This is a genomic window from Rhodococcus aetherivorans, from assembly GCF_011058165.1.
Lineage (GTDB): Bacteria > Actinomycetota > Actinomycetes > Mycobacteriales > Mycobacteriaceae > Rhodococcus > Rhodococcus aetherivorans.
In genome coordinates, this window is record NZ_JAALEG010000055.1 from 1 (window position 1) to 42,057 (window position 42,057).

41 protein-coding genes and 1 pseudogene are annotated in these 42,057 nt (G+C 71.6%); 30 read left to right on the forward strand and 12 right to left on the reverse strand.

Annotation, left to right across the window (positions count from 1 at the left end; translation table 11 throughout):
* Positions 1-348, forward strand: a 348-nt coding sequence (locus G6039_RS19625) for a DprA-like winged helix domain-containing protein (protein ID WP_478384684.1), incomplete at its 5' end; no start/stop codon positions are given.
* A 3-nt stretch (positions 349-351) separates the two neighbouring features.
* Here the strand turns inward: G6039_RS19625 and G6039_RS19630 are convergent.
* Positions 352-588 (reverse strand): hypothetical protein, encoded by a 237-nt coding sequence (locus tag G6039_RS19630; protein ID WP_231385896.1) that lies wholly within the window; start codon positions 586-588, stop codon positions 352-354.
* A 133-nt stretch (positions 589-721) separates the two neighbouring features.
* Here G6039_RS19630 and G6039_RS19635 point away from each other — a divergent pair, with 133 nt between their 5' ends.
* Positions 722-1,516, forward strand: coding sequence for a siderophore-interacting protein (locus G6039_RS19635; RefSeq protein ID WP_037200801.1), 795 nt, complete (start codon positions 722-724; stop codon positions 1,514-1,516).
* A gap of 6 nt (positions 1,517-1,522) precedes the next feature.
* Here G6039_RS19635 and G6039_RS19640 read toward each other — a convergent pair whose 3' ends face one another.
* Positions 1,523-2,683 (reverse strand): multidrug effflux MFS transporter, encoded by a 1,161-nt coding sequence (locus G6039_RS19640; RefSeq protein ID WP_029543234.1) that lies wholly within the window; start codon positions 2,681-2,683, stop codon positions 1,523-1,525.
* Between the two features lie 97 nt (positions 2,684-2,780).
* Between G6039_RS19640 and G6039_RS19645 the strand changes: the two genes are divergently transcribed.
* Complete coding sequence (locus G6039_RS19645; RefSeq protein WP_006937450.1) at positions 2,781-3,707, forward strand: tyrosine recombinase XerC; 927 nt, start codon at positions 2,781-2,783, stop codon at positions 3,705-3,707.
* Positions 3,708-4,282: 575 nt separating this feature from the next.
* Positions 4,283-5,323 (forward strand): MinD/ParA family ATP-binding protein, encoded by a 1,041-nt coding sequence (locus G6039_RS19650; protein WP_373867505.1) that lies wholly within the window; start codon positions 4,283-4,285, stop codon positions 5,321-5,323.
* A gap of 207 nt (positions 5,324-5,530) precedes the next feature.
* Here the strand turns inward: G6039_RS19650 and G6039_RS19655 are convergent.
* A pseudogene (locus tag G6039_RS19655) lies at positions 5,531-6,013 on the reverse strand (M23 family metallopeptidase); the annotation flags it as partial.
* 321 nt (positions 6,014-6,334) lie between these two features.
* On the opposite strand from G6039_RS19655, the gene rpsB reads away from it, so the two are divergent.
* The 6 genes from rpsB (at position 6,335) to G6039_RS19685 (ending at position 11,369) form a co-directional block, all read left to right on the forward strand.
* Positions 6,335-7,207: a 30S ribosomal protein S2 gene (gene rpsB, locus G6039_RS19660; protein WP_043800040.1), complete on the forward strand. Its 873-nt coding sequence runs from the start codon at positions 6,335-6,337 to the stop codon at positions 7,205-7,207.
* A 159-nt stretch (positions 7,208-7,366) separates the two neighbouring features.
* On the forward strand, positions 7,367-8,191 hold the full coding sequence (gene tsf / locus G6039_RS19665) for a translation elongation factor Ts (protein ID WP_029543242.1): 825 nt from the start codon (positions 7,367-7,369) through the stop codon (positions 8,189-8,191).
* Positions 8,192-8,353: 162 nt separating this feature from the next.
* Positions 8,354-9,082 (forward strand): UMP kinase, encoded by a 729-nt coding sequence (pyrH, locus tag G6039_RS19670; RefSeq protein ID WP_006937445.1) that lies wholly within the window; start codon positions 8,354-8,356, stop codon positions 9,080-9,082.
* Between the two features lie 28 nt (positions 9,083-9,110).
* Positions 9,111-9,668: a ribosome recycling factor gene (gene frr / locus G6039_RS19675; protein ID WP_006937444.1), complete on the forward strand. Its 558-nt coding sequence runs from the start codon at positions 9,111-9,113 to the stop codon at positions 9,666-9,668.
* A gap of 2 nt (positions 9,669-9,670) precedes the next feature.
* On the forward strand, positions 9,671-10,633 hold the full coding sequence (locus G6039_RS19680) for a phosphatidate cytidylyltransferase (RefSeq protein ID WP_006937443.1): 963 nt from the start codon (positions 9,671-9,673) through the stop codon (positions 10,631-10,633).
* Positions 10,634-10,670: 37 nt separating this feature from the next.
* Positions 10,671-11,369, forward strand: a complete 699-nt coding sequence (locus G6039_RS19685) for a class I SAM-dependent methyltransferase (RefSeq protein WP_006937441.1) — start codon at positions 10,671-10,673, stop codon at positions 11,367-11,369.
* A gap of 22 nt (positions 11,370-11,391) precedes the next feature.
* Here G6039_RS19685 and G6039_RS19690 read toward each other — a convergent pair whose 3' ends face one another.
* Together G6039_RS19690 and G6039_RS19695 are read right to left on the reverse strand one after the other, a co-directional pair.
* On the reverse strand, positions 11,392-12,255 hold the full coding sequence (locus G6039_RS19690; protein WP_006937439.1) for an HpcH/HpaI aldolase/citrate lyase family protein: 864 nt from the start codon (positions 12,253-12,255) through the stop codon (positions 11,392-11,394).
* Positions 12,256-12,360: 105 nt separating this feature from the next.
* Positions 12,361-12,729, reverse strand: coding sequence for a LapA family protein (locus G6039_RS19695; protein ID WP_006937437.1), 369 nt, complete (start codon positions 12,727-12,729; stop codon positions 12,361-12,363).
* Positions 12,730-12,816: 87 nt separating this feature from the next.
* Between G6039_RS19695 and rlmN the strand changes: the two genes are divergently transcribed.
* Positions 12,817-13,926, forward strand: coding sequence for a dual-specificity RNA methyltransferase RlmN (gene rlmN / locus G6039_RS19700; protein ID WP_006937435.1), 1,110 nt, complete (start codon positions 12,817-12,819; stop codon positions 13,924-13,926).
* A gap of 75 nt (positions 13,927-14,001) precedes the next feature.
* On the opposite strand, the gene G6039_RS19705 is transcribed toward rlmN, so the two are convergent.
* Entirely contained in the window at positions 14,002-14,247 is a 246-nt protein-coding gene (locus tag G6039_RS19705; protein WP_006937434.1) for a DUF2631 domain-containing protein, read from the reverse strand.
* Positions 14,248-14,389: 142 nt separating this feature from the next.
* Here G6039_RS19705 and dxr point away from each other — a divergent pair, with 142 nt between their 5' ends.
* The 5 genes from dxr to G6039_RS19730 all read left to right on the forward strand — a co-directional run bounded on the left by dxr (position 14,390) and on the right by G6039_RS19730 (position 20,816).
* Positions 14,390-15,553: a 1-deoxy-D-xylulose-5-phosphate reductoisomerase gene (gene dxr, locus G6039_RS19710; protein WP_006937433.1), complete on the forward strand. Its 1,164-nt coding sequence runs from the start codon at positions 14,390-14,392 to the stop codon at positions 15,551-15,553.
* Positions 15,554-15,568: 15 nt separating this feature from the next.
* Positions 15,569-16,786 carry a M50 family metallopeptidase gene (locus G6039_RS19715; protein WP_006937432.1) on the forward strand — a complete coding sequence of 406 codons (1,218 nt, stop codon included), beginning with the start codon at positions 15,569-15,571 and terminating at the stop codon, positions 16,784-16,786.
* A 45-nt stretch (positions 16,787-16,831) separates the two neighbouring features.
* Positions 16,832-17,986: a flavodoxin-dependent (E)-4-hydroxy-3-methylbut-2-enyl-diphosphate synthase gene (ispG, locus tag G6039_RS19720; protein WP_006937431.1), complete on the forward strand. Its 1,155-nt coding sequence runs from the start codon at positions 16,832-16,834 to the stop codon at positions 17,984-17,986.
* An 84-nt stretch (positions 17,987-18,070) separates the two neighbouring features.
* A complete protein-coding gene (locus tag G6039_RS19725; RefSeq protein ID WP_006937430.1) occupies positions 18,071-18,907 on the forward strand; it encodes a GNAT family N-acetyltransferase in 837 nt (278 codons plus the stop codon).
* A 67-nt stretch (positions 18,908-18,974) separates the two neighbouring features.
* Complete coding sequence (locus G6039_RS19730; RefSeq protein WP_029543246.1) at positions 18,975-20,816, forward strand: penicillin-binding transpeptidase domain-containing protein; 1,842 nt, start codon at positions 18,975-18,977, stop codon at positions 20,814-20,816.
* A gap of 55 nt (positions 20,817-20,871) precedes the next feature.
* Here G6039_RS19730 and G6039_RS19735 read toward each other — a convergent pair whose 3' ends face one another.
* Complete coding sequence (locus G6039_RS19735; RefSeq protein ID WP_006937428.1) at positions 20,872-21,732, reverse strand: helix-turn-helix transcriptional regulator; 861 nt, start codon at positions 21,730-21,732, stop codon at positions 20,872-20,874.
* A 106-nt stretch (positions 21,733-21,838) separates the two neighbouring features.
* Here G6039_RS19735 and G6039_RS19740 point away from each other — a divergent pair, with 106 nt between their 5' ends.
* The 3 genes from G6039_RS19740 (at position 21,839) to G6039_RS19750 (ending at position 25,042) form a co-directional block, all read left to right on the forward strand.
* Positions 21,839-23,497, forward strand: a complete 1,659-nt coding sequence (locus G6039_RS19740; RefSeq protein WP_006937426.1) for an AMP-binding protein — start codon at positions 21,839-21,841, stop codon at positions 23,495-23,497.
* 72 nt (positions 23,498-23,569) lie between these two features.
* The gene (gene map / locus G6039_RS19745) at positions 23,570-24,427 is read left to right on the forward strand and encodes a type I methionyl aminopeptidase (RefSeq protein ID WP_029543248.1); all 858 of its coding nucleotides are present in this window, start codon (positions 23,570-23,572) and stop codon (positions 24,425-24,427) included.
* Positions 24,428-24,475: 48 nt separating this feature from the next.
* Positions 24,476-25,042 (forward strand): alpha/beta fold hydrolase, encoded by a 567-nt coding sequence (locus G6039_RS19750; protein WP_029543250.1) that lies wholly within the window; start codon positions 24,476-24,478, stop codon positions 25,040-25,042.
* A gap of 66 nt (positions 25,043-25,108) precedes the next feature.
* Here G6039_RS19750 and mtr read toward each other — a convergent pair whose 3' ends face one another.
* Together mtr and G6039_RS19760 are read right to left on the reverse strand one after the other, a co-directional pair.
* Positions 25,109-26,482: a mycothione reductase gene (mtr, locus tag G6039_RS19755; protein WP_029543253.1), complete on the reverse strand. Its 1,374-nt coding sequence runs from the start codon at positions 26,480-26,482 to the stop codon at positions 25,109-25,111.
* Between the two features lie 31 nt (positions 26,483-26,513).
* Positions 26,514-27,521: an alpha/beta hydrolase gene (locus G6039_RS19760; protein WP_029543255.1), complete on the reverse strand. Its 1,008-nt coding sequence runs from the start codon at positions 27,519-27,521 to the stop codon at positions 26,514-26,516.
* 234 nt (positions 27,522-27,755) lie between these two features.
* Here G6039_RS19760 and mqo point away from each other — a divergent pair, with 234 nt between their 5' ends.
* From mqo to G6039_RS19785, 5 genes are all read left to right on the forward strand, one after another.
* On the forward strand, positions 27,756-29,285 hold the full coding sequence (gene mqo / locus G6039_RS19765) for a malate dehydrogenase (quinone) (protein WP_072635112.1): 1,530 nt from the start codon (positions 27,756-27,758) through the stop codon (positions 29,283-29,285).
* 135 nt (positions 29,286-29,420) lie between these two features.
* On the forward strand, positions 29,421-31,103 hold the full coding sequence (locus G6039_RS19770; protein WP_029543258.1) for a long-chain-fatty-acid--CoA ligase: 1,683 nt from the start codon (positions 29,421-29,423) through the stop codon (positions 31,101-31,103).
* A gap of 142 nt (positions 31,104-31,245) precedes the next feature.
* Positions 31,246-32,502: a uroporphyrinogen-III C-methyltransferase gene (cobA, locus tag G6039_RS19775; RefSeq protein WP_373566473.1), complete on the forward strand. Its 1,257-nt coding sequence runs from the start codon at positions 31,246-31,248 to the stop codon at positions 32,500-32,502.
* Between the two features lie 11 nt (positions 32,503-32,513).
* Entirely contained in the window at positions 32,514-33,995 is a 1,482-nt protein-coding gene (locus G6039_RS19780) for an MFS transporter (protein WP_006937416.1), read from the forward strand.
* Between the two features lie 60 nt (positions 33,996-34,055).
* Positions 34,056-35,207, forward strand: coding sequence for an FUSC family protein (locus G6039_RS19785; RefSeq protein WP_029543260.1), 1,152 nt, complete (start codon positions 34,056-34,058; stop codon positions 35,205-35,207).
* Here G6039_RS19785 and yaaA read toward each other — a convergent pair.
* Positions 35,178-35,921: a peroxide stress protein YaaA gene (gene yaaA, locus G6039_RS19790; RefSeq protein WP_029543262.1), complete on the reverse strand. Its 744-nt coding sequence runs from the start codon at positions 35,919-35,921 to the stop codon at positions 35,178-35,180. The genes G6039_RS19785 and yaaA overlap by 30 nt on opposite strands.
* Positions 35,922-35,974: 53 nt before the next feature.
* Here yaaA and G6039_RS19795 point away from each other — a divergent pair, with 53 nt between their 5' ends.
* Positions 35,975-37,708 carry a proline--tRNA ligase gene (locus G6039_RS19795; protein WP_006937413.1) on the forward strand — a complete coding sequence of 578 codons (1,734 nt, stop codon included), beginning with the start codon at positions 35,975-35,977 and terminating at the stop codon, positions 37,706-37,708.
* A gap of 59 nt (positions 37,709-37,767) precedes the next feature.
* The gene (locus tag G6039_RS19800) at positions 37,768-38,424 is read left to right on the forward strand and encodes an O-methyltransferase (protein ID WP_029543269.1); all 657 of its coding nucleotides are present in this window, start codon (positions 37,768-37,770) and stop codon (positions 38,422-38,424) included.
* Positions 38,425-38,478: 54 nt separating this feature from the next.
* Here G6039_RS19800 and G6039_RS19805 read toward each other — a convergent pair whose 3' ends face one another.
* Entirely contained in the window at positions 38,479-38,925 is a 447-nt protein-coding gene (locus tag G6039_RS19805; RefSeq protein ID WP_006937411.1) for a ferritin-like domain-containing protein, read from the reverse strand.
* Positions 38,922-39,434: a hypothetical protein gene (locus G6039_RS19810; protein WP_029543274.1), complete on the reverse strand. Its 513-nt coding sequence runs from the start codon at positions 39,432-39,434 to the stop codon at positions 38,922-38,924. Before G6039_RS19810 ends, G6039_RS19805 begins: the two co-directional genes overlap by 4 nt.
* Before the next feature lie 164 nt (positions 39,435-39,598).
* Between G6039_RS19810 and rimP the strand changes: the two genes are divergently transcribed.
* The 4 genes from rimP to G6039_RS30740 form a co-directional block, all read left to right on the forward strand.
* Positions 39,599-40,207 carry a ribosome maturation factor RimP gene (rimP, locus tag G6039_RS19815; protein WP_029543281.1) on the forward strand — a complete coding sequence of 203 codons (609 nt, stop codon included), beginning with the start codon at positions 39,599-39,601 and terminating at the stop codon, positions 40,205-40,207.
* Positions 40,204-41,232 carry a transcription termination factor NusA gene (gene nusA, locus G6039_RS19820; RefSeq protein ID WP_006937408.1) on the forward strand — a complete coding sequence of 343 codons (1,029 nt, stop codon included), beginning with the start codon at positions 40,204-40,206 and terminating at the stop codon, positions 41,230-41,232. Before rimP ends, nusA begins: the two co-directional genes overlap by 4 nt.
* Positions 41,233-41,276: 44 nt before the next feature.
* On the forward strand, positions 41,277-41,597 hold the full coding sequence (locus G6039_RS19825; protein ID WP_080688557.1) for a YlxR family protein: 321 nt from the start codon (positions 41,277-41,279) through the stop codon (positions 41,595-41,597).
* A gap of 150 nt (positions 41,598-41,747) precedes the next feature.
* The coding region (locus tag G6039_RS30740; RefSeq protein WP_338148583.1) for a translation initiation factor IF-2 N-terminal domain-containing protein at positions 41,748-42,057 on the forward strand (310 nt) is incomplete at its 3' end.

A 42,057-nucleotide genomic window follows, 5' to 3' on the forward strand; every position in this document is an offset into this window, starting at 1 on the left:
GTGCTGGCGGTGCCGGGGCCTGTGACGTCGGCGGCGTCGCAGGGCTGTCATCGGATGATCCGGGAGCAGGAGGCGCGGCTGGTGGGCACCGCGCGCGAAGTCGTCGAGGAGATCGGCCCGATGGGCGTGAGCGACGACGGCGACGGGCGGTGGGCGCGTGCGCTCGACGGGCTCTCGGGCGACATGGCGTCCGTGTACGAGGCCCTGCCGGCGGTGGGGGCGGTGTCGGTGCAGCAGCTGTCGGAGGCGTCGGGGCTGCTCGTGGAGCGGGTGCGGGCGGCGTTGCCGCTGCTCGAGCTGGAGGGACACGTGCAGCGGGAGGGGGCCGGCTGGGCGCGCAGCGTGTGACGGTCAGGACTGCTCGTGCCCGCGCAGCTCCTCGGCCTTGGACAGGATCGGCTTGTAGTACCTGTCGCCGAGTACCTTCGTCACCTGGGCCGCGAGCTCGGTCTCTCCGGTCTGGAGCAGGACGTACTCGAGTTCGGCCAGCTGTGCGCCGATCGTTTCGCGCCGCCGGTCCGTGTCCTCGAGGGCGCCGACCAGGCTGGTCAGGTACTGCGACGTGACGGTGTTCATCGTTTCTCGCATACCGCAACGATGGCGGAATTCCGTCGCGATTTCGGCGGATCGGGCGATCCCGGTGGTGCCACGGCGAGGCGGTGCTGTGGCTGCGGCCGGACCGCACGCGTAGGCTGCCCTGGTTAGGTAAGCCTGAGCAAATATGGAGGTGGGCGTGGCCCCGAAGACCCCGCGATCGACGACCCTGACGGTGACGGGCAGCGAACGCCTGACCCCGCACCTGGTGCGGGTCCACTTCGGCGGTCCCGGATTCGACGAGTTCGAACCCGGCCCGTACACCGACTCGTACGTCAAACTCGAACTGGAGGCGGGCGGCGGGACGGTCCTGCGCACCTACACGGTGCGAGCAGTGAACCCGCGGTCCAGGCAGATCGCGATCGACTTCGTCGTCCACGGCGATCACGGTGTCGCCGGACCCTGGGCGGCATCCGTCCGGCCGGGGCAGACCGTCGTGGTCCGCGGGCCGGGCGGCGCCTACCGGCCCGATCCGGAGGCCGACTGGCACCTGCTCGCCGGTGACGACACCGCGATACCGGCCGTCGCTGCGGCGCTCGAGGCGCTGGCGCCGGACGCAGTGGGCCGGGTGTTCCTCGAGGTCACCGACGCCGCCGACGCGATCGACCTCGCGGCGCCCCCCGGCGTCGAGGTCACCTGGCTGCACCGCGGCTCCGGTGCCGGGGCCGTCGGGCCGGACCTCTCCGGCGCGAACGCGCCGCTCGTCGCCGCGGTGACCGGCGCCGAGTGGCTTCCGGGAGATCCGCACGTGTTCATCCACGGCGAGGCGGAGACCGTCATGCACCACCTGCGGCCGTACATCCGCAAGACCCGCGGGGTTCCGGCGGCACGCGCGTCGATCTCCGGGTACTGGCGGCGCGGCCGCAGCGAGGAGGGCTTCCGGGAGTGGAAGCGCGAACTCGCGACGGTCGAGGCGCGGTGACGGTGCTCAGGCGCGCTCGCGGGTGAGGGTGAGCAGCGCGGTCATGGAGAGCGCGGCCGAGATCGCTATCGCCAGCGCCATCGGCAGCGCGGTGTCCTCCCCGCCGAGCCCGACCAGCGGCGACACCAGGGCGGCCAGGCCGAACTGGGACGCGCCCATGACCGCGGAACCGGTGCCCGCGGCCTTCGGTACCTGCCCCTGCGCCAGCGCCGTCGCGTTGCCCATGACGAAGCCCAGGCTGGAGACGACGAGGAACAGCAGCGGCAGCACCAACCAGCGGTTCGTGTCGGCCACCAGGACGGCGAGCACCAGCAGCACCCCGGCGGTCAGCATCTGGGTCACGCCGTAGCGCAACAGGTCCCGCACCTCGAAGCGGCCGATGAGCCGGGTGTTGACGATGTTGCCTGCGACGAGGCCCACCGAGTTGGCGGCGAAGATCAGGGAGAACTGTCCCGGCGTCATGCCCAGGACCTCCTGGACCACGAACGGTGACGCGGAGATGTACGAGAACATCGCGCCGAAGCCGAGCGCGAACGTCGCGGCATAGCCCACGAACCGTCGGTTGCCGATCACCGTGCCGAAGTTGCGGGCGAGCATCGCCAGGCCCCCGCTGTGGCGTCGCTCGGGCGGCAGGGTCTCCGGGACGACCGTGAGCACCGCGACGATCATCAGCACGGCCAGGCCCGTCAGGACCCAGAAGATGCCGCGCCAGCCGATGGGCCCCAGGAGGACGCCGCCCAGCAGGGGCGCGACGATCGGTGCCACACCGCCGATGATCATCATGACGCTGAACAGGCGGGCGGCCTCGTTGCCGCGGGCGCGGTCCGCGATCACCGCGCGCGCCAGCACGATTCCTGTGCCGCCGCTGAAGCCCTGGATCAACCGGGCCGCGATGAGCACCTCCACCGTCGGTGCCGTCGCGCACAGGGCGCTGCTCAGGGCCAGGACGACGGTGCCCGCCAGCAGCAGGCGGCGCCGGCCCCACCCGTCGGAGAGCGGGCCCACGATCAGCTGCCCGACACCCAGGCCGGCCATGAACGTGGTGAGAGTGAGCTGGATACCGACCGTGCTGGTGCCGAGGCTCTCCGACATGACCGGCAGTCCGGGCAGATACATGTCGGTGGCCAGAGGCGCGGTGGCGGAGAGCAATGCCAGTCCGAACAGCATCGGCAACGGAATCGTTTTACTCACGAACTAACCTTAGTGTGCCCTCGGTCGGCGTGTTCGGTTGCGTGGGCGGTGCCCACGGCGCACGGTGACGGCCATGGACACCGCGCTGCCGCCGCCCCTCGCCGTGCACCTCGAGGAGTTCGTCGAGCACCTCGACCTGCAGGGCGGCCGGTCGGCCCACACGATCCGCGCGTACACCACCGACATCCGCACCCTCCTCGCTCACCTCGAGGCCGGCCACCCGGATGCGCGGATCGCCGACCTCACTCTCGAGGTGCTCCGCTCCTGGCTCGCCGGCCAGGTGACGAGTGGCGCCGCCCGCACGACCCTGGCGCGGCGCACCTCGTCCGCCCGCACCTTCTGCGCGTGGCTGGCTCGCACGGGCCGGCTCGACCACGATCCCGCGGCGCGGCTGGCATCGGCCCGCACCCATCGCACTCTCCCGCCGGTGCTGCGTGCCGACCAGGCCTGTGAGGTGATGACCGCTGCGGAAGCCGGTGCGCGCGAGATGGAGCCGGTGGCACTGCGGGATCGGCTCGTGCTGGAACTGCTGTATGCGACGGGTATCCGGGTCGGTGAGCTGTGCGGACTCGACGTCGACGACGTCGACACCGAGCGCAGGGCGCTGCGCGTGGTCGGCAAGGGCAACAGGGAACGGACCGTGCCGTACGGGGCGCCCGCGGCCGCCGCGCTCGACGCGTGGCTGCGCACCGGGCGGCCCGCCCTCGCGCGCCCGGATTCGGGGCCCGCCCTGCTGCTCGGCAAACGCGGCGGTCGGCTGGGCCCGCGCCAGGTCCGTACCGTGGTCCACGAGACCGTGGCCGCCGTCCCCGGCGCGCCGGATCTCGCGCCGCACGGGCTGCGGCACAGCGCCGCAACACACCTGCTCGAGGGGGGCGCCGACCTGCGGGTGGTGCAGGAGCTGCTGGGGCACTCGAGCCTGGCGACGACCCAGCTCTACACCCATGTCTCGGTAGCACGGCTGCGTGCGGCACACGAACAGGCGCATCCGCGGGCGTGACCTGTACGCGGCGACGGCCGCGGCGCGGTTTGGTACGGTCGCCGCCGCATCTGCTGTGCAATCCGGGGGGATAAGTGGCATACGACGAGTCGACGCACGCTCTGCCGGCCTGGCTTCGGGACGAGCCGGCGCCCGACCCGGCGCCGACCGGTCGCCGGGGCAGGCGACGGGGGAGTGACCGGACGGTCGGGGGGCCCGTCGAGGCCGAGCCGCCCGTGCAGCCGCCGGCGGCTGCCGAGCCCGTTCGCCTCCCGGCTCCGGTGCCGTCGATTCCGTTCGGCATGCCACCACGACGCCGTCCCGACTCCGTGCCCGAATCGCCGGTCGTCGAACCCGCGATTCCCGAACCCGCGATTCCCGAGCCGGCGACGACCGAGCCGGCGACGACCGATCCGGCGGCGACGGAACCGGTGGTCGCCGAACCACCGGTAGCCGAAGCCGCGGTCACCGGGCCGGTAGCCGCCGAGGGTCCGGAAGAGGCCGTGCCGCCGAGTGATCCGGCGGGGCGTCGCCCCGCCGAGCCCGTGCCGGCTTCGCCGGAGTCCGGCTCGGAACCCGACGAGGTGCACCCGCGAATGTCGGAAGATGATGCGGGGCAGCGTTGTTCGACCATATCCGCGTCGTCCCGAGGGGTCTCGTCGGAGCTCGACGCGTCGGAGCCGCGGCCGTCGAACCTGGACCTGACCTCCGGTGCGCTCGTCCGGCGGTCCCGTCGCACCCCGGTGACCGGCTGGCGGCGCGGCGTGCACCGGCTCACCGGGGGAATCCTCGCGCCCGGCGAATCGGCCGACGAGGCACACAGGCGCGAGCTCGTCGACCGGGTCCGGCAGCCGATCAGCGGCGACTACCGGATCGCCGTGCTCTCCCTCAAGGGCGGTGTCGGAAAGACGACGACCACCGTCGGGCTCGGCGCCACGTTCGCCTCGTTGCGGGGCGACTGCGTGATCGCGGTGGACGCGAATCCCGACTTCGGCACGCTCGCACAGCGGGTGCCGCAGCAGACCGAGTCCACGGTGCGCGACCTGCTCGCCGCGGCCCCGCGGATCTCCCGCTACTCCGATGTCCGCGCGCACACTTCTCAGGCACCGAGCCGCCTCGAGGTGCTTGCGAGTGAACGCGACCCGGCCGTGTCGGAGGCGTTCAGCGAGGACGACTACCGCCGGGTCGTGGACATCCTGCGGGTGTACTACAACGTCGTCCTCACCGATTGCGGCACGGGCATCATGCATTCGGCCATGCGTGGTGTGCTCGCCCTCGCCCACGCCCTTGTGCTGGTCGCGTCCCCGGCGATCGACGGCGCCCGGAGCGCCGCGGCGACCCTCGACTGGCTGCAGCACCACGGGTTCGGGGCGCTCGTCGAACGCACCGTCGTGGTGATCAGCGCCGCCCGGCCCGGGGCCACCAACATCGACATGGAGGCTGTGACGGGCCACTTCCTCGCGCGGTGCCGGGCCGTGCAGGTGGTGCCGTTCGACGAGCACCTCGCCGAGGGGGCCGAGATCGACCTCGGCCTGCTCCGCCCGGCCACCCGCCGGGCCTTCCTCGAGCTCGCCGCCATGGTCGCCGACGACTTCGCGACGGTGTCGGGGCGTCACGCCGCCGGCCGTCGCGCGTAGCGGAGCGGAGCGGCGACCGGATGGGCCGTCGCGCGTAGCGGAGCGGAGCGGCGACCGGATGGGCCGTCGCGCGTAGCGGAGCGGAGCCGCGACCTGATGGTCCGTCGCGCGTAGCGGAGCGGAGCCGCGACCTGATGGTCCGTCGCGCGTAGCGGAGCGGAGCCGCGACCTGATCGGCCGTCGCGCGTAGCGGAGCCGCGGCCTACGGGAAACCGGCTGGAGACGGATCACCGACCGCACGAGCGGCAGAGGGTCGAGGTAGTCGTCGCGGTCCCGGCGCAGACCCCAGTGCAGGCAGGCCGGGGCGCGGCAGCCCTCGTGGCCCGGTTCGAGGGTGCCGAGCGGATCACCCCGTTCCACGCGCCGGCCGGCCGTCACCGTCGCGGTCACCGGCTCGTAGGTGGTGCGCAGCCCGCCGGCGTGCGCCACCGAGACGACGGGTTTGCCGGCGACGGTCCCGGCGAACACCACCACCCCGGCGCCGGCGGCGAGCACCGGCTGACCGGGCCGGCCGGTGAGGTCGGCGCCGCGGTGTCCGGGAAGCCAGTCGTGCTCGGGACCGTCGAAGGGGCGGGCCAAGGTCGGCCGTGGATGCAGCGGCCAGCCGAACTCGCGCGGGGCGGCCGCGGCGGGAACCGAACCCGCGAGCGCGGTGAGCGCGGTCAGGACGGCGATCCCGGCGATCTTCATCCGCCCAGCGTGCCGGGCGGCGCCGGCGTGCGACAGGGCCTCGTCGACATTGTGGACAACCACCCGATCCATCCACAGATCGGCCGAACCGGCCTGCTGATCAGGCAGTTGTGGTTCCCGCGGGGCAAGGCCGTACACTGTTCGAGCGGTCTGTGTTCGCAGATCGACTTCGCGCGTCCGCGCGCTGATCGCCGCCCGGTGTGCCGGGCGCCATCGGAAAATGGCCGTCGGCCGGTCCCGCAAGGGTCCGACGGGCATGCGGACGCCAGGGCGGGGATCACCCGATCTCCCGCGGCAACCGAACCGAAAGAGAGAACAGCCATGGCTGTCGTAACAATGAAGCAGCTGCTCGACAGCGGCGCCCACTTCGGCCACCAGACCCGTCGCTGGAACCCGAAGATGAAGCGGTTCATCTTCACCGACCGCAACGGCATCTACATCATCGACCTGCAGCAGACCCTGACGTACATCGACAAGGCGTACGAGTTCATCAAGGAGACGGTCGCCCACGGTGGCACCGTGCTGTTCGTCGGCACCAAGAAGCAGGCGCAGGAGTCCATCGCGGAAGAGGCCACCCGGGTCGGGATGCCCTACGTGAACCAGCGCTGGCTCGGCGGCATGCTCACCAACTTCTCCACCGTCCACAAGCGCCTGCAGCGCCTGAAGGAGCTGGAGTCGATGGAGCAGACCGGTGGCTTCGAGGGTCGCACCAAGAAGGAAATTCTCATGCTCACGCGTGAGAAGACCAAGCTCGAGCGCACCCTCGGCGGCATCCGCGACATGGCCAAGGTGCCGTCGGCGATCTGGGTCGTCGACACCAACAAGGAGCACATCGCCGTCGGCGAGGCCCGCAAGCTGAACATCCCGGTCGTTGCGATCCTCGACACCAACTGCGATCCCGACGTCGTCGACTACCCGATCCCGGGCAACGACGACGCGATCCGGTCGGCCGCGCTGCTGACCAAGGTCGTCGCCTCCGCCGTCGCCGAGGGCGTGCAGGCCCGTGCCGGCCAGAGCGCCGACAAGGACGCCAAGCCGGAGTCCGGCGCCGGCGAGCCGCTCGCCGAGTGGGAGCAGGAGCTGCTCGCGCAGGCCACCCCCGCCGCCGAGGCCGAGGCTCCGGCCGCCGAGGCCGAGGCCCCCGCCGCCGACGCGGCGCCCTCCGCCGACGCGGCGCCCTCCGCCGAAGCCTGATCCGATGCGCGGCCCCGACCGGTAGATCCTGAGATCATGGTCGGGGCCGTCGCACGCGACCGCGCCGCATCAGTGCACACGCACGCGACCGAGCCGCATCAGAGGAAACTCCCGCGCGAGCACCCATCGCGCACAACAGACACAGGAGGCTCGCTTCCCATGGCGAACTACACCGCCGCCGACGTCAAGCGTCTGCGTGAGCTCACCGGCTCCGGAATGCTGGCGTGCAAGAACGCGCTCGCCGACAACGACGGCGACTTCGACAAGGCCGTCGAGCAGCTGCGCATCAAGGGCGCCAAGGACGTGGGCAAGCGCGCCGAGCGCTCCACCGCCGAGGGCCTGGTCGCCGCGAAGAACGGCGTGCTCATCGAGCTCAACTCCGAGACCGACTTCGTCGCCAAGAACGACGAGTTCCAGGCTCTCGCCGAGAAGATCGTCACCGCTGCGGCCGAGGCCAAGCCCGCCGACCTCGAGGCCCTCAAGGCTGTCGAGGTGGACGGCAAGACCGTCGACACCCTGGTGCAGGAGCTCTCCGCCAAGATCGGCGAGAAGCTCGAACTGCGCCGCCTCGCCGTGTTCGACGGCCCCGTCGCCGTGTACCTGCACAAGCGTGCGTCCGACCTGCCGCCGGCCGTCGGCGTGCTCGTCGAGTACTCCGGTGAGGGCGACGCCGCCGCCGATGCCGCCCGCGCCGCCGCGATGCAGGTCGCCGCGCTGAAGGCGAAGTACCTCACCCGCGACGAGGTCCCGGCCGACACGGTCGAGAACGAGCGCCGCATCGCGGAGGAGACCGCCAAGAACGAGGGCAAGCCGGAGGCCGCCCTGCCGAAGATCGTCGAGGGCCGTCTCAACGGCTTCTTCAAGGACGTCGTGCTGCTCGAGCAGGCCTCGGTGACGGACTCGAAGAAGACCGTCAAGGCGCTGCTCGACGAGGCCGGCGCCACCGTCTCGCGCTTCGTGCGTTTCGAGGTCGGCGCCAGCTAGATCTCTCGATTCCTCGACCCCGTCGGCGCTCGCCGGCGGGGTCGAGGCGCGTCGGCGGCTCGATATCCGGGCCGATCGGACACTCGCGCCCCCGTCTCGGTTCCACGGGGTCGGATGAGGCAGGATGAAAGGGCCGATCCACCGCTCGATCCGAGGAGAACCATGTCCGAACACGCCCAGGAACGTCCCGGTTTCCGTCGGGTGCTGCTCAAGCTCGGCGGGGAGATGTTCGGCGGGGGCAAGGTCGGTCTCGACCCGGACGTGGTGACGACCGTGGCCGAGGAGATCGCCGAGGTCGTCCGCTCCGGGGTGGAGGTGGCTGTGGTCATCGGCGGCGGCAACTTCTTCCGCGGCGCGGAACTGCAGCAGCGCGGCCTCGACCGCGCCCGCTCCGACTACATGGGCATGCTCGGCACGGTGATGAACTCTCTTGCGCTGCAGGACTTCCTGGAGAAGCAGGGCGTGGACACCCGGGTCCAGACCGCCATCACGATGGGGCAGGTCGCCGAGCCGTACCTGCCGCTGCGGGCCCGCCGGCACCTCGAGAAGGGCCGCGTGGTGATCTTCGGCGCCGGCATGGGCATGCCCTACTTCTCCACCGACACCACGGCCGCGCAGCGCGCCCTCGAGATCGGCGCCGAGGTGGTCCTGATGGCCAAGGCCGTCGACGGTGTCTACTCGGCCGATCCGCGGATCGACCCCGACGCGACCCTGTTCACCGAGATCACCCACCGCGAGGTCATCGAGAAGGGGCTCAAGGTGGCGGACGCGACCGCGTTCAGCCTCTGCATGGACAACGACATGCCGATCATGGTCTTCAACCTGCTCACCGAGGGGAATATCGCTCGGGCCGTCGCCGGTGAGAAGATCGGAACACTCGTACGGTCATGAACGGACAACGGAACATGGAGGAACTGCCGTGATCGATGAAGCTCTCTTCGAGGCCGAGGAGAAGATGGAGAAGGCCGTCACGGTGGCCAAGGACGATCTCGGATCCATCCGCACCGGCCGCGCGAATCCCGGCATGTTCTCCAGGATCGTCGTCGACTACTACGGCGCGCCCACCCCGGTCACGCAGATGGCCAGCATCAACGTCCCCGAGGCGCGCATGGTGGTCGTCAAGCCCTACGAGGCATCGCAGCTCGGTCCGATCGAGACCGCGATCCGCAACTCCGACCTGGGCGTCAATCCGACCAACGACGGGTCCCTGATCCGCATCTCCATCCCGCAGCTCACCGAGGAACGCCGCCGCGAGCTGGTCAAGCAGGCCAAGGCCAAGGGCGAGGACGCCAAGGTGTCCGTGCGCAACGTGCGACGCAAGGCGATGGAGGAGCTGCACCGCATCCAGAAGGACGGCGAGGCCGGCGAGGACGACGTCACCCGCGCGGAGAAGGAACTCGACAAGACCACGGCGAAGTACGTGGCGCAGATCGACGAACTGGTCAAGCACAAGGAAGCCGAGTTGCTGGAGGTTTAACCGTGGGTACAGCCGCCGGGTCGTCCGACCCGCAGCTCCCCTTGGGCGTCACCGACGCCGACTCGGCGGCCGAGGCCGCGAAGGCGGACCCCGAGGTCCCGCCGGTGCGGCCCGATGCCACCCCCACCGCGGAGCCGGCGAAGAAGTCCTCCCGGGCGGGCCGGAACCTGCCCGCGGCCGTGGGCGTCGGCGCCGGTCTCGGCGCCCTCGTCATCGTGGTGCTCGCATTCGCCCCCAAGGCGTGGCTCGTCGTCGTCGCGGTGGCCATCGCGATCGCCACGTGGGAGGTCACCAAGCGCCTGCGTGAGGCGGACGTCCTGGTTCCCCGGATCCCGCTCCTGGTCGGGGGGCAGGCGATGATCTGGCTCGGTTGGCCCTACGGCACCACCGGTGTGCTCGGCGCCTTCGCCGGCACCACGGTCGTGTCGATGCTGTGGCGGTTGTTCGACCGTGGACTGCGCGGCCGGCCCCGCAACTACCTGCGCGACACCGCGGTCACCGTCTTCACCGCGGCGTGGGTGCCGTTCCTCGCGTCGTTCGCGACGCTGATGGTCCTCGACGACAACGGCGCCGCACGCGTGTTCTGCCTGATGATCGTGTGCGTCGCGTCCGACGTCGGCGGGTATGCGGCGGGGGTGCTGTTCGGCAAGCACCCGATGGCGCCCGCGATCAGCCCGAAGAAGTCCTGGGAGGGCTTCGGTGGCTCGGTCCTCGCCTGCACCGTCGCCGGAATCCTCACGGTGACCCTGCTGCTCGACGCCGCCTGGTGGATCGGTGCGCTCCTCGGCGTCGTCCTCGCGGCCACGGCCACGGCGAGCGACCTGATCGAGTCGCAGGTCAAGCGGGACCTCGGCATCAAGGACATGGGCACCCTGCTGCCCGGCCACGGCGGCATCATGGACCGGCTGGACTCGATCCTGCCGTCCGCGTTCGTCACCTGGCTCGTCCTCGGCGCCTTCGTCTAGGCCGGTGGCGAGGAGACAGCGGTCCGACGTGCACGGGGTGGTCCCCAGCCCCAACATCTGGCACTGGCCGGAGGTCTACGAGGAAGAGAACCGCGCCCAGGACGTTCACGGCGTCGTGTACGCGGCGCTGCGCGAGGCGTGCGACTGGGCCGGTCGCGACGTCCTCGACGTGGGCTGCGGCACCGGCTTCCACCTGCCGATGTTCGCGGCCACCGCGCGCACCGTGACCGGCATCGAACCGCACCCGCCGCTGGTGGAGCTGGCCCGCCGACGTGTGCGGGACCAGCCGGGCGTCCGGGTGGAGGCCGGTTCGGCCGAGCAGTTGCCGCTTCCGGACGGCACCGTCGACGTCGTGCACGCGCGCACCGCCTACTTCTTCGGGCCCGGGTGCGGGGCGGGCATCGCCGAGGCCATGCGCGTGCTGCGGCCCGGCGGCGCGCTCGCGATCGTCGATCTCGACGCGACCGCCCATCCGTACGGCGAATGGATGCGCGCGGACCTGCCGCACTACGACCCGGCGGTGGTGGAGGCGTTCTTCGCCGCCCAGGGCTTCGACCTGCGCCGGGTCGACACCGAATGGCGCTTCCCGGACCGTGCGACCCTCGAGCGCGTACTCGGCATCGAGTTCGGCCCGCGCGTCGCCGAGCGAGCGGTGCACGGCACCCCGGGCACCACCCTCACGGTGCGCTACCGGCTGCATGTGCGCCGCAAGCCCCGGGGCCTGGAGATCCCCTGAGCGTGCGGCGCGTGCCGCGGACCTAGCGGTGGTGGTGGGTGCCGCGGATGCGGAACACCCGCGCCAGTTCGCTGATCCTCTTCGCCTTGGCCAGGCGGGGCAGGTCGCTGCCGTCGCGCACCCCGCGGCCGTCCTCGCCGAGCGTGTCGATCACCTCATGTGCCCAGCCGACCTCGTCGGAGCTGGGGCTGAGGGCGGCGTTGACGAACGGTGCCCGGGCCGGAGTCATGCACAGCTTCCCGGTCATTCCCATCGACGCGGTCAGCTTCGCCTCCCGCTCGAGGACCTCGGGGTCGTCGGTCAGCGACGGCCCGTCGACGGGACCGGGCAGGCGGGCCGCCCGGCTCGACACCACCAGGCGGGAACGCGGGTAGGCCATGGCGAGGGGGGAGTCGTCCATCCCGGTGTCGCGGCGGAAGTCGCCGCTGCCGAACGCCAGCCGGAACGTACCGTCGGCGCGGGCGATCTCGGGTGTGGCCTCGAGGCCCACCGCCGATTCGATGAGCACGAGGATGCGGGTGCCGGCCGGCAGCTGAGCGGCCGTGGCGTCGACCTGCTGGCCGCTCTCGGTCTTGGCGAGCATCACGCCCTGCAGGCCGGGCACCCCGGCGAGCGCGGCGAGATCGTCGGCCCAGTGCACAGTGGTGGCGTCGTTGATCCGCACCCAGGCACGGCCACCACCGCGCAACCATTCGACGACGTCATCGCGCGCGGCGGCCTTACCGGCCGCCGGTACGGCGTCCTCGAGGTCGAGGATCACGGCGTCGGCCGGGGACGCGGCGGCCGCGGCGAACCGCTCCGGGGCGTTGCCCGGAACGAGCAGCCAGGATCGGGCGAGCTCGGGTGCGACGGTGGCGGAGGCGGGGGCATCCAGGTGGGCGGTCACGTCAGGCTCCTCGGGTGAAGGTCTTGTCTCCAGGGTGCCCTGTTGTCGCCGCCTTGGGGAAATTGGGTGCGTTGTGTTCGTCACCCGCCGCGGGGCGGCGCGGTGTTACCGCCGCTTCGCGGCGCGTTTGATCTGCAGGATCCGCACACCGCCCGCCAGTGCCATGACGAGGGCCCCGGCGATGGCCGACAGGAGCAGGCTCACCCCGAGCGGCAGGGTGAACTCCCACACGAACATTTCCATGGTGACCGGGTCGAGGTTCTGCAGGATGAACACGAGCAGCAGGATCAGCACCAGAACACCGATGACCAGGCCGGTCCACGTGGAGGCCGCCCGGCTGCGGTCGAGGGGAATCTCCGGTGCCGGGCGGACGTTGGACTCGGGCGTGGCCTTCGTCGCCCCCTGAGGCTCGAGCTGACCCCGGACCGGAAGGTCCGGTGGCGGTTCGGGGAGATCCGCAGGGCGTTCGGTCATGGCTCGATCATCTCGCTCCGGCCGCCGGTGCACACCGCATTCGGCGAGGAAAACCGGCGTTGCCGCCCTGATGGATAATGGTTCATTATGCCCTCCTCTCTTCCCCTGGTTTTCGACGCGCCCAAACGCGGCATGCCGCCGCGCCACCTCGCCGATCTCGATGCCGAGCAGCGCCGCGAGGCCGTGCGCGAACTCGGCCTGCCGGCCTTCCGCGCCGATCAGTTGGCCCGGCACTACTACGGGCGCCTCGAAGCCGATCCGGAGAAGATGACGGATCTGCCGGCGAAGGTGCGCGAGCAGGTCGGGGCCGCGTTCTTTCCCGCGTTGCTGACCCCGGTCAAGCACGTGGCCTGCGACGGCGGCGAGACCCGCAAGACGCTGTGGCGCGCCGGGGACGGCACCCTCCTGGAGAGCGTGCTCATGCGCTACCCCGACCGTGCCACGCTGTGCATCTCGAGCCAGGCCGGCTGCGGTATGGCCTGCCCGTTCTGCGCGACGGGCCAGGGCGGTTTGAACCGGAACCTGTCGACCGCCGAGATCGTCGACCAGGTGCGCGCCGCCGCCGCGGCCCTGCGCGACGGTGACGTCGCCGGGGGACCGGGCCGGCTGTCCAACGTGGTGTTCATGGGCATGGGGGAGCCGCTGGCGAACTACAAGCGTGTGGTGGCCGCCGTGCGGCGCATCACCGCGCCGCCCCCGGAGGGACTGGGCCTGTCGCAGCGGTCGGTCACCGTCTCCACCGTCGGCCTCGCTCCGGCCATCCGCCGGCTGGCCGACGAGGGTCTGAGCGTGACGCTCGCCGTGTCGCTGCACACCCCGGACGACGAACTGCGCGACACGCTGGTGCCGGTCAACAACCGCTGGCCCGTCGCCGAGGTGCTCGACGCCGCGCGCTACTACGCCGACCGGACCGGTCGCCGCGTCTCCGTCGAGTACGCCCTGATCCGCGACGTCAACGACCAGCCGTGGCGGGCGGACATGCTGGGCAAGAAGCTGCACAAGGCGCTCGGCCCGCTGGTGCACGTGAACCTGATCCCGCTCAATCCGACGCCGGGCAGCGAATGGGACGCCAGCCCGAAGCCGGTCGAGCGCGAATTCGTCCGTCGCGTCCAGGCGCAGGGGGTCTCGTGCACCGTGCGGGACACCCGGGGGCAGGAGATCGCGGCCGCGTGCGGTCAGCTCGCCGCCGAGAACTGAGCGCCACCCCCCGGGACGCGAAGGGCCCGTCCGGACGAACCGGGCGGGCCCTTCGACGCTGCTGCGGGGGTGCGGCTACCGCCGGCGCCGCCGCTGGACGATGTCGCGCACCAGGATGGCGACCAGCGCCGCGGCGAAGCCGATCAGGAACCAGTTCTCGACGTTGCCGTTGTGGTTGCCGATGATCATCGCCAGCAGGAACAGTGCGACGAGCCAGCCCATGACGCGGAACAGGCGGGGGGCTTCGCCACTCCAACCCCACTCCGCCGACGGCACCTCGGCCGTGTCGACGCCAGTGGTCTTCAACTCGGTACCGGCCACCGCTTGTCCTCCTGCTCGCAAAGATCTTCGCTGTTGGGCCAATCGTGACATACGACCGTCCGTCGTACGAAGTGGGGGCGCTCTCGCGCGCGCCGGACGGGTGATTCAGCATCCCCTCAGGACGGTCGGGGACAATGTCGGCGTGGTCGACTCGCAACCCAGCTCCCGCACCCGTGTCCTGCTGCTCGGCAGCACCGGCTCCATCGGCACCCAGGCCCTCGAGGTGATCGCCGCCAACCCCGACCGGTTCGAGGTGGTCGGTCTCGCCGCCGGTGGCGGCAACATCGATCTGCTCGCCGCGCAGATCCGCGTCACCGGTGTCGCCGAGGTGGCCGTCGCGAACGCGCAGGCCGCCGCGCGGCTCGACGTCCCGGGTCTGCAGGTGCGCAGCGGGCCCGACGCGGTCACGCGGCTGGTGCGCGACGTCGAGGCCGACGTGGTGCTCAACGCCCTCGTCGGGTCCCTCGGCCTGGAGCCGACGCTGGCCGCACTGGCGACGGGCGCGCGCCTGGCGCTGGCCAACAAGGAATCGCTCGTCGCCGGCGGCGCGCTGGTCACCGCGGCCGCGGCCCCGGGCCAGATCGTGCCCGTCGACTCGGAGCACTCGGCGCTGGCCCAGTGCCTGCGCGGCGGCAGCCCCGACGAGGTGGCCCGGCTCGTGCTCACGGCCTCGGGCGGGCCGTTCCGCGGTTGGCCGGCCGAGCGGCTCGAGTCGGTCACCCCCGAGCAGGCCGGCGCCCATCCCACCTGGTCGATGGGCCCGATGAACACCCTGAACTCGGCGACGCTGGTGAACAAGGGCCTGGAGCTGATCGAGACGCACCTGCTGTTCGGCATCGGTTACGACCGGATCGACGTCACCGTGCACCCGCAGTCGATCGTGCACTCGATGGTCACCTTCACCGACGGCTCCACCCTGGCCCAGGCGTCACCGCCGTCGATGAAGCTGCCCATCGCACTCGCGCTGGGCTGGCCGCACCGGATCGCGGACGCGGCGCCGGCCCTCGACTTCGCGACCGCCTCGACCTGGGAGTTCGAACCGGTGGCGCACGAGGTGTTCCCCGCGATCGAACTGGCGCGGGCCGCCGGGGTGGGCGGCGGATGCCTGACCGCGGTGTACAACGCCGCCAACGAGGTGGCCGCGGAGGCCTTCCTCGCCGGCGCCCTGCCGTTCCCGGGGATCGTGCGCACGGTGGCGGCGGTCCTGTCCGACGCCGACGACTGGTCCGCGGCACCCGCTACCGTGGAAGATGTGCTCGCCGCCGACGGCTGGGCTCGGGACCGAGCCCGCGCGCTCGTGAAGTAGGAGGACCGGCCACCGATGATGTTCGTTCTGGGCGTCGTGCTGTTCGCCCTCGGCATCGCCGTATCCATCGCCCTGCACGAGGCCGGGCACATGTGGACCGCGCAGCGCCTCGGGATGAAGGTGCGGCGCTATTACATCGGGTTCGGGCCGCGGCTGTACTCGTTCCGTCGCGGCGAGACCGAGTACGGCCTCAAGGCGATCCCTGCGGGCGGCTTCTGCGACATCGCGGGCATGACGGCGCTCGACGAACTGGCCCCCGACGAGCACGAGCGCGCCATGTACAAGCAGAAGGCGTGGAAGCGCGTCGTGGTGATGTCCGGCGGCATCGCGATGAACTTCGTCCTCGGCATGGTGCTGATCTTCGGGCTCGCCGTGGCGTGGGGTCTGCCCCGTCTGGGGGAGACCCCGGCGGAGATCGGGGAGCTCTCGTGCGTCGCACCGACTCAGGCCGGTGAGGCCGGGGGCTACGAGCTGGCGCCGTGCAGCGGGCCGGGTCCCGCCGCGGCCGCGGGCCTCGAGGTCGGGGACGTCGTGGTCTCCGTCGGCGGCACCGAGGTAGCGACGTTCGGGGACCTGGTCGAGGCCACCCGCGCCGCGACCGGGACGGTGGATTTCGTCGTCGAACGCGACGACCGCACGCTGACGATCCCGGTGCCGGTCGAGTCCGCCCAGCGGTGGGTGCAGGATCCCGAGACGGGCGAGATCACCTCGGAGACCGTCAGCGCAATCGGCGTCGCTGCACCGCCGTCCGTCACCGAGTACACCGCGTTCACCGCGGTGGGTGGCACGCTGCGGTTCACCGGTGACATGTTCGTCCTGACCGCGCAGGCCCTCGCCGACCTGCCGAGCAAGGTGGGGGCGCTGTGGGAGTCGGTGACGGGCGGCGAACGCGATCCCGACACCCCGATCAGCGTCGTCGGCGCGTCCGTCATCGGCGGGCAGGTCGCCGAGCGGGGCATCTGGCAGATGTTCGTCCTGCTGCTCGCGCAGCTCAACTTCTTCCTGGGCATGTTCAACCTGCTCCCGCTGCTGCCGCTCGACGGCGGCCACATCGCCGTGGTCGCGTACGAGAAGGTCCGCAACTGGATCCGGGGGCTGCGCGGGCTGCCGGTCGGGGGTCCGGTCGACTACACGAAGCTGCTGCCCGTCACCTACGTGTTCGTCCTCATCGGCGGCGCGTTCATGCTGTTGACACTCACCGCGGACATCGTCAACCCCATCCAGCTGTTCTGACCCGCATCGCTAGAATTGCCGCGTAGCTACGAAAGAAGGCGAAACGTGACCAGCCCCGTCGGTTTGGGCATGCCCGAAGTCCCCGCCGTCCTTGCGCCCCGGCGCAAGACCCGTCAGCTGATGGTCGGCGACGTCGGCGTGGGCAGCGACCACCCGGTGTCGGTGCAGTCGATGTGCACCACCAAGACGCACGACATCAACGCGACGTTGCAGCAGATCGCCGAGCTCACCGCGTCCGGCTGCGACATCGTCCGCGTCGCGTGCCCGCGGCAGGAGGACGCCGACGCGCTCGCCGCGATCGCGAAGAAGAGCCAGATCCCGGTCATCGCGGACATCCACTTCCAGCCGCGCTACATCTTCGCCGCCATCGATGCCGGGTGCGCCGCCGTGCGCGTCAACCCCGGCAACATCAAGGAGTTCGACGGCCGCGTCAAGGAGGTCGCCAAGGCGGCCGGCGAGGCAGGCATCCCGATCCGTATCGGCGTCAATGCCGGCTCGCTGGATCCGCGCATCCTGAGCAAGTACGGCAAGGCCACGCCGGAAGCGCTCGTCGAGTCCGCGCTGTGGGAGGCGAGCCTGTTCGAGGAGCACGGCTTCGGCGACATCAAGATCTCGGTCAAGCACAACGACCCGGTCGTGATGGTCGAGGCCTACCGCCAGCTCGCCGCGCAGTGCGACTACCCGCTGCACCTGGGCGTGACCGAGGCCGGGCCCGCCTTCCAGGGCACGATCAAGTCGGCCGTCGCGTTCGGTGCGCTGCTGAGCGAGGGCATCGGCGACACCATCCGGGTGTCGCTGTCGGCGCCGCCGGCCGAGGAGATCAAGGTCGGCACCCAGATCCTGCAGTCGCTGAACCTGCGGCCCCGCAAGCTCGAGATCGTCTCGTGCCCGTCGTGCGGCCGGGCGCAGGTCGACGTGTACACCTTGGCCAACGAGGTCACCGCCGGCCTCGAGGGCATGGAGGTGCCCCTGCGGGTCGCGGTCATGGGGTGCGTCGTCAACGGCCCCGGTGAGGCCCGCGAGGCCGACCTCGGTGTCGCCTCCGGCAACGGCAAGGGCCAGATCTTCGTCAAGGGCAAGGTCGTCAAGACCGTCCCCGAGGCCCAGATCGTCGAGACGCTGATCGAGGAGGCCATGCGCATCGCCGAGGAGATGGAGGGTGACGCCGGCACCGGAAACCCGGTGGTCTCCGTCGGCTGAACCGGTTCGGCGGGCGCAGGACTCCCGCGCGGCCCCGGCTTCTGGCAGTCTGATTGCGTATCCGCAGTCGACAGGTGGTGGGACGTGCTCAAGCTTCTGGGAGTCCGGTCTCTCGGTGGCCGTGACACCGCACACGTGTTGCGGGTGCTGGCCCGCGATCCGGTGGCGGCGTGCATGGTGGCCGGCCGGATCGAGGAGTACGGCCTCGATTCCCGCGCCGTCGGCGGCGACATGTGGAGCCGGGGCGGGCCCGACGACTCGTTGTGCTTCTCGGGGGCGAACCTCGTTCCGCTGCTCGGCGACCGCGACGATCTGCACGCCTTCGCGGACCGCGCCGCCCGCGGCCCCCGCCTGTGCTCGTCGCTCGTCGGCCGGGCCGAACTCGCGTTGCCGATGTGGGAGGTCCTCCAGCCGGAATGGGGTCCCGCGCGCGAGGTGCGGGCCGAGCAGCCGCTGCTGGTACTCGACCGGGAACCGTGCGTCGTCCCCGACCCGCTGGTGCGCCGCGTGCGGCCGGAGGAGATCGACGCCTACATGCCGGCCGCGATCGCGATGTTCCGTGAGGAGGTCGGCGTCGACCCGTGCGCGGGCGACGGGGGCTCGGGCTACCGCCGCCGGGTGCAGAGCCTGATCGCCACCGGACGGGCGTGGGCCCGCTTCGAGCACGGCCGGGTCGTGTTCAAGGCCGAGATCGGCTCCCAGTCCTCGTCGGTGGGGCAGATCCAGGGCGTGTGGGTGGATCCCGGCAGGCGCGACGCCGGCCTCGGCTCGACCGGCACCGCGGCCGTCGCCGCCGCCGTCACCGCCGGCGGCCGGCTGCCGAGCCTGTACGTCAACAGCTTCAACCACCGGGCCCGCGCGGCCTACGCCCGCATCGGTTTCCGTCAGGTCGCGACGTTCTGCACCGTGCTGCTGGACTGAGGGGCCGCTCCGCCCGGCCCGTGTCGCCTCCCCGATCCGCGTGGCCGCCGGTCCTACGATGACGGCGATGAGAACTCGATCCGCCCGCGTCTCGGCCCCGCTCGTCCCGGCACCGCGTCGACTGCTGCGGCGCGGGGCGGTCCTGGTGGCCGCCGTCGCGCTGGCCGGCGGTGTCGTCGCGTGTACCCCGAAGCCGGCCGGACCCGAGCCCGCCGCACAGGAGTTCCTCACCGACTTCGCCGACCGGGACTTCGCTGCGGCCGCCGCCCTGACCGACCGTCCCGAGCCGGCCGAGGAGGCGCTGGCGGAGACGTGGGCCGGACTACAGGCGGAGACGCTGGCGGTGGACACCGACGGCGTGCGGATCGACGGGGACACCGCGACGGTCACCTACGTCTACGAATGGGGCCTGCCCGGTGAGCGCGTGTGGCGGTACTCCGGCGAGATGAACATGGGCCGCAGCGGGAACGACTGGGTGGTCCGCTGGACCCGGTCGAACCTGCATCCCCAACTCGGCGATCGGCAGCGGATGCAGCTGCGGACCAATCCCGCCCCCCGCGCGCGCGTCAACGAGCATTCCGGCTCGGATGTGCTCGTTCCGGGCATCGTCTACGGTGTCGGTTTCGACGCCACGGCGGCCGGCGACGTCCGGGGTGCGGCGCGGGCGTTGTCGGCGGCGCTGACACAGTTCGACCCGTCGCTGACCGCGCAGTCGATCGCCGAGACCGCGACCGCCGCCGAGGGCGCCCACTCGGTAGTGCGGCTGCGTGAGGAGGACTACGAACGCGTCGCCGGCACCCTCGCGGCGATTCCCGGCGTCACGATCACCGAGCAGGCCGACCTCGTCTCCACCGACCGCAGCTTCGCCCCCGATCTGGTCGGCCAGATCAAGAAGACCGTGATCGACGAGGTGGACGGTAAGGCCGGGTGGAGCGTGGTCGCCGTCAACCAGAACGGCGTCGACACCGGTGTGCTCACCGAGACCCCGCCCGAGCCGGCGCCGTCGTTCTCCATCAGCCTGGACCGTCCCATCCAGGTGGCGGCGCAGGCCGCCGTCGACGCCCGCGCGGAACAGGCGATGATGGTGGTGATCGAGGCGTCCACCGGCGCGGTCCTCGCCGTCGCCCAGAACAAGGCGGCCGACCGCGACGGACCGGTCGCGCTGGCGGGGCAGTACCCTCCCGGCTCCACCTTCAAGATCATCACCTCGGGCGCCGCCATCTCCAGCGGTCTCGCCACGCCCGGCACCATGGTGGCCTGCCCGGGACGGATCACGATCGGCGAGCGCAGCGTCCCCAACTACAACGAATTCTCGGTCGGCACCGTGCCGATGGCGACGGCGTTCGCGCGCTCGTGCAACACCTCGTTCGCCAAACTCGCCTCCGAGATGGCGCCCGACGCCCTCACCGTCGCGGCCGCGCAGTTCGGCATCGGACCCGAGTACGAGGTGGTGGGCATGCCCACGTTCTCCGGGTCGGTGCCGCCGGCCGAGGACCTGGTCCAGCGCGCCGAGGACGGCTTCGGTCAGGGCAAGGTCGTCGTCAGCCCGCTCGGGATGGCCCTGGCCGCCGCGACCGTCGCGCACGGCAGCGCACCCGTGCCCTACCTGTTGCAGGGACGCGAGACCGCCGTCACCGGCGACCGGCCGCCCGTCACCCCGGAGATGATCGACGGCCTGCGCGGCATGATGCGGCTGGTGATCACCAGCGGCACCGCCGACCGCATCCGCGATCAGGGCGAGGTGTACGGCAAGACGGGTGAGGCCGAGGTCGAGGGTGGCTCCCACGCGTGGTTCGTCGGCTACCGCGGCGACCTGGCCTTCGCCACGCTCGTCGTGCGCGGCGGCAGCTCCGACAACGCCGTCGCCGTCACCCGCGACATGTTCGCGGCCCTCCCGGAGGGGTACTGACCGGCCCGGGCGGGGGTTGCCGGCCGGCACCCGGACGAGCCACCGGCCGGGTCGCTCAGGGCAGCAGACCCAGGCGCCGCGCGGACACCACCGCCTCGTGCCGGGTGTGGGCGTCGAGCTTGCCCATCGCGCTGCGCAGGTAGCTCTTGACCGTCTCCGGGCCGACCGACAGCCGGTCGGCGATCTCGGCATTGGTGCATCCCAGTGCCACGTGCGCGAGCACGTCGGTCTCGCGCGGCGAGAGCACCACGTCGGTCGGTTGCGGGGCCGGGCCGCCGAGCGCCCCGGCCAGCCGGTCCGACAGCGCCCGCAGCTTGCGCTGCAGGCCGGCGTCCTCCACGGACTGGGCGAGGCCGCGCAGTTCCGCGTGCACGTCCCGGATCTGGGCCGCCGCGACCGGGTTCTCGGACGGCCGATCGAGGGAGCCGAGCAGCGCCAGCCGCCGGTCCACCTCGTCCCGGATGGCGATCTCGCTGCTGAGCCGGCGCGCCGCCTGCACGAACGCCCCCACCGCGCGATCGCCGAGCGGTGAGCACTCACGGATCGCGCCGTAGAGGACGGCGCGGGCCGCCCCTCCCACCATCACCGGCACCGCGAGGATCGACCGCAGCCCCTCGCTGAGCACGGGCCGGTCGAAGTGGTGGGTGATCGACGACGACCGGCCGTAGTCGGGCACCGTCGCCGGCCGGGCCCGGTCCACCACGAGGCCACCCAGGCCCGCCCGCGGCGGCACCACGACCCCCTCGAGGCCGTTCGTGCGGGTGCCGAAGAACTCGGTCAGGTGCAGGTTCCCGTCGCGGACCTCCCCGGCGAACACGACGGGAATCAGTGCCTCCGCCGCGGTGCGGCGGAGCTCGCCGCGCAGTGCGTCGCTGTCACGGGGACGAAGGAGAGGCGAGGTGCCGGCCGGCGCCATCGGTCACCCCTTTCCGGGGGTATCGGGACGTACTTGTGACTTGGATCATAAAGGAATCGATCCTCGGGACGTTCACCCCGGGGCGCTTCACGAGAGGACGGATTCGATGACCACCGAGACCACCGCGCGTGCGCATTCCGAGCAGGAGGCACGAGTGCGGGAACTGCTGGACCGCTACGACACCGCCGACGCGTGTGCCGCACAGCTGCTGTGCGACGGGCATCCCGCGGACGCCGTCGCGTTCACGGTGGTCGAGGCGGACCTGAGCGCGACCGATCTGACCTTCGGTTACCTGCGCGAGCAGTCCTCCCGCTTCGCCGCGGCCCTGGCCGACCTCGGCGTCGAGCCGGGCGACCACGTCGCCACCCTGATGGGCAAGTCCGCGGACCTGGTCGTGGCGCTGCTCGGCATCTGGCGCCGCGGTGCCGTGCACGTGCCGCTGTTCACCGCGTTCGCACCCCCGGCGATCGGTTTCCGGCTGCAGGCCAGCGGCGCGAAGGTGGTGGTCTCGGACGCCGACCAGGTGGGCAAGCTCGCGCCCGGCGAGGACATCCCCGCCGACGCGCCCTGGCAGATCGTCGTCGCAGGTCACACCGAGGGCGGTGCCGCCGGCATCGGAGTGAGCTTCGCCGACCTGGTGGCCTCGCACGACGCGGACGATCCGCGCGGTGCCGCGGTCGCCGTCGGCGGGCACGGCGGACTCGTGCAGCTGTTCACCTCCGGCACCACCGGCACTCCGAAGGGCGTGCCCGTGCCGGTACGGGCGCTCGCGTCGTTCCACGCCTACCTGGACTTCGGCCTCGACGTGCGTGAGGACGACGTGTTCTGGAACGCCGCCGATCCCGGCTGGGCCTACGGGCTGTACTACGCGCTGCTCGCGCCGCTGGCCGCCGGGGTGCGCAGCCTGCTGCTGCATGCCGGGTTCTCCGCCTCCCTCACCTGGCAGGTGATGGAGAAGTTCGGGGTCACCAACTTCGCGGCCGCGCCCACCGTCTACCGCAGCCTGCGAGCGGACTCGGCGCCCGTGCCGGAGTCGATCTCGCTGCGCCGCGCGTCCTCGGCCGGCGAGCCGCTCACGCCCGACGTCGTGGCGTGGTCGGAGCAGACCCTCGGCGCGGTGGTGCGCGACCACTACGGGCAGACCGAGCACGGCATGTTCGTCGTCAACGCGTGGGCCGACGGGCTGCGCGAGGAGGTGCGGCCCGGGTCGATGGGCAAGCCGCTGCCCGGTTGGTCCTGCGCCGTGCTGTCCGACGACTCCGACGAGATCGCCGCCCCCGGCGTGCCCGGGCGCGTGGCGATCGACACCCACGCCAGCCCCCTGCTGTGGTTCACGGGTTACGTGGACGCCCCGGAGAAGACCGCGCAGCGGTTCACGGAGGACGGCCGCTGGTACCTCACCGGCGACGCCGGGCAGGTCGACGAGGACGGCTTCTTCTACTTCTCGGCCCGCGACGACGACGTGATCATCATGGCGGGCTACCGGATCGGCCCGTTCGACGTCGAGAGCGTGCTGGTGATGCACGAGCACGTCGTCGAGGCCGCCGTCGTCGGCATGCCCGATCAGCTGCGCGGTGAGGTGCTCGAGGCGTTCGTGGTGCTGCGCGACGGTGTCGACGGCACCGACGAGCTCGAGGCGGAGCTGCAGCAGCTGGTCAAGCGCAAGTTCGCGGCGCACGCCTACCCGCGGACCGTGCACTTCGTGCCCCAGCTGCCGAAGACGCCCAGCGGCAAGATCCAGCGCTACATCCTGCGCCAGGGCTGAGCCCCCGGGTGGGGGGCGGTGCGGCCGCCGGGCCGCGTCGCCCCCCGCTGCGCGGGGCCTATTCTGGTGGGCATGCCTGTTCGCACCGCACTCGTCCCCGGAACCGTCTCGCCTGTCCGTGCCGTCCCCAACGGGATCGAGCGACCGGAGTACGCGTGGAAGCCGACGGCGAAGGAAGGTCACGAGCCGTGGGTGCAGACCCCGGAGACCATCGAGAAGATGCGGGTCGCCGGCCGCATCGCCGCGCAGGCACTGGCCGAGGCGGGCAAGGCCGTCGCGCCGGGCGTGACCACCGACGAGCTGGACCGCATCGCCCACGAGTACATGTGCGACCACGGCGCGTACCCGTCCACGCTGGGCTACAAGGGCTTCGCCAAGTCGTGCTGCACGTCGCTGAACGAGGTGATCTGCCACGGCATTCCGGATTCGACGGTGATCGAGGACGGGGACATCGTCAACATCGACGTCACCGCCTACATCGGGGGAGTGCACGGCGACACCAACGCCACGTTCCTGGCGGGGAACGTCTCCGAGGAGCACCGCCTGCTGGTCGAGCGGACCCGTGAGGCGACGATGCGGGCGATCAAGGCCGTCAAGCCGGGCCGGGCGCTCAACGTCGTCGGCCGGGTCATCGAGGCCTACGCGAACCGGTTCGGGTACGGGGTGGTGCGCGACTTCACCGGTCACGGCATCGGCGAGACGTTCCACAACGGGCTGGTGATCCTGCACTACGACCAGCCGTCCGTCGACACCGTGCTCGAACCGGGAATGGTGTTCACGATCGAGCCGATGATCAACCTCGGCACGGTGGACTACGAGATCTGGGACGACGGCTGGACCGTGGTCACCAAGGACCGCAAGTGGACCGCCCAGTTCGAGCACACCATCGTGGTCACCGACACCGGGGCGGAAATCCTCACGCTGCCGTGACTCGGCCGGGTGCCGGCGGCGGCGCCGTGTCGCGTACCGTGCTTCGGCATGGAACCGACTGACGTGGCGATCCCGGCCGGCACCTTCACCGTTCGCATCGACGGCCCCGAGAGCCGGCACGCGGTGCTGTTGCTGCCCGGCGCCGGGGAATCCGCCGACGTCTACGACGCGGTGTGCGAGCGGCTGCACCATTCGGATCTACGCACGTTCGTGCCCGAGACCATCGAGGGTCTCGACGTCGCGGGCGTGCACGCCCTGCTCGACGCCCTGAAGCTGCCGTGGGTGCACCTCGTCGGCAGCGGCGCCGGGGCGGAGCTGGCGTGGGCCGTCGCGTCGGGCCGGTTCGGCCGGTTCGCCAGCCTCGTCGTCGCCGACCGGGGCCATCCGGCGGTGCCGGACGCCGAGGGCGTCGTGCGGGACGCGAACGCCGCCCCCGCCGAGGTGCCCACCACCGTGCTCGTGGGCAGCGCGGCGCGGCGCGCGGAGGCCGACGCCTCGATGCGGTACGTCCTGTCGGAGTTCCGCGTCGTCGAGCTGAGCGGGGTGGGCAACATCCCGGCCGAGGCGCCGGCGGAGCTGGCCAGCGCGATCGCCCTGCGCACCGGCAGCTGGTAGCAGCGGGCGGCTTCGCCGCCGGTGTGTCCTTCGGGAGGCCGGAACCGCCCGAAGGACGCACGCGGCCTACAGACCCAGCAGCGCGTTCTCGACCAGTTCCGGCAGGGCCGGGTGGATCCAGTACTGGCCGGTGGCCGTCTCCCGCGCGGTGAGACCGAAGCTCATCGCCTGGATCAGCGGCTGGATCACCGACGACGCCTGGGCGCCCAGGATGTGCGCGCCGAGCAGCTTGCCCGTGGCGCGGTCGGCGATCACCTTGCAGAAGCCCTCGGTGTCCTCCATCGCCCAGCCGTAGGCGACGTCGCCGTAGTACTGGATCTTCACCGCGACGTCGTAGCCCTGGGCGCGGGCCTGCTCCTCGGTCAGCCCGACCGTCGCGATCTGCGGGTCGGTGAACACCGCGGACGGCACGAAACGGTGGTCCGAGCGGCGCAGCGCGGAGGTGTCCCCGCCCCACGCGTCGTGGAGCAGGTTGTGCTGCACGACCCGGGCCTCGTGGTTCGCGACGTGCTTGAGCTGGTGCGACGACGAGACGTCACCGAGCGCGAAGACCCCGCGCGCGGTGGTCCGCTGGAACTCGTCCACGACGATCCGGCCGTCCTCGTGCAGCGCGATCCCGCCGGCGGCGGCGTCCAGTGCGTCCCCGTTGGGCGTGCGTCCCACCGCGACGAGCAGCGCGTCGCCGCTGACGGTGGTGCCGTCGGCCAGGTCCACCTCGACGCCGTCGCCGACGGCGCGGAAGGCGGTCGCGGGGTTGGACAGGTGCACGTCCCACCGGTCGGTGGCCAGACCGGTGAAGTGCTCGGCGAGGTCGTGGTCGAGGTGCCGCAGCAGCCGACCGGTGCGGGCCAGCACCGACACCCGGGTGCCGAGGGCGGAGAAGACGTGGGCGAACTCCATCGCGATGAACCCGGAGCCGAGGATCACGAGCGACTCGGGCAGCTTCGGCAGCCGCATGATGTCGTCGTTGGTGTAGTAACGCACCCCGCCGTCGAGTACCTCCTGCGGGATCACGGGCCGCGCGCCCGCCGCGACGACGACCTGGTCGGCGGTGATGATCTCCCCGGTGCCGGTGTCGAGGGTGCGCTCGCCGACGAACCGGGCGTGCCCGCGGTGGACGGTGACGTTCGCGCAGTCCTCCGTGCGGTAGCGCTCTCCGCCTGCCGCGATCGGGTCGATCCGGCCGAACACGCGGTCGACGATGTCGTTCCACCGGACCCCGTCGACCGTCGCGTCCACCCCGTACTTCGCGGCCTTGCGCACGGTCTGCGCGACCTCCGCCGCGTAGACGTACATCTTGGTGGGGATGCAGCCGACGTTGAGGCAGGTGCCGCCGAAGGTGCCCTGCTCGAGGATGGCCACCTTCTTGCCGTCGTATCGCTCGTCGACGATCGAGTTTCCGGATCCGGTGCCGATGATGGCCAGGTCGTAGTGGCTCACTGTTCTCCCGTAGTCAGGTTCGCGCGGACGGTCACAGGGTTCTGCTGTGACCGTCCAACCAGTCCAGCCACAGATCCAATTCCCGGAATGCCACCTCGAGGACCTCCGGTGTGGAGAGGAACACATCGTGGCGGGCACCGGTGATCGGGACGATCGTCGTGCGGTCGCCCAGGCACCCGGCCCAGCGGGCGATCTGCTTGACGTCGAGGACCGCGTCGGCGGTGTCCACCGCGGGGTCGTACGCCGGGGCCCAGCGCGTGTCCTTCGACCGCAGGATCAGCGACGGGACCCCGACGTCGAGGCCGCGGTGCAGCCGCGCGTGGCCGCGACGGACCGCGCGGAGCCAGCCGAACGTGACGGGGAACCCGGCCAGCGGCTTCCAGTCCAGGTCGTACTCCCACTGGCCGTTGGCGTTCCTGTGCAGGCTCATCCCGTAGGTGTCCAGGCTCTGCCCCGGGATGACGGCTCGGCTGCGGACCCGGCCGACGGTGTCGACGGCGACGGTGCCGAGGCTGCGCAGGATCGAGGGCCCCTGCAGGTCGAACCACGGGCTGTTGAGGATCAGGCCCTGGATCCCGGCGCCGCCCGTGCCACCGGGCCGGCGGTTCAGCCGGTCGAGCCACAGCGGCAGGACCAGCCCGCCGGTGGAATGCGCCACGAGGAGGATGCCGCCGCCGACCTCGCTGCGGACGACCCGCAGCGCCTCCTCGAGCTCGGCGTCGTAGTAGGTCAGGTCGGTGACGAAGTGCGGCGTCTGCTCCGGTTGCCGGGAGCGGCCGCACTTGCGCAGGTCCAGGGCGAAGAAGCGGTACCCCTGGGCCGCGAAGTGCTCGGCGAGGTGCTGCTGGAAGAAGTAGTCGGTGAATCCGTGCACGTAGATCACGGCACGGTCCGGGGCGGACTCGCCGCCGGGGTAGACGGACGGCTGATAGCGGACGAGGGTGGCGGTGACCTCGCCCTCGCCGTCCGGATCGGGGCCGAGAGGCAGCGTGAGCTGCTCGTATCCGTCGCCGAGGATATCGGGCATCCAAGTAGTCACGATCACACTGTATTGGTCACTACGCGGACCTGTCGTGGGGGCACAATTGGGTGAAGACAAACGCCGGACAACGCGCGGGTAACCTGTTCGTCGCAGTCGGCGCGGCCGCGACGTCGCCGGGATCCGCGAGTGCAGCGAGACCCGGCCGACGAGCACGGACGTGCACGGGACACTCACGCGGAGCAGTGCGGAACGCAACGGCGCGTGCGAACAGACAAGGAAGTCGATCCTCCAGTGTCAGAGAACGTGGTAGAGGCCAAGACCGATGTAGTGCTCGTGGGTGCGGGCATCATGAGCGCGACGCTCGGCGCAATCCTGCGCCGGCTGCAGCCCGACTGGTCCATCACCGCCTTCGAGCGGCTCGACGCCGCCGCGGCGGAGAGCAGCGATCCCTGGAACAACGCAGGCACCGGTCACTCGGCGCTGTGCGAGCTGAACTACACGCCCGCCAAGCCGGGCGGTGGCGTGGACATCACCAAGGCGATCAACGTCAACGAGCAGTTCCAGGTCTCGCGCCAGTTCTGGGCGTTCGCGGTGGACAACGGCATCCTCACCGATCCCAAGAACTTCATCAATCCCGTTCCGCACGTCAGCTTCGTCCACGGCGCCGACAACGTGAAGTACCTGCGTGCCCGCTACGACGCGCTGGCCGGGCACCCGCTCTTCGCCGGCATGGAGTACTCGGAGAGCCCCGAGTACTTCTCCGAGCGGTTGCCGCTGATGGCGCAGGGCCGTGACTTCTCCGAGCCCATCGCGCTGAACTGGACCCAGGACGGCACCGACGTCGACTTCGGTGCCCTCACCAAGCAGCTGCTCAACAACGTCGCCGCGTCGGGCGGCACCGTGCACTTCGGCCACGACGTGACCGACCTGGACAAGCAGTCCGACGGCAGCTGGATCGTCAAGGTCCGCAACCGCCGCACCGGCCAGGCCCGCAAGGTGCATGCCCGGTTCGTGTTCGTCGGTGCCGGCGGCGGAGCGCTGCACCTGCTGCAGAAGTCGGGTATCGCGGAGGCCAAGGGCTTCGGCGGTTTCCCCGTCTCCGGCCAGTTCCTGCGCTGCACCAACCCGGAGCTGATCGCCATGCACAGCGCGAAGGTGTACGGCAAGGCGGCCGTGGGTGCGCCACCGATGTCGGTCCCGCACCTCGACACCCGCGTGATCGGCGGCAAGCAGGGCCTGCTGTTCGGCCCGTACGCCGGCTGGTCCCCGAAGTTCCTCAAGAACGGCAAGCTCACCGACCTGCCCGGCTCGGTCAAGCCCAACAACCTGCTGTCGATGATCGGCGTCGGCCTCACCGAGATGGGTCTGACCAAGTACCTGATCGGTGAGCTGATGCAGTCGCCGCGCGACCGCATCGGCACCCTCGGCGAGTTCGTGCCGCGGGCCCGCATGGCGGACTGGGAGCTCATCACCGCCGGTCAGCGGGTGCAGGTGATCCGCCGCAAGGGTGCGGGTGGAGTGCTCGAGTTCGGCACCGCCGTGGTCAATGCCGGCGACGGCACGATCGCCGGTCTGCTCGGCGCGTCCCCCGGCGCCTCGACCGCCGTTCCGGCGATGCTCGACGTCCTCGAGCGCTGCTTCCCCGACCGGTGGACGGCGTGGCAGGACACCCTCAAGGAGATGGTGCCGTCCCTCGGGGTCAAGCTCTCGGACGACACCGCGCTGTTCGACAAGGTCTGGCGCTGGGGCACCAAGTCCCTGCAGCTCGATGTCGCCTCCGCGGTGGAGGCCACCGCCCCGGCGGAGCCGGCGACGGTCTGACCGCCCGTCCTCCGATGCGGCCTGCGAGGGTCTCGGCCGGGTCCGGCCCTCGCGGGCCGCGCCGTCCGCCGGAACGCCGTGGCGCCCGCGCCCCGGCGGGATACCCTGATCCCAGTCGCTGAGAGGGGCGGGGCTGTGGGCACCGGTATGGAACGGATCTGGCTCGACAGCTACGCCGAGGGGGTGCCGTCGGACATCGCACCCCCCGAGCACTCGCTGGTCGACATGCTGGAGGCGTCGGTCGCTCGGTTCGGGCCACGTCCGGCGCTCGAGTTCTTCGGCGCGGAACTGACCTATTCGCAACTCGGCGACCGGGTGCACCGTGCCGCGGAGGGGCTGCGACGGCTCGGCGTGCGCCCCGGCGACCGGGTGGCGCTCGTCCTGCCGAACTGTCCGGAGCACGTGATCGCGTTCTATGCGGTCCTGCGGATCGGCGGCGTGGTGGTCGAGCACAATCCGCTCTACACCGGCGAGGAGATGGCCCACCAGTTCGCGGACCACGGCGCCACGGTGGCGGTCGCCTGGGACAAGGTCTGTCCGCTGCTGCAGCGGATCGCCGGGGACACGGCCGTCGAGCACATCGTGGCGGTGAACATCACTCGTTCGATGCCGTGGTCCAAGCGGCTCGCGCTCACCCTCCCCGTCCCGAGAGCGCGCGCGTTGCGGGACGCGCTGACGGGGCCGGCGCCGGGGACGATTCCGTGGCAGCGGTTGCTGGCCGACGGACCCCTCGACCCGGAGCATCCGCGCCCCTCCGTCGGCGATCTGGCGGTCGTCCAGTACACGAGCGGCACCACCGGCACCCCGAAGGGCGCGATGCTCACGCACTCGAACCTCGGCGCCAACGCCGCGCAGGGCCGCGCCTGGGTGCCGGGGCTGGTCGACGGCGCAGAGGTCGTCTACGCGGTGCTGCCGATGTTCCACGCCTACGGGCTCACCCTGTGTGTGACCTTCGCGATGAGCATCGGCGCCCGTCTGGTGCTGTTCCCCAAGTTCGACGTGGATCTGGTGCTCGCCGCCGCGAAGAAGCACCCACCCACGTTCATGCCCGCGGTGCCGCCGATCTACGAGCGCCTCGCCCGCGCGGCCCGGGAGCGGTCGGTGGATCTGACGTCGGCGCGCTGGTCGATTTCCGGGGCGATGCCCTTGCCGACGGAGACACTGGAACTGTGGGAGGCGGTCACCGGGGGCGTGCTGGTCGAGGGGTACGGGCTGACCGAGACGTCGCCGGTCGCGGTCGGCAATCCCATCGGACTCGCCCGCCGGCCCGGTGCGGTCGGAGTTCCCTTCCCGAGCACCGAGATCCGGGTGGTCGATCCGGCCGACCCTGAGCGCGACGTCGAACCCGGGCAGCGGGGAGAGCTGCTGATCCGCGGACCGCAGGTGTTCTCCGGATACTGGAACAAGCCCGAACAGACGGCGGAGGCGCTGCTCGACGGCGGCTGGTTCCGGACCGGTGACATCGTCCAGGTCGACCGCGACGGATTCGTCACGGTCGTGGACCGGATCAAGGAACTGATCATCACCGGTGGCTTCAACGTCATGCCGTCCGAGGTCGAAGCGGCGCTGCGGCTGTTCCCGGGAGTAGTCGACGCCGCCGTGGTGGGTCTGCCGACCCCTGACGGCAGCGAGGAGGTGGTGGCGGCGGTGCTGGTCTCGGGCGACGACTTCGACCCCGAGGCGGCGCGGGAGCACTGCCGTTCGCGCCTGGCCGCCTACAAGGTCCCGCGGCGTGTGGTGGTGGTGGACGACCTGCCGCGGTCCCTGATCGGGAAGGTGCTCCGCCGGCAGGTCCGCGAGTCCCTCCTCGTCGGCTGAGTCCTTCGGACGCCGTGCGTGCCGGGCCTGCGGCGTCCCTCACGATGTTCGTACGGCGGATGGCGCCGCGATCGGCCCGGCCCGTAGTGTTTGTGCGTTCCCCGCAGCGTGATGCGCGTTGCACAGTGCCGAAAGATGGGAAGTGCCGGTGTCCAGTGCTGCCGATGACGAGACCAACTACCTGGTCGGGCTCAATTTGCGGGGCCGGCGAGTAGTGGTGGTCGGGGGCGGTACCGTCGCACAGCGACGGCTCGGTCTGCTCGTGGCCGCCGGTGCCCACGTGCACGTGATCACCCGTGCGGCGACGCCCGCGGTCGAGGGCATGGCCACCGCCGGGCAGGTCACCCTGGAACTGCGCGACTACCGTGACGGGGATCTCGACGGCGCCTGGTACGCCATCGCCTGCACCGACGAACCGGACACCAACGCCGCGATCGTCGCCGAGGCCGAACGTCACCGCATCTTCTGCGTCCGGGCCGACAACGCCCGCCGCGGCACGGCCGTCACCCCGGCCACCGCCCACTACGACGGGATGACCGTCGGTGTGCTGGCCGGCGGCGACCACCGCCGCTCCGCGGCCGTGCGCACCGCGATCCGCGAGGCCCTGCAGTCCGGTGCCGTCGTCGCCGACGCCGAGCCCGCCCGCCCCGGGGTCGCGCTGGTCGGTGGCGGCCCGGGCGATCCCGACCTGATCACGGTCCGCGGGCGGCGCCTGCTGGGTCGCGCCGACGTCGTCGTCGCCGACCGGCTGGCCCCGCCGGAACTGCTCGCCGAGCTCGGCCCGCACGTCGAGGTGATCGACGCGGCCAAGATCCCCTACGGCCGGGCGATGGCGCAGGAGGCCATCAACCAGGCGCTGATCGACGGCGCCAAGGCCGGAAAGTTCGTCGTCCGGCTCAAGGGCGGCGACCCGTACGTGTTCGGCCGCGGCTACGAGGAACTCGAGGCGTGCGTCGCCGCCGGAGTGCCCGTGACCGTCGTCCCCGGCATCACCAGCGCCATCTCGGTGCCGTCCGCGGCCGGGATCCCCGTCACCCACCGCGGCGTCACTCACGAGTTCGTCGTGGTCAGCGGCCACGTGGCGCCCGACCACCCGGATTCGCTCACCGACTGGGGTGCGCTCGCGCGCCTGCGCGGCACGCTCGTGCTGCTGATGGCGGTCGAGCGGATCGAGCAGTTCGCCGCCGCCCTGCTCGAGGGCGGCCGGCCCGCGCAGACCCCGGTCACCGTGATCCAGGAGGGCACGCTGCGCACCCAGCGGGTGCTGCGCGCCGACCTGAAGACCGTCGCCGCCCGCGTCCGGGAGGAGCAGATCCGCCCGCCGGCCATCATCGTGATCGGGCCGGTGGCCGGGTTCGACATCGGGCCGGTGGCCGGGGTCGCCCCGGGCGCTCGGTAACGTTGATCCACATGGCCGAAACCTCCTCGCCCGTGAGCTACCCCGTCACCACGCGTGCGCTGGGCCTGGCGATCATCGTCCTCAGCGGTCTGCAGTTGATGGTCGTGCTCGACGGCACGGTCGCCAATCTCGCGCTGGCGCCGCTGCAGGAGGACCTCGGTCTGAGTGACGCGGGCCGCAACTGGGTGCTCACGTCGTACGCCCTGAGCTACGGGGGGCTGATGCTCCTCGGCGGACGTCTCGGCGACGCCTTCGGCCGCAAACGCATGTTCATCGCCGGCGTCGGCCTGTTCACCGTCGCGTCGCTGCTGTGCGGCCTCGCCGTCAACGAGGGCACCCTCGTCGCGGCCCGCGCGCTGCAGGGCGTCGGCGCCGCCGTGGCCTCGCCCACGGCCCTGGCGCTGGTCGCCACCACCTTCGCGCCCGGACCGGCACGCAACCAGGCGATCGCCATCTTCGCGGCCATGACGGGCGTCGGATCGATCGCGGGGCTGATCATCGGCGGCGCCCTCACCGAGGTGTCCTGGCGCTGGATCTTCCTGATCAACGTGCCGATCGGGATGCTGATCGTGAGCCTGGCGGTGGTCGCGCTGCGCGAGACCGCGGCCGAGCGGCTGCCGCTGGACGTGCCGGGCGCGGTGCTCGCCACACTCGGCTGCACCGGTCTCGTCTTCGGGCTCACCGAGGGCCCGGAGATGGGGTGGACCAGTCCTGCGGTGGTCGGCGCGCTGATCACCGGTACCGCGCTGCTCGCGGTGTTCCTCGTCGTCGAGCGCCGCGCCGAGAACCCGCTGCTGCCGTTCGTGCTGTTCCGCAACGCGGACCGGGTCGCGACGTTCGTGTCCATCTTCTTCGCCGGTGCCGTCATGTTCAGCCTCGCCGCGTTCGTCGCCCTGTTCGTGCAGGACATCCTCGGCTATTCGCCGCTGCAGGCCGGCCTGGCGTTCGTGCCCTTCGCCTTCGGCCTGGGCGCCGCCGCGGCGGTCGCGTCGAAGCTGGCGGTGCGGGTGCGGCCCCGCTGGCTGGTCGTCACCGGGGCGCTGATCATGGCGGTCAGCCTCCTGTACGGCTCGACGATGTCGCACACCGTCGCCTACCTGCCGACGCTGTTCGTCCTGGTGCTCGTCGTCGGGTTCGGGGTGGGCCTGGCCGTGGTGCCGCTGCCGCTGTGCGCGATCGCCGGCGTCGGCTCGCACGAGATCGGCCCGCTCGCGGCGATCGCCCAGGTGGCGCAGACCCTCGGCGGCCCCATCGGCCTGGCCGTGATCGGCGCGATGGCCACGTCGCGGACCCTGTCGCTGGGCGGCACGTCCGGCGCCGTCGCCGACATGGATCCCGGCCAGCTCTACGCGCTGGGGGAGGGCTACCTCTTCGCCCTCGTCGGCTGTGCGGTGTGCGCCGTGATCGCGGGTGCCGCGGCGCTGTTCATCCGCTTCACCCCCGAGCAGGTGGCGCAGGCCCAGGTGGCGGAGAAGGCGGCGCAGGGCGCGTAGCCCCGTACCGGCCCTGCCGCCGAGGTGTGCCCGGCCCCAGCGGCGGGGTAGCCGACGGACATGTTGTCGACCATCACCGAGTGGATGCGGTTCCCGGCGACGTGGACCGCACGCGCGGTACGCGTGCGCGGGCACGAGCGGTACGTCGCCGCGCAGGCGCTGAAGTCGGCCCTCGCGGCGGTCCTCGCGTGGCTCGTCGCCGCCGAGTGGCTGACGCTGCCGCAGGCCTTCCTCGCCCCCTACGTCGCGGTGTTCCTCGTCGAGACCACGGTGTTCAGGTCCCTCCGGCAGGCGGTGGTGCAGATCGGAACGGTCGTCGCCGGCGTGCTGCTCGCGGCAACGGCGGAATGGCTGGTGCCGGGGCAGACGGCGGCGATCGGCGTCGTGGTGCTCGTCGGCTGGTTCGTCGGCCGCTGGCGGCGGTTCGGTTCGAACGGGATCTGGGTGGCGATCACCGCGTTGCTGGTGATCGCGACGGGCGCCGCCGGCAGCCCCGTGATGCTGGGGGAGCGGCTGCTCGAGACGGCGATCGGGGCAGCGTGCGGACTCGTGGTGACCGCGGTGCTGTTCCCGCCGGTCTACCCGGTCGGGGACGAACTCGGGGTACTCGCCCGTGAGGCCCGATCCCTGCTGTGTGACATGGCCGCCGGGCTGGGCGACGAGGCGGGTCCGGGGCCCGGGGGCTGGGTGCGTCGCACGGGGGAGATCGACCGGATGATGGACCGCGCGGCGGAGTCGTCGCAGTGGGCACGAGAGAGTGTGCGGCTCAATCCGCGCCCGATCGCGGCCCGGGTCCGGGATCAGGCCTCGGCCTCCGACGACGTCCTCGACCGGCTGTGGTACGCCGTGCCGGCGCTCCGCGAACTCGCCCGCGTGGCGGAGGCGGCGTCGGACGGCGTTCTCGACGGGGCGGACGACGCGGCGCGCTGCTCGGTGCCTGCTCTCCTGACAGCCCTGGCCGAGCTCGTGGACCGGATCGGGGACGCCGCCGCCGACCCCGCCCGATTCGCCGAACCCGTCCGATTCGACGAGGCCTGCGGCGAGTGCGCCGACCGGCTGGCCGAACTGCAGCGATCGGCCGCCGGGTCCGCCGACCCTCGGGTGGCGGCCGTGCTCGGTAGCTTCTGGCACCCGGCGCACCGGTTCCTCACCGCGGTGCAGGACACCCGGCGCGTGCCGCAGTCAGGTCAGGATCACCAGTTCGGTGGCTGACGCCACCTCGACCCGCAGGCCCGCCCGGGCCGCGACGCGGGCGGCACCGTCGACGTCGGCCGGCTCCGCGCGGGTCAGTACGAGCGCGCGGGCCAGCAGGCCCTTGTGGTGCTTGTTGAAGTGACTGACCACCTTGCGGCTGCCGTCGGGCTGCTCGGTGAGCACGGTCGCGGTGACCGCGCCGGGGACGGGCCCGAGCTGCCGGTACACCCCCGACCGCAGGTCCACCACGAGCTGCCCGGCGGCCTCGGCGGCCAGGGCGCCGCTCAGCTCCGGCCGCCACAGCGACGCGAGGGTCCCGACGCCGGGCAGCTTCGATCCGCCCGACAGGCGATAGGCCGGGATGGGATCGCCCGCGCGCACCGCGCCGAACAGGGCCGACCCGATCGCGAGTCGTCGGTGGGCCTTCTCCCGCTGCGCCCGGGTGAACGAGCCGGCGTCGAGGGCGTCGAACAGCACCCCGGTGTAGCGCGCGAGAGCCGGCCGGGTGGGCGAGACCCACAGCTTGGCGTTGCGTTCGATCTCGTCCGCCTGCGTGGGACCCAGGCCCAGGGCGAGGCTCGACGCCTCCGGATCCGCGGCCAGGTCGACGAGCGCCTGCACCAGCTCCTCGCGGGTCGCGGTCAGTTGCGGCATCGACAGCTCGCCCAGGTCGAGGGGCGCACCGTCGCCGCCGTCGGACTTGGTTTCGGAGGGAGGCAGAAGCACCAGCACAAGCGGTAACCGTACCGAGGTCGGTTCCGGGGCGGCAGGTAGGCTGCTCTCCCGTGATCACCCGCATGTCGCACCTGTTTCTCCGCACCCTCCGCGACGACCCGGCCGACGCCGAGGTCGCCAGCCACAAGCTGCTCGTGCGCGCCGGCTACGTCCGCCGCATCGCCCCGGGGGTGTACTCGTGGCTGCCGCTGGGTCTGCGGGTACTGCGGCAGGTCGAGCGTGTCGTGCGCGAGGAGATGAACGCGATCGGTGGGCAGGAGATCTCGCTGCCGGCGCTGCTGCCGCGCGACCCCTACGAGACCACGAACCGGTGGACCGAGTACGGCGACGGGTTGTTCCGGCTCCAGGACCGCAAGGGCGCCGACTACCTGCTCGGCCCCACCCACGAGGAGATGTTCGCGCTCACCGTCAAGGGTGAATACAACTCGTACAAGGATTTTCCGGTCACCCTGTACCAGATCCAGACGAAGTACCGCGACGAGGAACGTCCCCGTGCCGGCATCCTCCGCGGCCGCGAGTTCGTGATGAAGGACTCCTACAGCTTCGACCTCACCGACGAGGGCCTGGCCGAGTCGTACCGGGCGCATCGTGACGCCTACGAGCGGATCTTCGCCCGACTCGGCGTGAAGTACGTGATCGTCTCCGCGACGTCGGGCGCCATGGGCGGCAGCGCGTCGGAGGAATTTCTCGCCGAGAGCGACGCCGGCGAGGACACGTACGTGCGCTGCCTCGAGTCGGGCTACGCCGCGAACGTCGAGGCCGTCGAGACCCTGGCCCCCGAGCCGGTTCCGTTCGACGGGCTGCCCGAGGCGGTGGTGCACGACACCCCGGACACCCCGACCATCGACACTCTCGTCGAGTGGGCCAACGGTGCGCTCGACCGCCCGGTGACCGCCGCCGACACCCTCAAGAACATCCTCGTCAAGACGCGGCGACCCGGCGGGGAGTGGGAACTGCTCGGCATCGGCATCCCCGGCGACCGGGAGGTCGACGACAAGCGGCTCGGCGCGTCGCTCGAGCCGGCCGAGTACGAGCTGCTCACGGACGCCGACTTCGCGGCCAACCCGTTCCTCGTCAAGGGGTACATCGGTCCGAAAGCGTTGCTCGACAACGGAGTTCGTTACCTCGTCGATCCGCGCGTCGGAAACGGCACGTCGTGGATCACCGGCGCCGACGAGCCCGGCAGGCACGTCGTCGGACTCGTCGCCGGGCGCGACTTCACCCCGGACGGGACCATCGAGGCCGCCGAGGTGCGCGACGGTGACCCGTCCCCGGACGGTGCGGGCCCGCTCGTGTCGGCGCGCGGCATCGAGATCGGCCACGTGTTCCAGCTCGGCCGCAAGTACACTGACGCCTTCGCCGTCGACGTGCTCGGCGAGAACGGCAAGCCGGTGCGCCCGACCATGGGTTCCTACGGCGTCGGTGTCTCCCGGCTCGTCGCCGTGATCGCCGAGCAGCAGCACGACGACAAGGGCCTGCGGTGGCCCGCCGAGGTCGCCCCGTTCGGGGTGCACCTGGTGATCGCGAACAAGGACGAGGCGGCCCGGGAGGGTGCCGAGAATCTGGCCGCCGAGCTCGACAAGGCGGGCGTCGAGGTGCTGCTCGACGATCGCAAGGCCTCGCCCGGCGTGAAGTTCAAGGACTCCGAGCTGCTCGGCGTGCCGCTGGTCGTCGTCGTCGGCCGCGGCTGGGCCGACGGCAAGGTCGAGCTGCGCGACCGGTTCAGCGGCGAGTCCCGCGAGGTGCCGGCCGATGCGGCCCTGAAGGAGATCCTCGGCGCGTAGTAGCACCCCCGGTGGCCCTCGGGATCGCGTGCGGGCCACCGGGGCACCACACTGATGCCATGGACGACTGGGAGCGCACCGACGCCTACCTGACCGACACCCTGATCGGGGCCGACCCTCAGCTCGAGGACGCGCTCGCGGCGAACGCCGCGGCGGGCCTGCCGCCGATCGACGTCGCACCCGTGCAGGGCAAGTTCCTGCATCTGCTGGCGCGGATCCGCGGTGCGCGGCGCATCCTCGAGATCGGCACGCTCGGCGGGTACTCCACCATCTGGCTCGCGCGGGCCGTCGGCGACGACGGGCGCGTGGTCACCCTCGAGTACGAGCCCCGGCACGCCGGGGTCGCGCGCGCCAACCTCGATCGCGCCGGCGTGGGGGAGCGGGTCGACATCCGGGTGGGCGCCGCCCTCGACACCCTGCCGTCCCTCGAGGGCGGGGCCCCGTTCGACCTGGTGTTCGTCGATGCGGACAAGGAGAACAACCCGCACTACGTGCGGTGGGCGCTGCGGCTCGGCCGCCCCGGCACCGTCATCGTCGTCGACAACGTGATCCGCGGCGGTTCGGTCACCAACGCCGATCTCGACGACGAGCGGGTGCGCGGCGCCCGAGAGGTGCTGGAACTCATGGCCACCGACCCTCGGCTCGACGCGACCGCGCTGCAGACCGTCGGCGCAAAGGGCTGGGACGGCTTCGCGATAGCGGTCGTGACCGACTGAGCACTTCGCCCGCGGCGGTCGGCGCGAGCGGATGCCGCGGCGTCCCGGTCGAGGTCAGGGCTGCCCGGGCAGCGCGACGGACGGCGGGACGACCCCGAGGTTCGCGCGCCACCGGGCCGCCCGCATCGCGGACTCGGTGAGGGCCTCGATCGCCGCCCCGCGGGTGTGCTCGCTGCGTGCCCGCTCGACGACGGAGCGCCACGCCACCGCGACATCGGTCTCGATCTGCACCGCCAACTGTGCGGCGGAAACCGCGTCGGTCACCGGGAAGGGCGTCGTGTACCCGGCGGCCGCGGTGGGCGGGGTGACGGCGGCGGCCCGCAGCGCGTCCGTGGTGGCGTCGCGCCGGGCCCGGTGGGCGGCGGTGTCCGCCGACACCTCGGCCGCGCGGGCGGGATTGGAGAACGCGGCGACGATGCCGTAGCCGAACACCGCGGCGTACTCGGCGTTCAACGCGTCCACGAGGGCCTGCTGCTCGACGCCCAGCGACTGTGAACTCACGGCAGCAGCACCCCCTTGTGCACGGCGCACGCGGCGCTGATCGAGGCGAGCAGGCCCGCCCGGTAGCCCTGCAGGGTGCGGGCCAGGTCCGCGGCGGCCCGCTGGGAGCCGTTCAGTCGCTCGCGCAGCAGGTCGAGGGTGGGTGGATCCGCGGCCGGGGCCACGGTCGTCGTCGTGGTGGTCGACGCCGTGGTGGTCGACGCCGGGTCGGCCCCGGCGAGCCGGGCCACCTCGGCGTCGAGGACCTGGGCGTGGGTCGTGCGCTCGGCGCCGACGGCATTCAGGGCGCCCGCCCGGTCGGGGAGCAGCGCGACGAGCAGACCGGCGGTCGCGGCGTCGACGCGCGCCCGCTCGGCCTGGGCGATCAGGGGATCGACCTCCCCGGCGCCGTCGTCCGTGCCGGCGCCGCACCCGGCGACGGCGAGCGCACCGACGCCGCCGAGCGCGGCGCCGGACCAGCGCAGCACGGTGCGTCGGGACACGGGCGGTGAGGATGCGGGCGTCGGCACCGCACCATCGTGCCAGCCCGGTCCGGGCGGATCCGACGGTGGTCGGGCCGCGGGGGGTTGGTCACGGGAGCGCCGGATGCGCGATACCCTTGAATACCTGCCGGTCCGCTCGTGCGCCGGCATGACGTCCGCTGCGATCACAACTGAACGAGGAGCCTGTCGCGATGCCGGTGCCGCCCCCGGAGAGAATTGCCGAACTCGTCTCCGGCCCGATCGAGCGCGAGGGATACGACCTCGAGGACGTGGTGATCACGTCTGCGGGCAAGCACAGCACGGTGCGGCTGTTCGTCGACAGCGACGCCGGGTTGAACCTCGACGAGGCCGCCCGCCTGAGCACCCTGGTCTCCGAGGCGTTCGACGCCGTCTCCGATTTCGGCGAGTCGCCCTACGTGCTCGAGGTGACCAGCCCCGGCATCGGCCGCCCGCTCACCCGCGAGCGGCACTGGCGCCGGTCCCAGGCCCGCAAGGCCCGGATCGAACTGGACGACGAGACGATCGTCGGCCGCATCGGCGAGCTCGTCGGGGACGAGGTCCGGATCGTCGTTCCCGGCCGCAGTGGGCCCTCGGTGCGGGCGATCCCGCTCGCGGAGGTGCGCCGCGCCGTCGTCGAGGTGGAGTTCAACGCGCCGAATCCGCGCGAACTCGAGCTCGCGGGCGGCCTGCCGGACGGCCGGGTGCGTGCCGGCGAGATCGCCGAGGGCGACGGCGACGACCCGGACGACGAGAGCGGCACGGACTACAACGGCACGGACGAAGTGAAGGTGGACAAGTGAATATCGACATCGCAGCCCTGAAGGTCCTCGAGGCCGACAAGAACATCCCGTTCGATGCGCTGATCGAGACGATCCAGACGGCCCTGCTCACGGCCTACCGGCATACCGACGGGCACCAGCCGCACGCGAGCGTCGACGTGGACCGCCGGACCGGTGCCGTGCGGGTGATGGCGCAGGAGTTCGACGCGGACGGCAACCTCGTCTCCGAGTGGGACGACACCCCGGAGGGCTTCGGTCGCATCGCGGCGACCACCGCCCGCCAGGTGATCATGCAGCGCATCCGCGATGCCGAGCACGAGCAGCGGTTCGGGGAGTTCGCGACGCACGAGGGCGAGGTCGTCGCCGGCGTGGTCCAGCGCGACACCCGCGCCAACGCCCGCGGCATGGTCGTGGTGAAGATCGGCGCCGAGACCACCGGCACCGAAGGGCTGATCCCGCCGGCCGAGCAGGTGCCCGGCGAGACGTACGAGCACGGCGACCGGATCCGGTGCTACGTCGTCGGGGTGTCGCGGGGGCAGCGCGGCCCGCAGATCACCCTGTCGCGGACGCACCCCAACCTGGTGCGCAAGCTCTTCGCCCTCGAGGTGCCGGAGATCGCGGACGGGTCGGTGGAGATCGTCGCCGTCGCGCGGGAGGCCGGCCATCGCTCCAAGATCGCCGTCCATTCGCGGGTGCCGGGACTGAACGCCAAGGGCGCGTGCATCGGCCCGATGGGGCAGCGGGTGCGCAACGTCATGCGCGAACTCGGTGACGAGAAGATCGACATCATCGACTTCGACGAGGATCCGGCGAAGTTCGTCGGTAACGCGCTGTCCCCCTCGAAGGTGGTATCCGTCACAGTCGTCGACCCCGACGCGCGCGCCGCGCGGGTCGTCGTTCCCGACTACCAGCTGTCCCTCGCGATCGGCAAGGAAGGGCAGAATGCCCGGCTGGCCGCGCGGCTGACCGGGTGGCGGATCGACATCCGCAGCGATGCCGCGGCCGGCGGTCCGGCGTCGGCGGGATCGCCCGCGACAGGCAGATAGGCGTGGAATGCACGGTTCCGGCCCGATCAGCGGTAGAGTGGTCGATGGCTCAGCATGAGCTGCCCTCGGTCGACCGAGAGCGCACCGGTCCGGTGCGCACCTGTGTCGGGTGTCGGCAGCGGGTGCTGGCTGCCGATCTGCTGAGGGTTGTGGCGCGGGCGACGGAGCCGTCAGGCTTCGTGCTGGTGCCGGACCCGGGGCGGAGGATGCCCGGTCGGGGCGCGTGGATGCACCCCGATCCGGAATGCCTCGGTCAGGCGGAACGGCGTCGAGCATTCGGCAGAGCGCTGCGGGTGTCGGGAACAATCGACCCGTCTGCGCTTGTTCAGCTGGTCGGGGTCCGGAACGAGGAGGACTCGGCGTAGCGATACGCGCCGGACCGGGGACACCAACTCTGAGAAGAACAGGTACAAGCACTCATGAGCACACCGTGAAGCACCAGCGATGAACGTCCATCGGAGATAACCCGAGGTCGTGCGGGCACCAGCCGCTCGACCTCATCAGTGAGGAGAGCAGTGGCAGGCAAGGCCCGTGTACACGAGTTGGCCAAGGAACTCGGTGTCACCAGTAAGGAACTTCTCGCCCGTTTGAAGGAACAGGGCGAATTCGTGAAGTCGGCGTCCTCGACGGTCGAGCCGCCGGTCGCGCGTCGACTGCGCGAATCTTTCGCGAAGGCGAACGGCGACGGCGCAGCTCCGTCGGCGGCAGCCCCCAAGCCCGGGGCGCCGCGTCTTGACGAGGATGTTCTTGAGGGTGTCGGCGGCGGTCACCGGGCGGTCGAGCGCACCGTTGGCCCACTCGACGAGAGTGTCGATGGTCGGGGTG

Bases quoted from the DNA above. Each gene is read 5' to 3' on its own strand.
- rimP (WP_029543281.1), top strand. From the start codon at position 39,599: ATGCCGGTGCCGCCCCCGGAGAGAATTGCCGAACTCGTCTCCGGCCCG.
- G6039_RS19825 (WP_080688557.1), top strand. From the start codon at position 41,277: ATGGCTCAGCATGAGCTGCCCTCGGTCGACCGAGAGCGCACCGGTCCG.
- G6039_RS19730 (WP_029543246.1), top strand. From the start codon at position 18,975: ATGAGAACTCGATCCGCCCGCGTCTCGGCCCCGCTCGTCCCGGCACCG.
- G6039_RS19630 (WP_231385896.1), bottom strand. From the start codon at position 588: ATGCGAGAAACGATGAACACCGTCACGTCGCAGTACCTGACCAGCCTG.
- G6039_RS19785 (WP_029543260.1), top strand. From the start codon at position 34,056: ATGTTGTCGACCATCACCGAGTGGATGCGGTTCCCGGCGACGTGGACC.
- rpsB (WP_043800040.1), top strand. From the start codon at position 6,335: ATGGCTGTCGTAACAATGAAGCAGCTGCTCGACAGCGGCGCCCACTTC.
- pyrH (WP_006937445.1), top strand. From the start codon at position 8,354: ATGTCCGAACACGCCCAGGAACGTCCCGGTTTCCGTCGGGTGCTGCTC.
- map (WP_029543248.1), top strand. From the start codon at position 23,570: ATGCCTGTTCGCACCGCACTCGTCCCCGGAACCGTCTCGCCTGTCCGT.
- G6039_RS19645 (WP_006937450.1), top strand. From the start codon at position 2,781: ATGGACACCGCGCTGCCGCCGCCCCTCGCCGTGCACCTCGAGGAGTTC.
- rlmN (WP_006937435.1), top strand. From the start codon at position 12,817: ATGCCCTCCTCTCTTCCCCTGGTTTTCGACGCGCCCAAACGCGGCATG.
- G6039_RS19750 (WP_029543250.1), top strand. From the start codon at position 24,476: ATGGAACCGACTGACGTGGCGATCCCGGCCGGCACCTTCACCGTTCGC.
- G6039_RS19650 (WP_373867505.1), top strand. From the start codon at position 4,283: ATGTCGGAAGATGATGCGGGGCAGCGTTGTTCGACCATATCCGCGTCG.
- tsf (WP_029543242.1), top strand. From the start codon at position 7,367: ATGGCGAACTACACCGCCGCCGACGTCAAGCGTCTGCGTGAGCTCACC.
- G6039_RS19740 (WP_006937426.1), top strand. From the start codon at position 21,839: ATGACCACCGAGACCACCGCGCGTGCGCATTCCGAGCAGGAGGCACGA.
- G6039_RS19640 (WP_029543234.1), bottom strand. From the start codon at position 2,683: ATGCTGTTCGGACTGGCATTGCTCTCCGCCACCGCGCCTCTGGCCACC.
- G6039_RS19780 (WP_006937416.1), top strand. From the start codon at position 32,514: ATGGCCGAAACCTCCTCGCCCGTGAGCTACCCCGTCACCACGCGTGCG.
- G6039_RS19695 (WP_006937437.1), bottom strand. From the start codon at position 12,729: ATGACCGAACGCCCTGCGGATCTCCCCGAACCGCCACCGGACCTTCCG.
- G6039_RS19635 (WP_037200801.1), top strand. From the start codon at position 722: ATGGAGGTGGGCGTGGCCCCGAAGACCCCGCGATCGACGACCCTGACG.
- G6039_RS19715 (WP_006937432.1), top strand. From the start codon at position 15,569: ATGATGTTCGTTCTGGGCGTCGTGCTGTTCGCCCTCGGCATCGCCGTA.
- G6039_RS19800 (WP_029543269.1), top strand. From the start codon at position 37,768: ATGGACGACTGGGAGCGCACCGACGCCTACCTGACCGACACCCTGATC.
- G6039_RS19735 (WP_006937428.1), bottom strand. From the start codon at position 21,732: ATGGCGCCGGCCGGCACCTCGCCTCTCCTTCGTCCCCGTGACAGCGAC.